Source organism: Blautia sp. 210820-DFI.6.14, from assembly GCF_020558815.1.
GTDB classification, from domain to species: Bacteria; Bacillota; Clostridia; order Lachnospirales; family Lachnospiraceae; genus Blautia_A; species Blautia_A obeum.
The window spans coordinates 1-57,671 of record NZ_JAJCKS010000019.1; the positions used below are offsets into that span (position 1 = coordinate 1).

The 57,671-nt window shown below is 40.4% G+C and carries 48 protein-coding genes, 1 pseudogene and 2 other annotated features (1 of these 51 running past the window's edge); of the genes and pseudogenes, 47 read left to right on the top strand and 2 right to left on the bottom strand.

Annotation, left to right across the window (positions count from 1 at the left end; translation table 11 throughout):
* Nucleotides 1–196 precede the first annotated feature (196 nt).
* On the top strand, nucleotides 197–544 hold the full coding sequence (locus LI112_RS12760) for a metal-sensing transcriptional repressor (protein WP_178529374.1): 348 nt from the start codon (nucleotides 197–199) through the stop codon (nucleotides 542–544).
* 66 nt (nucleotides 545–610) lie between these two features.
* The gene (locus LI112_RS12765; RefSeq protein ID WP_022388242.1) at nucleotides 611–1,447 is read left to right on the top strand and encodes an Mrp/NBP35 family ATP-binding protein; all 837 of its coding nucleotides are present in this window, start codon (nucleotides 611–613) and stop codon (nucleotides 1,445–1,447) included.
* A 68-nt stretch (nucleotides 1,448–1,515) separates the two neighbouring features.
* Here LI112_RS12765 and LI112_RS12770 read toward each other — a convergent pair whose 3' ends face one another.
* On the bottom strand, nucleotides 1,516–2,388 hold the full coding sequence (locus tag LI112_RS12770) for a LysR family transcriptional regulator (RefSeq protein WP_055056353.1): 873 nt from the start codon (nucleotides 2,386–2,388) through the stop codon (nucleotides 1,516–1,518).
* Between the two features lie 163 nt (nucleotides 2,389–2,551).
* On the opposite strand from LI112_RS12770, the gene LI112_RS12775 reads away from it, so the two are divergent.
* The 7 genes from LI112_RS12775 (at nucleotide 2,552) to LI112_RS12805 (ending at nucleotide 15,637) form a co-directional block, all read left to right on the top strand.
* Nucleotides 2,552–6,310 (top strand): phosphoribosylformylglycinamidine synthase, encoded by a 3,759-nt coding sequence (locus LI112_RS12775; RefSeq protein ID WP_227190838.1) that lies wholly within the window; start codon nucleotides 2,552–2,554, stop codon nucleotides 6,308–6,310.
* A gap of 95 nt (nucleotides 6,311–6,405) precedes the next feature.
* Nucleotides 6,406–6,617, top strand: a binding site (T-box leader).
* A gap of 103 nt (nucleotides 6,618–6,720) precedes the next feature.
* Nucleotides 6,721–8,682 (top strand): threonine--tRNA ligase, encoded by a 1,962-nt coding sequence (gene thrS, locus LI112_RS12780; protein WP_227190839.1) that lies wholly within the window; start codon nucleotides 6,721–6,723, stop codon nucleotides 8,680–8,682.
* A 168-nt stretch (nucleotides 8,683–8,850) separates the two neighbouring features.
* Nucleotides 8,851–9,702 carry a sigma-E processing peptidase SpoIIGA gene (locus LI112_RS12785; RefSeq protein ID WP_117627868.1) on the top strand — a complete coding sequence of 284 codons (852 nt, stop codon included), beginning with the start codon at nucleotides 8,851–8,853 and terminating at the stop codon, nucleotides 9,700–9,702.
* 12 nt (nucleotides 9,703–9,714) lie between these two features.
* Nucleotides 9,715–10,446, top strand: a complete 732-nt coding sequence (gene sigE / locus LI112_RS12790) for an RNA polymerase sporulation sigma factor SigE (protein ID WP_005428600.1) — start codon at nucleotides 9,715–9,717, stop codon at nucleotides 10,444–10,446.
* A 61-nt stretch (nucleotides 10,447–10,507) separates the two neighbouring features.
* Nucleotides 10,508–11,218: an N-acetylmuramoyl-L-alanine amidase gene (locus tag LI112_RS12795; protein ID WP_227190840.1), complete on the top strand. Its 711-nt coding sequence runs from the start codon at nucleotides 10,508–10,510 to the stop codon at nucleotides 11,216–11,218.
* A 155-nt stretch (nucleotides 11,219–11,373) separates the two neighbouring features.
* Complete coding sequence (locus LI112_RS12800; RefSeq protein WP_227190841.1) at nucleotides 11,374–13,392, top strand: hypothetical protein; 2,019 nt, start codon at nucleotides 11,374–11,376, stop codon at nucleotides 13,390–13,392.
* Nucleotides 13,382–15,637 (top strand): DUF2298 domain-containing protein, encoded by a 2,256-nt coding sequence (locus LI112_RS12805; RefSeq protein ID WP_227190842.1) that lies wholly within the window; start codon nucleotides 13,382–13,384, stop codon nucleotides 15,635–15,637. The genes LI112_RS12800 and LI112_RS12805 overlap by 11 nt, the downstream gene beginning before the upstream one ends.
* Before the next feature lie 92 nt (nucleotides 15,638–15,729).
* Here LI112_RS12805 and LI112_RS12810 read toward each other — a convergent pair whose 3' ends face one another.
* Nucleotides 15,730–16,866 carry a site-specific integrase gene (locus LI112_RS12810; RefSeq protein WP_173898093.1) on the bottom strand — a complete coding sequence of 379 codons (1,137 nt, stop codon included), beginning with the start codon at nucleotides 16,864–16,866 and terminating at the stop codon, nucleotides 15,730–15,732.
* Between the two features lie 672 nt (nucleotides 16,867–17,538).
* Between LI112_RS12810 and LI112_RS18380 the strand changes: the two genes are divergently transcribed.
* The 38 genes and pseudogenes from LI112_RS18380 to ftsH all read left to right on the top strand — a co-directional run.
* Nucleotides 17,539–18,741: a zinc ribbon domain-containing protein gene (locus LI112_RS18380; protein ID WP_173898091.1), complete on the top strand. Its 1,203-nt coding sequence runs from the start codon at nucleotides 17,539–17,541 to the stop codon at nucleotides 18,739–18,741.
* Nucleotides 18,742–19,180: 439 nt separating this feature from the next.
* The gene (locus LI112_RS12820) at nucleotides 19,181–19,405 is read left to right on the top strand and encodes a hypothetical protein (RefSeq protein WP_173898089.1); all 225 of its coding nucleotides are present in this window, start codon (nucleotides 19,181–19,183) and stop codon (nucleotides 19,403–19,405) included.
* Between the two features lie 467 nt (nucleotides 19,406–19,872).
* Nucleotides 19,873–21,408 (top strand): annotated as a pseudogene (locus LI112_RS12825) (polysaccharide biosynthesis protein).
* A 43-nt stretch (nucleotides 21,409–21,451) separates the two neighbouring features.
* Nucleotides 21,452–22,735: a DegT/DnrJ/EryC1/StrS aminotransferase family protein gene (locus tag LI112_RS12830; RefSeq protein ID WP_173898087.1), complete on the top strand. Its 1,284-nt coding sequence runs from the start codon at nucleotides 21,452–21,454 to the stop codon at nucleotides 22,733–22,735.
* A gap of 24 nt (nucleotides 22,736–22,759) precedes the next feature.
* The gene (locus tag LI112_RS18385; protein ID WP_331464436.1) at nucleotides 22,760–24,382 is read left to right on the top strand and encodes a sugar transferase; all 1,623 of its coding nucleotides are present in this window, start codon (nucleotides 22,760–22,762) and stop codon (nucleotides 24,380–24,382) included.
* Between the two features lie 10 nt (nucleotides 24,383–24,392).
* Complete coding sequence (locus LI112_RS12845; RefSeq protein WP_227190843.1) at nucleotides 24,393–24,680, top strand: hypothetical protein; 288 nt, start codon at nucleotides 24,393–24,395, stop codon at nucleotides 24,678–24,680.
* Nucleotides 24,681–24,829: 149 nt separating this feature from the next.
* Nucleotides 24,830–25,093 carry a hypothetical protein gene (locus LI112_RS12850; RefSeq protein ID WP_173903635.1) on the top strand — a complete coding sequence of 88 codons (264 nt, stop codon included), beginning with the start codon at nucleotides 24,830–24,832 and terminating at the stop codon, nucleotides 25,091–25,093.
* A gap of 25 nt (nucleotides 25,094–25,118) precedes the next feature.
* Nucleotides 25,119–26,162: a glycosyltransferase family 4 protein gene (locus LI112_RS12855; RefSeq protein WP_173898083.1), complete on the top strand. Its 1,044-nt coding sequence runs from the start codon at nucleotides 25,119–25,121 to the stop codon at nucleotides 26,160–26,162.
* Nucleotides 26,163–26,169: 7 nt separating this feature from the next.
* A complete protein-coding gene (locus tag LI112_RS12860; RefSeq protein WP_173898081.1) occupies nucleotides 26,170–27,183 on the top strand; it encodes a hypothetical protein in 1,014 nt (337 codons plus the stop codon).
* Nucleotides 27,170–28,405 carry a hypothetical protein gene (locus LI112_RS12865; RefSeq protein ID WP_173898079.1) on the top strand — a complete coding sequence of 412 codons (1,236 nt, stop codon included), beginning with the start codon at nucleotides 27,170–27,172 and terminating at the stop codon, nucleotides 28,403–28,405. Before LI112_RS12860 ends, LI112_RS12865 begins: the two co-directional genes overlap by 14 nt.
* A 159-nt stretch (nucleotides 28,406–28,564) precedes the next feature.
* On the top strand, nucleotides 28,565–29,557 hold the full coding sequence (locus LI112_RS12870) for a glycosyltransferase (RefSeq protein ID WP_173898077.1): 993 nt from the start codon (nucleotides 28,565–28,567) through the stop codon (nucleotides 29,555–29,557).
* Nucleotides 29,558–29,573: 16 nt separating this feature from the next.
* Nucleotides 29,574–31,067, top strand: a complete 1,494-nt coding sequence (locus tag LI112_RS12875) for a polysaccharide biosynthesis C-terminal domain-containing protein (RefSeq protein ID WP_173898075.1) — start codon at nucleotides 29,574–29,576, stop codon at nucleotides 31,065–31,067.
* Nucleotides 31,068–31,100: 33 nt separating this feature from the next.
* Nucleotides 31,101–31,904 carry a phosphorylcholine transferase LicD gene (locus LI112_RS12880; RefSeq protein WP_173898073.1) on the top strand — a complete coding sequence of 268 codons (804 nt, stop codon included), beginning with the start codon at nucleotides 31,101–31,103 and terminating at the stop codon, nucleotides 31,902–31,904.
* A 2-nt stretch (nucleotides 31,905–31,906) separates the two neighbouring features.
* Entirely contained in the window at nucleotides 31,907–32,623 is a 717-nt protein-coding gene (locus LI112_RS12885) for a 2-C-methyl-D-erythritol 4-phosphate cytidylyltransferase (RefSeq protein ID WP_118045997.1), read from the top strand.
* Nucleotides 32,623–33,627 carry an NAD(P)-dependent oxidoreductase gene (locus tag LI112_RS12890; protein ID WP_173898071.1) on the top strand — a complete coding sequence of 335 codons (1,005 nt, stop codon included), beginning with the start codon at nucleotides 32,623–32,625 and terminating at the stop codon, nucleotides 33,625–33,627. Before LI112_RS12885 ends, LI112_RS12890 begins: the two co-directional genes overlap by 1 nt.
* 31 nt (nucleotides 33,628–33,658) lie before the next feature.
* Entirely contained in the window at nucleotides 33,659–34,834 is a 1,176-nt protein-coding gene (wecB, locus tag LI112_RS12895; RefSeq protein ID WP_273701127.1) for a non-hydrolyzing UDP-N-acetylglucosamine 2-epimerase, read from the top strand.
* 21 nt (nucleotides 34,835–34,855) lie between these two features.
* A complete protein-coding gene (locus tag LI112_RS12900; RefSeq protein ID WP_173898069.1) occupies nucleotides 34,856–36,094 on the top strand; it encodes a nucleotide sugar dehydrogenase in 1,239 nt (412 codons plus the stop codon).
* A gap of 61 nt (nucleotides 36,095–36,155) precedes the next feature.
* Nucleotides 36,156–38,024, top strand: a complete 1,869-nt coding sequence (gene glmS, locus LI112_RS12905; RefSeq protein ID WP_173908264.1) for a glutamine--fructose-6-phosphate transaminase (isomerizing) — start codon at nucleotides 36,156–36,158, stop codon at nucleotides 38,022–38,024.
* Between the two features lie 164 nt (nucleotides 38,025–38,188).
* A complete protein-coding gene (locus tag LI112_RS12910; protein WP_117592736.1) occupies nucleotides 38,189–39,778 on the top strand; it encodes an AAA family ATPase in 1,590 nt (529 codons plus the stop codon).
* A 177-nt stretch (nucleotides 39,779–39,955) separates the two neighbouring features.
* Entirely contained in the window at nucleotides 39,956–41,653 is a 1,698-nt protein-coding gene (locus LI112_RS12915) for an AAA family ATPase (protein ID WP_117627883.1), read from the top strand.
* A 38-nt stretch (nucleotides 41,654–41,691) separates the two neighbouring features.
* Nucleotides 41,692–42,213 carry an HD domain-containing protein gene (locus LI112_RS12920; protein WP_117627884.1) on the top strand — a complete coding sequence of 174 codons (522 nt, stop codon included), beginning with the start codon at nucleotides 41,692–41,694 and terminating at the stop codon, nucleotides 42,211–42,213.
* Nucleotides 42,214–42,407: 194 nt separating this feature from the next.
* On the top strand, nucleotides 42,408–43,472 hold the full coding sequence (locus LI112_RS12925; protein WP_173898065.1) for an L-threonylcarbamoyladenylate synthase: 1,065 nt from the start codon (nucleotides 42,408–42,410) through the stop codon (nucleotides 43,470–43,472).
* Nucleotides 43,469–43,930, top strand: coding sequence for a ribose 5-phosphate isomerase B (rpiB, locus tag LI112_RS12930; protein ID WP_005428664.1), 462 nt, complete (start codon nucleotides 43,469–43,471; stop codon nucleotides 43,928–43,930). Before LI112_RS12925 ends, rpiB begins: the two co-directional genes overlap by 4 nt.
* Before the next feature lie 20 nt (nucleotides 43,931–43,950).
* Nucleotides 43,951–44,445 (top strand): dCMP deaminase family protein, encoded by a 495-nt coding sequence (locus LI112_RS12935; protein WP_022388580.1) that lies wholly within the window; start codon nucleotides 43,951–43,953, stop codon nucleotides 44,443–44,445.
* A gap of 116 nt (nucleotides 44,446–44,561) precedes the next feature.
* Nucleotides 44,562–44,771 (top strand) — a binding site (T-box leader).
* Between the two features lie 101 nt (nucleotides 44,772–44,872).
* Nucleotides 44,873–46,306 (top strand): proline--tRNA ligase, encoded by a 1,434-nt coding sequence (gene proS, locus LI112_RS12940; protein WP_005428668.1) that lies wholly within the window; start codon nucleotides 44,873–44,875, stop codon nucleotides 46,304–46,306.
* Nucleotide 46,307: 1 nt separating this feature from the next.
* Nucleotides 46,308–47,639 carry a CCA tRNA nucleotidyltransferase gene (locus tag LI112_RS12945; protein WP_118197940.1) on the top strand — a complete coding sequence of 444 codons (1,332 nt, stop codon included), beginning with the start codon at nucleotides 46,308–46,310 and terminating at the stop codon, nucleotides 47,637–47,639.
* Between the two features lie 128 nt (nucleotides 47,640–47,767).
* Nucleotides 47,768–48,739, top strand: coding sequence for a CotS family spore coat protein (locus LI112_RS12950; RefSeq protein WP_022388582.1), 972 nt, complete (start codon nucleotides 47,768–47,770; stop codon nucleotides 48,737–48,739).
* Between the two features lie 76 nt (nucleotides 48,740–48,815).
* Nucleotides 48,816–50,549 (top strand): phospho-sugar mutase, encoded by a 1,734-nt coding sequence (locus LI112_RS12955; protein WP_227190844.1) that lies wholly within the window; start codon nucleotides 48,816–48,818, stop codon nucleotides 50,547–50,549.
* Nucleotides 50,550–50,557: 8 nt separating this feature from the next.
* Complete coding sequence (locus LI112_RS12960) at nucleotides 50,558–50,959, top strand: MazG nucleotide pyrophosphohydrolase domain-containing protein (protein ID WP_005428679.1); 402 nt, start codon at nucleotides 50,558–50,560, stop codon at nucleotides 50,957–50,959.
* Between the two features lie 99 nt (nucleotides 50,960–51,058).
* A complete protein-coding gene (locus tag LI112_RS12965) occupies nucleotides 51,059–51,334 on the top strand; it encodes an HU family DNA-binding protein (protein ID WP_005428681.1) in 276 nt (91 codons plus the stop codon).
* Between the two features lie 60 nt (nucleotides 51,335–51,394).
* Nucleotides 51,395–51,634, top strand: coding sequence for an RNA-binding S4 domain-containing protein (locus tag LI112_RS12970; protein ID WP_005428682.1), 240 nt, complete (start codon nucleotides 51,395–51,397; stop codon nucleotides 51,632–51,634).
* A 63-nt stretch (nucleotides 51,635–51,697) separates the two neighbouring features.
* Nucleotides 51,698–51,985 carry a sporulation protein YabP gene (yabP, locus tag LI112_RS12975; RefSeq protein WP_319638619.1) on the top strand — a complete coding sequence of 96 codons (288 nt, stop codon included), beginning with the start codon at nucleotides 51,698–51,700 and terminating at the stop codon, nucleotides 51,983–51,985.
* A gap of 19 nt (nucleotides 51,986–52,004) precedes the next feature.
* Nucleotides 52,005–52,373 (top strand): spore cortex biosynthesis protein YabQ, encoded by a 369-nt coding sequence (yabQ, locus tag LI112_RS12980; RefSeq protein ID WP_161283404.1) that lies wholly within the window; start codon nucleotides 52,005–52,007, stop codon nucleotides 52,371–52,373.
* On the top strand, nucleotides 52,345–52,659 hold the full coding sequence (locus LI112_RS12985; RefSeq protein ID WP_022388587.1) for a septum formation initiator family protein: 315 nt from the start codon (nucleotides 52,345–52,347) through the stop codon (nucleotides 52,657–52,659). The genes yabQ and LI112_RS12985 overlap by 29 nt, the downstream gene beginning before the upstream one ends.
* A 132-nt stretch (nucleotides 52,660–52,791) precedes the next feature.
* Entirely contained in the window at nucleotides 52,792–54,285 is a 1,494-nt protein-coding gene (locus tag LI112_RS12990) for a SpoIIE family protein phosphatase (protein ID WP_005428686.1), read from the top strand.
* Between the two features lie 19 nt (nucleotides 54,286–54,304).
* A complete protein-coding gene (tilS, locus tag LI112_RS12995; RefSeq protein ID WP_005428687.1) occupies nucleotides 54,305–55,720 on the top strand; it encodes a tRNA lysidine(34) synthetase TilS in 1,416 nt (471 codons plus the stop codon).
* A complete protein-coding gene (gene hpt, locus LI112_RS13000) occupies nucleotides 55,717–56,250 on the top strand; it encodes a hypoxanthine phosphoribosyltransferase (protein WP_005428688.1) in 534 nt (177 codons plus the stop codon). Before tilS ends, hpt begins: the two co-directional genes overlap by 4 nt.
* 64 nt (nucleotides 56,251–56,314) lie before the next feature.
* Nucleotides 56,315–57,671: the 5' portion of an ATP-dependent zinc metalloprotease FtsH gene (gene ftsH / locus LI112_RS13005; RefSeq protein ID WP_227190851.1), read on the top strand. Its footprint extends 431 nt past the window's final position; only the first 1,357 of its 1,788 coding nucleotides appear in the window; the start codon lies at nucleotides 56,315–56,317; the stop codon falls past the right edge of the window.

Consider the following 57,671-nt stretch of genomic DNA (forward strand, 5'->3'; position numbering starts at 1 on the left):
AAGGTATTTCCGCTTTTTAATTATTCAGTTGTAACACATGTATTGTAATCCTACAGTTACGTCGCAGATAAAACAGAGATGTTCCTTTACAGAAATTTAGAAAGTGTGGTATAATACAAGTTCAGGACTGCAGATACTATATTGCAATCATGCAGTCTGTAAATCCGTATCGAGATGAAACCTGAGAGGAGCAGACATGAGTGAAACAAAAGAAACCCATGTACACATACTGGAAGATGGGACGATCCTGGAACATTCCCATGGAGAACATGGACATCATCACAGCCATGCGCAGACGAAAGCAGTTTTGAACCGTCTGTCGAGAGCCATTGGACACCTGGAATCAATAAAACGTATGGTAGAAGACGGCAGAGACTGTTCAGAGGTACTGATTCAGCTTTCAGCAGTGAAATCTGCTATTAATAATACAGGTAAGATCATTCTTCAGGATCATATTGAGCACTGTATCGTAGATGCGGTAGAGCATGGCGATAAGGATGCGATCAAAGAACTGGAACGTGCAATCGACAGATTTATGAAATAAGAATACAGGTTATACAGTCTGGACAGACAAGGCGTGTATGACCGGAAATCAAAGGAGTATATAGAAATGGCAGAATGCAGTAACAGCGGTTCCTGCGGCAAATCAAGCTGCGAGGGATGCGCAAGCAAAGAAAAGAGTAATCCGCAGAATTTTATGGCAGAACAGAATGTTTTTTCAGATGTAAAACATGTGATCGGCGTTGTCAGCGGTAAGGGCGGCGTAGGAAAATCCTTCGTTACAGGTTCCCTTGCAAATGCAATGGCAGCCAAAGGATACAAAGTAGGTATTCTGGATGCTGACATCACCGGACCTTCCATTCCAAAGATGTACGGCCTCACAGGCGCTGCCCAGGCAGATGACAACGGCATCTATCCGATGGAGACAGCAAACGGAATCAAGGTTATGTCCATCAACCTTCTTCTTCCAACGGAAGATACTCCGGTTATCTGGAGAGGACCGGTTCTTGCAAACATGGTAAAACAGTTCTGGACAGATGTTGTCTGGGACAAGATCGACTATCTCTTTGTAGATATGCCTCCGGGAACAGGTGATGTGCCGCTTACTGTATTCCAGTCCCTTCCGGTTGACGGAATCGTGATCGTAAGCTCCCCGCAGGATTTGGTGAAGATGATTGTAAAGAAAGCTTATAATATGGCTGAAATGATGAAGATCCCGGTACTTGGAATCGTAGAAAACTACAGTTATGTGAAATGTCCAGACTGCGGCAAGGAACTCAAGATCTTTGGTGAAAGCCATATTGAGGAAATTGCAGCAGAACTGAATGTACCGGTCGTAGGCAAGATGCCGATCGATATGGAGTATGCATCCAAAGCAGACAGCGGAGCATTTGATCAGATCGATAACGAATATATCACAAAAGCAGTAGAAGTAATGCCAGAATAAAACCGCAGACAAGAAAATCCCGACAGTTATGGAATCATAAATTTCCTGATTGTCGGGACTTTTTTACGTTATGAGAACATATCAAGAAATCGTTCAGCAGCCTGGGAAAGTGGAAGACTGTCATGCTGAACGAGGACAAGCTGTCTGGGGGGGAGTGGATCTGCAAGAGGAATTGGTTTCAGTGAATCGTCGGGGTTTAGCATATAATCCGGAATACAGGCAATGCCAAGACCAATGCGGGCAAGATCCATCAACAGATCATTGCTGTTCAGTTCGACTTCCGGCAACAGATTCAGCCCATGTGTTGCAAACATCTGATGCAGGTATTCACTGGTGGTACTTTTGGAAGAAAGCATCAGAATAGGTTGTTTTAATAGTGTTTTGAGTTCACATGGTATCTCTTCGGGAGAAAAACAGTCGGGATTTCCGACAAAAATATCCCGAAAATCACGAAGGACTTTTACATTCATATGATTGCCAAGACGGGAATTCGGAGAGTTGCAGACGATCAGGTCAACCTGTCCTTTTTCCAGCAGTTCTGCACAGCCGATCGAAGTACTGTTGGTGACTTTGATCCGGACATCCGGGAATTCCTGATGGAATTTTTGGAGGTAATGAATTAGATAATAGCGGCAGATCGTATCACTGGCACCGATGCGGAGCTGACCTTTGAGCATATTGTCGCCGGAAAGAAGGGATTCTCCCTCATCCAGCATCTGTATTGCGGGTTTTACATGTTGCAACAGAAGTTCTCCTTCCGGGGTAAGGAGGACTTTTTTTGTGCTGCGGATAAAAAGTGTGTGATTCAGCTTTTTTTCCAGTGTTTTGATGGACTGGCTGACTGCAGACTGTGAGATAAAAAGTTCACGGGATGCTTCAGAGAAACTGAGAGTAGTAGCAACATAATAAAAAACTTTATATAATTCAAGATTGATATCCATAGGATCCGACTTCCTTTTCAAAGAGAGTTGCAAGCATAAATTAGTATAACTTATAAAAGATATAAGATATATTAATTTTACTAATGATGATTCTTATGATACTATAAACTCAGTAATTCGACAAGTACATAATAACATAATGCACAAAGGAAAGGAGTTTCTAATGAGCAACGTAAGACGCGTTTATGTAGAAAAGAAACCAGCCTACGCCGTACAGGCAAAAGAATTAAAGCATGAGATCAGCAGCTATCTCGGAATTAAATCCGCAACAAATGTAAGAGTGCTGATCCGTTATGATGTAGAAAATATTTCAGATGAAGTTTTTGAAAAAGCATGCAGAACTGTATTTGCAGAGCCACCGGTAGATGCTCTGTATCTTGAGAAATTTGAAGCTGCAGAAGGTGCAAAGATTTTTTCTGTAGAATATCTTCCGGGACAGTTTGACCAGAGAGCAGACTCCGCTGTACAGTGTGTACAGTTTCTCGATGGAGATTCACAGCCGATCATCCGTTCTGCAACAACTTATGTAATAGAAGGAAATGTAACAGATGAAGAATTTGATGCGATCAAACATCACTGCATCAACCCGGTAGACTCCCGTGAGACAGGACTTGAAAAACCGGAAACACTGGTTACCGTATTCCCGGAACCGGAAGATGTCAAGATTTTTGACGGATTTAAAGAAATGTCCGAGGCAGATCTCAAAGCCCTCTATGACTCCCTGAATCTTGCAATGACATTTAAAGATTTCCAGCATATCCAGAACTACTTCAAAAACGAAGAAAAACGTGATCCTTCCATGACAGAGATCCGAGTACTCGATACCTACTGGTCTGATCACTGCCGTCATACCACATTCTCCACAGAACTTACAGACGTGAAGTTCGATGAAGGTGACTACAAAGAACCAATCGTAAAAACATACGAAAAATACCTTGCTGACAGAGAAGTTCTCTACAAAGGCCGTGATGACAAATTTGTCTGCCTGATGGATCTTGCTCTGATGGCAATGAAAAAACTCAAATCCGAAGGAAAACTGGCTGATCAGGAAGAATCCGATGAGATCAATGCCTGCAGTATTGTTGTACCGGTAGATGTAGATGGCAAAGAGGAAGAGTGGCTTATCAACTTTAAGAATGAGACACACAACCATCCGACAGAGATCGAGCCATTTGGTGGTGCTGCTACCTGCCTTGGCGGTGCAATCCGCGACCCGCTTTCCGGACGTACTTATGTATATCAGGCAATGCGTGTGACAGGTGCTGCTGATCCGACTGTATCCGTAAAAGAAACGCTCAAAGGTAAACTTCCGCAGAAGAAACTGGTCAGAAGTGCTGCTCATGGATACAGCTCATATGGTAACCAGATCGGTCTGGCTACCGGCTATGTCAAAGAAATTTATCATCCGGACTACGTTGCAAAACGTATGGAGATCGGTGCCGTTATGGGTGCAGCTCCGAGACGTGCCGTTATCCGTGAAAACTCCGATCCGGGAGATATCATCATCCTTCTGGGAGGACGTACCGGCCGTGACGGTATCGGTGGTGCAACAGGTTCCTCCAAGGTACACACAGAGGCTTCCATCGAAGTCTGCGGTGCAGAAGTACAGAAAGGTAACGCACCTACAGAGCGTAAGATCCAGCGTATGTTCAGACGTGAAGAAGTCAGCTACATCATCAAAAAATGTAACGACTTTGGTGCAGGCGGTGTATCCGTTGCCATCGGTGAGCTTGCAGATGGACTTCGCGTAGACCTTGACAAAGTTCCGAAAAAATATGCCGGCCTTGACGGAACAGAGATCGCAATCTCTGAATCCCAGGAGCGTATGGCAGTTGTTGTAGATCCAAAAGATGTTGACAAATTCCTTGGCTTTGCAAACGAAGAAAACCTCGAAGCAATCCCGGTTGCAGTCGTTACCGAAGAGCCACGCCTTGTTCTTACATGGAGAGGCAAAGAGATCGTTAACATTTCCCGTGCATTCCTTGATACCAACGGTGCACATCAGGAAACAACTGTAGAGGTTGAGATCCCGAACAAAGACGGAAACCTTTTCGAAGAAAGACCAGACGTTGTCGATGTTAAGGCAAAATGGCTCGAGACACTTGCTGATCTCAATGTTTGCTCCCAGAAGGGCCTTGTCGAAATGTTCGACGGTTCTATCGGTGCAGGCAGCGTATTTATGCCATACGGTGGTCAGTATCAGCTTACAGAAACACAGAGCATGGTTGCAAAAGTTCCGGTACAGAACGGAAAAACTGATACAGTTACCATGATGAGTTACGGCTTTGATCCATATCTTTCTTCCTGGAGTCCATATCATGGAGCTGCTTACGCAGTAACAGAATCTGTAGCAAGAATCGTAGCTACAGGTGGTGATTACAAGAAGATCCGCTTCACATTCCAGGAATACTTCCGTCGTATGACCGAAGATCCAAAGAGATGGAGCCAGCCATTCTCCGCACTCCTTGGTGCCTATGCAGCACAGATGGGATTCGGACTTCCGTCCATCGGTGGTAAAGACAGTATGTCCGGTACCTTCAATGAGATCGACGTGCCTCCGACACTTGTTTCCTTTGCAGTAGACGTAGCTAAGATCCAGGATGTGATCACACCTGAGCTCAAAAAAGCTGGAAACAAACTTGTATGGCTCCGTGCACCTCGTGATCAGTATGATCTTCCGGATTATGCAGGAATCATGGATCAGTACGAAAAACTCCACAATGATATCCAGGCTGGAAAAGTTGTTTCCGCTTATGCACTGGATCGTCATGGTATTGCAGCAGCTGTTTCCAAGATGGCCTTCGGTAATGCACTCGGTGTGAAGATCGAGCACAACCTGGATCCAAGAGACTTCTTCGCACCAGGATTTGGTGATATCATCATGGAAGTTCCGGCAGACAAAGTCGGACAGCTTTCCATCACATACACACTGATCGGTGAAGTTACAGATGACGGTAAATTCTCTTACGGAAATACTGTTATTACTGAAAAAGAAGCTGAAGAAGCATGGAAGGGAACTCTGGAAAGAGTATTCAAGACAACTTCCGGCGAAGACAACGAAAAACAGGCAAAAGATGACCTGTACCATGCAGAAAACATTTATGTATGCAAACACAAAGTTGCAAAACCGCGTGTATTTATCCCGGTATTCCCTGGAACAAACTGCGAATACGACAGCACACGTGCTTTTGAACGCGCTGGTGCAGAGGTTGACGTTAAAGTATTCAAGAACCTGACAGCAGAAGATATCCATGATTCCGTGGAACTCTTCACAAAAGCAATCGACCAGGCTCAGATCATCATGTTCCCAGGCGGATTCTCCGCTGGTGATGAACCAGATGGCTCTGCGAAATTCTTTGCAACTGCATTCCAGAACGCAAAGATCAAAGAAGCAGTTATGAAGCTTGTCAACGAGAGAGACGGTCTTGCACTTGGTATCTGTAATGGATTCCAGGCTCTGATCAAACTCGGTCTGGTACCATACGGTGAGATCTGCGGACAGAAAGCAGATTCCCCGACACTGACCTTCAACACCATCGGACGTCATATCTCCAAGATGGTTTACACCAAGGTTGTAAGCAACAAGTCTCCATGGCTCCAGAAAGCACAGCTTGGCGGAGTATACTGTAACCCTGCATCCCATGGTGAAGGACGTTTTGTTGCCAATGATGAATGGCTTGCAAAACTCTTTGCAAACGGACAGGTTGCAACTCAGTATGTAACTCCAGCCGGTGAACTCAGTGCAGACGAAGAATGGAACGTAAATGGTTCCTACATGAACATCGAAGGTATCACAAGTCCGGACGGACGTATCCTTGGTAAGATGGCACACAGCGAACGCCGTGGCGACGGAGTGGCTGTAAACATCTACGGCGAGCAGGATATCAAGATTTTCGAGTCTGGTGTAGAGTACTTTAAATAAACAGGTTTAAACGGATACACCAAATTGGTCTGACCAGCATGAAAAATAGGCATTGACAAACCGAAATCATGTGGATATAATGGGTAACAGAATAAAGAAACACGTTGAAGAGAAGAGTAAACTGTGGAAGGCTCCAGAGAGAAATACATTTGCTGAGAGTATTTCAGCGGGAAGCAGTTGAAGACCATCTCCGAGTGGCCTTAATCCGGTCCGGTGATTCCGTTACCATCTTATAAGAGTGGCTGAGCTGCCATATGGCAGATGTAGCAAGCAGGGTGGAACCGCGAGTAGATTATTCGTCCCTTACAATACGAGATGTATTGTAAGGGACTTTTGTGTATAGAAAAGAAAAACTTACTCGTCCCTGTGGAAAACTTTAAAATTTTATTCAAAAAAAGGAGTTCAAAATTATGATCATCACATTGAAAGACGGATCCAAAAAAGAGTATTCCGAAGCAAAATCAGTTATCGACATCGCTTATGATATCAGCGAAGGGCTGGCACGTGCAGCATGTGCAGGCGAAGTAAACGGAGAAGTTGTAGACCTTCGTACTGTTCTTGACAGCGACTGCGAACTGAACATTCTCACAGCAAAAGACGAAAAAGGACTTGCTGTTCTTCGTCACACAGCTTCCCATGTACTTGCACAGGCAGTACAGACCTTATATCCGGAAGCTAAAGTTGCTATCGGACCTTCTATTGATACAGGATTTTATTATGACTTCGCTCACGAACCATTCTCCCGTGAGGACCTCGATGCAATCGAGAAAGAAATGAAAAAGATTATCAAAAAAGGTGCAAAGATCGAGCGCTTCACAAAATCAAGAGAAGACGCGCTCGCATTTTTCAAAGAGAAAAACGAACCATACAAAGTTGAGCTGATCGAAGACCTTCCGGAAGGCGAAGAAATCTCCTTCTATTCACAGGGTGACTGGACAGACCTCTGCGCAGGACCACACCTTATGAGCGTAAAAGGCGTAAAAGCATTCAAACTTCTTTCTTCTTCCAGTGCTTACTGGAGAGGAAGCGAAAAGAACGCAATGCTGACACGTATCTATGGTACAGCTTATGCTTCCAAGGATGAACTCAAAGAACATCTGGAGCAGATGGAAGAGGCTAAAAAACGTGACCACAACAAACTTGGCCGTGAAATGAAAATCTTCACAACAGTAGACGTTATCGGACAGGGACTTCCGCTGATCATGCCAAACGGTGTTATCATGATGCAGGAACTGCAGAGATGGATCGAAGATGAGGAGACAAAACGTGGCTACGTAAGAACAAAAACTCCTCTGATGGCCAAGAGCGATCTTTACAAGATTTCCGGTCACTGGGATCATTACAAAGACGGAATGTTCGTACTTGGTGATGAAGAGACAGACAAAGAAGTATTTGCACTTCGTCCGATGACATGTCCATTCCAGTACTATGTATACAAAGCAGAACAGCACAGCTACCGTGATCTGCCGCTTCGTTACGGCGAAACATCCACACTGTTCCGTAATGAGGACTCCGGTGAGATGCATGGTCTGACACGAGTTCGTCAGTTTACAATCTCTGAGGGACATCTGATCGTAAGACCAGACCAGATGGTCAAAGAATTCAAAGACTGTATCGCACTTGCTCAGTACTGCCTGCAGGTTCTTGGCGTTGAGGAAGATGTAACCTATCATCTGTCCAAATGGGATCCGAATAATAGAGAAAAATACATCGGTGAGCCGGAAGTATGGAATGAGACAGAAGAAGATATCCGTCAGATGCTCGAAGAACTGAACATCCCATTCACAGAGGATGTCGGAGAAGCAGCATTCTACGGACCGAAGGTCGACATCAATGCTAAGAACGTATATGGCAAAGAAGATACAATGATCACAATCCAGTGGGATGCACTTCTTGCTGAACAGTTCGATATGTACTATATCGACGAAAACGGCGACAAGAAACGTCCATGCATCATCCATCGTACATCCATGGGATGCTATGAAAGAACACTTGCATGGCTGATCGAAAAATACGCAGGAATGTTCCCGACATGGCTGTGTCCGGAGCAGGTTCGTGTGATCCCGATCTCCGAAAAATTCAATGCTTATGCTGACAAAGTAGAAGCACAGATGAAAGAAGCAGGCATCCGCTGCTCCGTTGACAGACGTTCCGAAAAGATGGGCTACAAGATCCGTGAAGCACGTCTGGAAAGAGTACCGTACATGCTTGTAGTTGGTGCAAAAGAAGAGGAAGAGGGCAAGGTTTCCGTAAGAAGCCGTTACCTTGGTGATGAAGGAATGAAAGACCTCGGAGAATTCATTGCAGCAATCAAAGAAGAAATCAAAAATAAAACAATCCGCAAGATCGAAGTAGAGGAAGAGAAAAAATAATCGGTCTGTGTAAGATCCTATCAGAGGGAGGCGAAATGCCTTCCTCTTTTTGTGTCGATAAGTTCCTGGGATACGACACGCTGTTTTGACAAAATCTGCGCCCTCTGTCACCTATAATGAGTTCACTTACCAAAGTGAAGGATCTATAGGCGGCAGGGGGCTTTTTGTATGCATCAGGAAGTGTACATAGATATTGTGTTTGCTGCGAATCTTCTGATGGATTATATTCTTCTGAGACTTACAGGAATTGTTTTGAGGAGAAAGAACAGCAGACGAAGATGTCTGGCAGCGGCAGCGGTCGGAGCCCTTTTTGCGTGTCTGAATCTTTATGTACGACCAGGAAAAACAGGGGTACTGACCATAGTTCTTCGAGTAGTCTGTGCTGTGTTCATGATATGGATCGCATATGAGATCCAGGATGTGAAGCACATGACCGGAGCCGCACTGTTTTTCTTTGGAATGACATTTCTGACCGGTGGTTTCTGGATGGCGGTATCAGAAAACAGAAGAGTGACGGCTGTGTTTTTTTTATCGTGTGCGGCTGTGACTTATGGAGGGTTAAGTCTGATGATCTGCCTGATGGAACAAATAAAAGAATCCAGAGAACATATCTATCCGGTTGCCCTGAAATATCACGGACAGCTGCAGGAGACGTATGGTCTGTATGATACAGGAAACCGTCTGTGTGATACAGTGACTGGAGCACCGGTTTCGGTGGCAGATCCGGAAATACTTCGAAGTCTTCTGAGTGAGGAGCTGACAGACAGGCTGCTGCATCTTAAAGAAAGACCAGAGGAGATTGAAAGTACAGAGATCGCTGACCTGAAACCGCACTATCTGTCCTTCCAGACCGTAGGACGGGAAGTGCAGCTGATTCTGGCAGTGACATTAGAGGATCTTTGTATTCAGATTCCGGGAGAGCGGATCCATGTATCCGGACCGGTGTTTGCATTGTCTTCAGAACCTTTTGCTTTGGGAAAGGAATACAAAGTGATATTGAATTCCAGATTATTGCATTAGGAGGGGCAGGATATGAGCAGATCGGCAGCAGGAGTGGATTATCGTCCGTTTCAGGTTTTTCAGAAATTAGTTCTTTCAAGATCGAGAGAACTTTATTATATCGGAGGAAGTGATGTGCTTCCGGCACCACTGGAGCCAAAAAGAGAAGCATATGTGATCAGCAGACTCAAAACAGACCAGGAGCAGGAAGCCAGATCCCTGCTGATTGAGCATAATCTCAGACTCGTCGTTTATATTGCAAGAAAATTCGATAACACAGGAGTTGGAGTGGAAGACCTGATCTCGATCGGGACGATCGGTCTGATCAAGGCTATCAATACATTCAACCCGGTAAAGAATATCAAACTGGCGACATATGCATCACGTTGTATTGAAAATGAGATTCTGATGTATCTGCGGCGAAACAGTAAGACGAGAATGGAAGTATCTATTGATGAACCATTGAATGTGGACTGGGATGGCAATGAACTGCTTCTTTCGGATATTCTTGGAACCGATGATGATGTAATCTCTAGGAAACTGGAGGATGAAGTGGAAATCACACTTCTGGGAAAAGCAATCAACAAACTGTCACCAAGAGAACAGACGATCATACGGCTGCGTTTTGGACTGAACAATGCCGACGGAAAAGAGAAGACGCAGAAAGAAGTCGCAGATCTTCTTGGAATCTCTCAGTCCTATATTTCCAGACTGGAGAAACGGATTATGAAACGTCTGAAAAAAGAAATCGTAAAGTATGAGTAAGGTAGTAAGAAGCCACACCGCTGCATATACATAGAAGGAATATGCAGCGAGGTGTGCATGCATGAAAAAATTCAGAAAATACAGAATGGAAATGGTCATGGCCTGTCTGCTGCTGGTAAGTTTTTACCTGCTGTCCAGACAGGCTGCTGTTGTTTCAGTACAGATGAATTTTCCGAAACTGATTCTTATAGATCCCGGACATGGGGAGGATGATCCTGGGATGATCGGTGTAGATGGACTGGAAGAGAAAGGAATCAATCTGGCGATATCACTTCTGCTGAAAAGTGAGCTTGAAACAAGGGGCTATTCTGTGGCAATGACAAGAGAAACAGATAAAGGACTTTATGATGCATCAGCAAATAATAAAAAAGCACAGGATATGCAGCGTCGCATAGCAATGATCGGCGAAAAGTCACCGGTGCTGTCGGTAAGTATTCACCAGAACAGCTATCAGCAGGATGCATCTGTGCATGGACCGCAGGTTTTTTATTATGAAAGTTCTGTAGAAGGAAAGAAGCTTGCAGAGTCAGTACAAAGCAGCCTGAATGAAAAGCTGGAAATAGACCGACCAAGAGAAATCAAGGGAAATACCAGTTATTATCTGCTCAAAAGAAGTCCCGGAACGCTTGTGATCGTAGAATGTGGTTTCCTGACCAATCCCGAAGAGGCCAGAAAATTGCAGACAGAATTGTATCAGCAAAGAGTAGCGGCTGCAGTGGCAGATGGAATTGATACATATCTGCATGTGGATAACCGGAAAAGTTACAGCTAAAAAGTGTAAATATTGTGAAAATCAGGAAGTTTGTTTGCTATATGAAAGTTCCTTTGTTATACTAAATCCGTATGAGCAGAGAAAAACGATTTTACAGGCTCTGGCAGGTATAAAGTGTAATATATTCTGTACGAGATTTAATGACGAGGTGGATAATGTTTGGTATCATATATATAGTACTGAGCCTGCTGGCTGGTAAAGAACTGGCAGAAATTCTTCTGTTTACAGGAAAAAACGCTCAGGAAGCAGGCAGCAGGAACGGACAGCACAAAGCTTTCTGCAATCAGATATGGGTTCTGGCGGCAGCCGCTTTTGGAATGGGAACACTGGTATTTGGATGGACAACGTACATGATCTCCTGGGCGGCCAGCGAAGCAGGTGCTAAGAAACCACTGATCTATGGAAATACAGCTGTTCTGATCATAACGGCAGTTGTTCTGGCTTTGATTTATTGGAAACGATATCGAAAAACAGGAACTGTATGGACCGTGGCAGACAGGAAGCTGATCAGTGACAGCAGGGCATTTCGAAAAGAGTGTATTTTATTTGGATTCCTGTTGGTATTTCTGACGTGGATCATGTTTTATGTTTTTTATATAAGAAATGGCGAACTGTACAGTGGGTTTTCCGTATACGGGGATTATGCACCACATACAGCGATGATGCGCTCTTTCTCAATGGGCAATAACTTCCCGACAGAGTACCCGCATTTCGGAGGACAGGATGTCAAATATCATTTTATGTTTCAGTTTCTTGTCGGAAATCTGGAATTTCTCGGGATCAGACTGGATTTTGCATATAATATAGAAAGTGTTCTGGCGCTGCTGGGATTTCTGATGCTGCTTTACAGCATTGCAAAACGACTGACAGCAAGCCTGGCAGCCGGAATTCTGACATTGGTACTTTTTTTCTTCCGCAGTTCACTTTCATTTTTTCATTTTGTGACAGAACATCTGCAGGCAAAAGACCTGTGGGCAACGCTGAGGGACAATACAACATTTATCGGATATACAACCAATGAAAACTGGGGATTATGGAATTTTAATGTATATCTGAATCAGAGGCATCTGGCATTTGGACTTCTGATCGTTTCTCTTGTCATCTGGTTATTTATGGACTGGCTGGATATCGGCTGTGCCGAGGAAGAAAAAGGCATTGTCTGGCTTCGTAACCGATTTTTTACAAAAAAGGCGTGGAAATGTATCTGCCCGGAAAATGCACTGATGGCAGGGATGTTCCTGGGATTGACATCGTTCTGGAATGGAGCAGCGGTGATCGGTGGCCTGCTGATCCTGCTGGGCTTTGCTGTTTTTTCAGACGGGAAGCTGGATTATCTGATCCTTGCAGCCACATCCGTGATCTTTTCGGTGCTTCAGACCAGGATCTTTATCTGGGGGGAAGCAGTAAGCCCTTCTCTTTACTGGGGATTTCTTTCCGATGATAAAACCCTGTGGGGAGTACTGTGGTACCTGATCCAGATGAGTGGGATTTTCTTTGTCGGCGCAGTTGTGCTGGTGTTCTTGTTGAAAAAACGACAGCAGAGAGCGTCTCTTATAAGTTTCCTGTTTCCGGCTGCATTTGCATTTTTTGTATCGCTCACTCCAGATATTGCAGTGAATCATAAATATATTATGATTTCCTATGCATTTACCGCAATTTTCTGGGCATGGGCACTTATGCAACTGTTTCAGAAAAAGATACTTCACAGAATCGTAGCGGTACTACTTGCTGTCTGTCTGACCATTACCGGTATTTATGATTTTGTTGTGATCATACGAAATAATGGCCCAGGGCACAGAGTCAGCGTGAATATGAACAGTGATCTGACAGACTGGCTGGAAGAACATCTGACGCATGAAGATCTGATCCTGACTCCGGAATACAGCATCAATGAGGTAACGATGTCGGGAGTCATGATGTATATGGGATGGCCATATTATGCGTGGTCGGCTGGATATGATACTTATTATCGCGCAGCACAGGCAAAGACTATTTACAGTACAATAAACAAAGCAGAACTGAAGAAACTTGTAAAGCAGGAAAAAATCACCTACATTCTGTATGAAGAAGGAATGGAATACGAACAGCAGTACTGCAGAGAAGAAACAATTGCCAGTGTATACAAGCTGGTATATGAAACAGAGGACGGGAGAATAAGAATTTATGAAACCTGATAAAATAAAAAAATTAATCATGATGATCATACCGGCAGCAGTATTAGTTGCATTGTCAGCATATCTGCTGCAGGGCGATGTATGGACTTTTTGGACCTGGTATCTTCTGGCACTGGTGCTGGGAGTGGCAGCTATGCCATTGACAGGAAGACTGTTTCGACGTTTTGATGATAAGGGATGGATTTTTTCAAAAGTAACCGCAATCGCGATCACCGGTTTTCTGACATGGTTTCTGGTAACTGTGAAGATATTGAAATTTACAGCAGTTACCTGCGTGGCGGTGACTGTTATCTGCACTGTTCTTTCTATATTATTATACCGAAAAGAACAGAAAGACGGATTCGAGTGTATTCCTTTTGCACATCTTAATCTGGTATATGCGGAAGAGCTTCTTTTCTTTGCATTCTTTCTTATGTGGACATATTTTGCAGGATTCCATCCGGCAGCTTATGGAACAGAGAAATTTATGGATTATGGTTTCATGGAAGCAATGATGCGAAGCAAAACACTTCCGGCAACAGATCTCTGGTATTCTGAGGGCAAGATCAATTACTATTATGGCGGACAGTATTTTGCAGTATTTCTGACAAAGCTGTCAGGCACGAAAGTAGAACTGACCTACAACCTGATGCGTACTTTTGTGGCAGGGCTTGCCTTTATTATGCCATTCTCACTCGTGCATCAGATGGTGAAAGACCGACTGGGCAGAAACATCAGCGGATGGAAGAAAAAGCTGCCGTCTGTAACAGGATTTCTGGCTGGAATCGCAGTTTCCGTGGCCGGAAATATGCACTATGTTGTTTATGCATGCGTGATTCCATGGATCCAGAAATTGAAAGGAGAGGAAGTCAGCAGTTACTGGTTCCCAGATGCGACCAGATATATCGGATTCAACCCGGATGTAGATGACAAAACGATTCATGAATTTCCATGTTATTCCTTCGTACTTGGAGATCTGCATGCACATGTTGTGGATATCATGTTTGTTCTTTTGATCCTTGCATTGCTTTATGCCTGGATGAAAAAGGTAAGAACAACAAAGATCACACTCGAGAATACAGAGAAAAAAGAATTCTGGCGCAGACAGCTTCTGATGCCACAGCTCCTGGCGGCTGCAGCCCTTCTGGGAATGTTCCACTGGACAAACTACTGGGATTTTGTCATTTATTATACAGTGACCTGTGGTGTGATCCTGATCATGAATATTATCGGACAGGAAGGAAGGGTAAAATGGATCCTTGCCGTGACAGCGGCACAGGCAGCGGAGATCCTGATACTGGCAACACTGATCATCCTTCCGTTTACGATGCAGTTTGACAGCAGTAATATGGTACAGGGAATCGCACTTGCCCAGCATCATTCCCTTCCGCATCAGCTTCTGGTGCTCTGGGGCCTGCCGACGATCCTGACTGTACTGTTTATCATTTCTCTGCTTGTTGAGAAATTAAAAGTGGCAGAAAACAGATCTCTGTATCGGCTTTTGAAAGCAGTTACACTTCCGGATCTTTTTGCTGTGATCATGGGACTCTGTGCGATCGGTCTGGTGCTGATTCCGGAACTTGTTTATGTACGTGATATTTATGAAAGCGGAAATGCCCGTGCCAATACGATGTTTAAGCTGACCTATCAGGCATACATTATGTTTGGGCTGACTATGATCTACGCAATCTTCCGTCTGCTGATCATAGGAAAGAATAAGATTCTCAAAGCATTGGCATTGATCGGACTGATTCTCTTTGTATGGACCTGTGGTTATTTCGGAAACAGTGTGCATGCGTGGTTCGGTAAAGTATGGAAACCGTCTGAATATAAAGGACTGAATGCAACTGCCTTTCTTGAGACTGATTTCTCGGAAGATGTCGGCGGAATCAAATGGCTCAAAGAAAATGTCAAAGATGTAGAAGTGGTGCTTGAAGCAAACGGTGACAGTTATTCCGAATACGAACGGGTATCCGCCATGACCGGTCTCCCGACGATCATGGGATGGTACGTGCATGAGTGGCTATGGAGAGGAGATCTTGCTGACATCAATGCCAAGATCGCAGATGTCGAGAACATTTATACTTCGACAGATGAAGCACATGTGAAGTCCCTGTTGGAAGAGTATGATATATCGTATATTTTTGTGGGATCGTGTGAGCGAAAGAAGTACGGTGCCCAGTTGAATAACGATATGCTGAAGAGTATGGGAGAAGTCGTTTATCAGGATGATGAGTGGCAGACCTATATCGTAAAAGTGAAATAAATGAGATGAAAAAATGTCGCAGAGTAGCATACTCTGCGAAAGAAAGACCTGTGGCACGCATTGGATTGCATGTTTGCAGGTCTTTTGACGTTTTATTTGACGGCTATTAATTTGTTCATTTTGTTCATGTTCTGCTTCTTAAGATTAAAAGACGGATGTACATATCGGTTCAGGGTAATGTTGATGTTTGAATGTCCGAGGATTTCACTGAGTGTTTTAACATCAAATCCCAGCTCTACACATCTGGTGGCGAACGTATGACGTAAGGTATGAAAATTTGTTTGGGGAATTTTACACTGCTGAAGAATTTTTTTGAAGTGATACTGATAATTACGTGGCTCTATATATCTTTCATAAGAACCTGTCAGCAGATAACCCTGCATGGGAAGTTTGCTGGATTTGATAAGCTGGATCAACTGTCGTGGAAGTGGAATTGTTCGGATAGCGGATTGCGTTTTGGGTTCTGCTATAATGATCATTGTCTTTTTTCCGTTATGTTCTTTTTGAATCCGCTGCATGGTTTTGTGTATATAGATATATCCTTCTGTCAGTGAAATGTCCTCCCAGGTTAATGCGCAAGCTTCACCGAGCCGGATTCCGGTATACATACAGATAAGAAGTCCGATATTTCGATAAGTGAGGTTCAGGCAGAGATAAGTTGAAAGGATTTTCTGATTTCTTCCGCTCAAAACAACCAGTTTCTTTGGAACTGCTCTGTATTCAAAACGAAGAACCGGAAGTATGTTCATATATTTTTTTGTAGTTGCATAAAACAAAATTGCTTTCATTACCGAAAGAATATCAAGCGTTGTTTTCGGTGCAAGTGCAGTTCCTTTTGCAGTTTTCGTCATGAGCAGAGCATTATAAAAAGCTTCCATTTGCTCAAGTGTAATATTATGTATGTCCTGTTCTCTGAAAAATGGAAGCAGATGAATATTAATGATATTGTTGTATTTAGAAATGGAGGTTTCTTTCAATATACGCTTTTTATAAAGCAGCCATTCACCGGCTACATCTGCAAATGTATGAATACTGAAATTTCCTGTACTTTTTTCTGGTAAAGATAGGCATTCTTTTTTTACCAGTTCTAATTTGCTTTTCGTATCGGTATATGTTCTGGCATAGACATATCCGTATTTGATTTTTCCGCTTTCATCTCTTGTCTTGCAGTAACGACCTTCCCAACGCCCATCTTTTCTCTTGTAGATGTTTTCTCCTTTTCGTGACATATTTAATTTCTCCTTTCATTCGACCATTATTTTGACGGCTAATAATATTGTCGCAGAAAATCATAAAAAAATAAGAAACAACAATTATAAAATGTTGATAAACTTGCCTTATTTCTGCTGAAGAACTTAATGTTCTATGGCGATATATAGAAAAGCATATTTTCTATTCTGTATGATTTGTTTTTTATATTCAACAAACAGAGAGCATCTGTCCTTTCGAAAAAACTATGCTTTATTATCCACAAAACAAACATGAATTTCCGGCGGGGCGGAGATTTCCTGAATCACAAAAAAGGAGGATTCGTGGAAGAGGACAGAAAAGATGTACTTCAATGGCACCCGGCGTTTTATGCGGATTTGCAGATTGAATTTCAGGAGGAAACTTATAAACTGATGTTCCAAAATGAATATCCCCTCAGTAAGAACCCATGCAGGTAATTGTTGCAGCTAATGAACAGCAATTTAAGGAGGACAACAATATGTGTGATGCATTGATGAAAACCCTTATATTTTGAATTGATAATTTACATTTCATGATATAAGGGATTTTTTTGACGGCTAATATCATGTTTTTTACGTCTTTACATAACTTTTTTTATGTGCTAGAATGTATGCGATTACAAAAAAACGTCGCAGAGTATGCTACTCTGCGAAAAAAATTGAGGTGTTCCCGTGGAGAAACCACAGTATTACTCCATCACAGTAAAGAAGATGAACATTCTGACCAGACATACCGATTGGTTAGTAAAAACGCAGGAACTGTATAACCAGATACTGGAATTTTATTACAACCTGTATCTTGACACTTTTCAGGATGGAAAGCCAGGTTCCATGGAGGCACTTCGAACACTGGAAAAACTGACAATTGCAGGCAGAGACCGACAGCCGGTGAAATATCCACTGCCCTGGGCAAAAGTTCCTCTGTATTTCAGGAGAGCTGCAATTAACAGTGCCATTGCTGCGGCTAACAGTTACCTTTCCAGAGAAAAGCAGAAAATCCGTTCCGGTTCTTTCACAGAATCTGTTACCTGCTATAAAGGCATGTATCGTGATTTCGAAGGAGATGCGATCACACTGAAAATCTGGAATGGAGATAAATGGATTTGGCATCGTATCAAACTTCGGGGAAATACAATTCCAGAGGAAGGACAGATGTTGTCTCCTTCCATCGTTCTGAAAAAAACAGGACCAGAGTTACATATTCCATGGAAGATTTGTGTAAAAGATGGCAGGACTGCCAGAGAGCGAATGGCAGATGCTGAAAAAATCTGTGCGGTTACTTTTACCAATCAGGATGCACTGGCAGTATGTTGTATCGTCAATCAAAATGGTGAAAAAGAGCATGCTTTGTTTATTAGAGGCGGAGCTGCGTATGCACATCGATGCCGACAGATCACAGATAAAATCCGAAAATCCGAAGCGTCAGGAAGCAAAAACAGTAGTACGATTCCAAATTCCCGTTACTGGATGAAATTAAAAAATCTCAACGATTTTTATTCTCATTGCATAAGTAGACAAGTTATAAATTACACAGTAAGACAAGGCGCAAAAATAATTATACTTCCGGAATTTGAGAAAGAATACAGCAGAATTCTGATGACAAAAGCAGGAAATTATTCACCGATACATCTCAGCACAGCTATACGCGAAAAGATAAAGTACAAAGCCTGGCAGGAAGGAATTGTCGTACTGGAACTGCAACAGCATAAAAACAGTTCTGTGTGCGCTGCCTGTGGAGCACCTTTACATAGAAAAGGGCAGGAATTCATTTGTGAAAACAGGCATCAGGGAAATTACTACCTGAATGCATCCTGGAATCTCGGATTGAAATGCATCCGGGGATTTCAGCCAAAAGAGTCGGGAACAAGCAGTTGATCTGCTGTTTTCATATATACAGGAAACTGTAAAAAAGATTTTATCTACAGGATAAATTCTTCGGGTGGAGTACCGCCCACCGGAGTCCATCGTGGAGCCCGGAAAGAATGTGATCAGAAAATCACGAACGTACTCGAAGTTATTGAAGAAATAAGTTACGGGTTGGAAACGAAGTTTTAGTAAATAACAGGGAATGAAAATGAAGAAGAAAAATCAAAGCTAAAAATAAACATGAATATACAGCCTGCAGAGCTCGTAAGAGAGTGAAGCGGGCTATTGGTGTGTATAAAATTACTGAAGGAGTTTGTATGATTCAAGGAATAGGTAATATTGCAATGATGGAGCAGAAAGACTTGAATGGAACAAGAAATTAGAAGCACTTTATAATATTCCGGTTTTATTCCATATGGATTCTACAATTTCTCCATCAGCCAATTTAATGCTTGGTTGCATTGTTGAGCCGAGAACAGTTGTGGGTTGCGGAAGTACTATTGGTCATGCAATGGTTATAGGTGCCAATACAGTAGTTGAACCATATAGCTTTATTGGAGATGACTGTACATTAAAATCTGGAACGATTGTGAAATCAACGAGCGTACTTGAAATTGGAACTGAAACAGAGCAGGGAACTGTTTTGTTTACGCCACTTACAAGCAAACAGTGAAAAAATAAAAAAAGTGAAAGGATGAAAACCTCCCCGATTTTCGTGGGGGGGGGGACACAATGAATAGCCAATCAAATGAAAAAAATATGGATATGAACCGTACAAACCAAAGTACGCCGAATATACGCTGGATGCTTGTCGGGTACGACTTGGTTGTATATGCAATAGTAGCAATAATTCTTTTAGTCTTATATGGAGGAATGGATAAATTATCGCCTGTTGGAATTTTTCAGCAAGTTGGTTTATCTGTCCTGTGTATTTTTACAGCACGTCTTTTGGGTAAAATTTATGGACAAGTGTGGAGATATGGTGGGATTCAGTGCTATATCCGCTTGTTATTTACTGATTCTATCGCTTTTGTAGCGTATCTGGGGTTGGAACTCCTGCTTCCAGTTCAAAAAATTACATTTGCTAGATTGATTTCATTGGTTAGTTTGAATCTCTTAGGAGCATTGGCACTTCGTATGATGTACCGCTATGCGTACAAATGTGGAAATCAGGAAACTACGAGAGGAAAATTCCTTTCTATATTATTACATACATTTTCTGGAATTGAAGCAGGAAATGAAAAGGAAGTACAGAAGATTAAAGTTGCAATTATCGGTGCTGGACGAGTTGGTGTAAGTCTGGCAGAAGAACTTTTAAATAACGCTGAAGCAGCATATATACCAAGATGTTTCATTGACATTAATAAAGAAAAAGTCGGACGAGATATACATGGTATTCCTGTATGGTCGGAAGATGAAGCAACATTTAAACGTTTGGGAAAATTTGAAGTACAGGAAATTATCTTTGCAACTCCATCGATGGACGCTAAGAAAAAGAAAGCTCTTTATGATTATTATAAGGATGCCGGATATAAGTTGAAAGTTTATGATTATCCGACGATGTATACTGCAGGTGGAAAGAGACATCTTAGAGAATTTGATATTGAAGAACTTTTGTTTAGAAAACCATTAGTGGTTTCTGATGAAAGAACAAATACTTATTACAAAGACAAGGTAGTACTTATCACTGGCGGTGGCGGTTCCATTGGCTCAGAGCTTTGCAGACAGTTAGCAAAAATGCAGCCAAAGAAAATTATTATCCTGGATATTTATGAGAATGGAGCTTATGACGTTCAGCAGGAATTGAAAATAGCGTATGGAAATAGCTTAGATTTACAGATTGAAATTTGCTCTATTACACATAGGAAAGCACTTGAACGGGTATTTGAAAAGTACCATCCACAGATCGTTATTAATGCGGCAGCTCATAAACATGTTCCTCTGATGGAGCATAACTGTGTAGAAGCTATCTATAACAATGTGTTTGGTACACAGAATCTGGTAGAGCTTTGCGAGGAATATGGAGCAGAACGCTTTATGATGGTATCCACAGATAAAGCAGTCAATCCAACCAATGTTATGGGTGCGACAAAGAGAATGTGTGAAATGATCGTGCAGAGTGCAAGTACACATGGAAAAGTAAAATACAGTGCTACACGATTTGGAAATGTATTGGGCAGTGCAGGATCAGTTATTCCGTTGTTTAAACGTCAGATTGCTAACGGTGGTCCTGTCACAGTTACCAACAAGAGAATCATCAGGTATTTCATGACAATTCCGGAAGCATCACAGCTTGTTCTTCAGAGTGGAGCGATTGCAAACAACGGAGAATTATTTGTTCTAGATATGGGACAGCCAGTTAAGATTATGGATCTGGCGGAAAATATGATCCGTTTATCTGGTGTCTAGGGAATTGAAATTATTGAAACGGGATTAAGACCGGGAGAAAAACTGTATGAGGAGTTATTGGTTAAAACAGAGGAACTGGATAAAACCGATAATAGCATGATTTTTATTGAAAGAGATACAGCTTTAAATAAAGAAGAGATTTATAAAAAAATCAAAGTTCTTAGAGATGCCTGTGATACAGGTGATGATTTGATTGCAAAAGAAGCTCTCCGAAGTGTTGTACCAACATTTAAGACACCAGAAGAGGTAAACAAAGAGATTGCATAAAGAATAACCACAACATGGAGCGATATAAAAGAGGTAATTACATATGTTTAAAGAGAACAATAATTTTGAAAAATTTGAATCAAAAGTTTGGTTGAGCAGTCCGACTATGCATGGTCCGGAAATTGAATATGTGAAAGAAGCGTATGAAACAAACTGGATGTCCACAGTTGGTAAGAATATCAATGAAGTAGAAAGAATGGCATGTGAATATATCGGTTGCAAATACGCAGTTGCATTATCAGCAGGAACAGCGTCCTTACATTTGGCAATGAAACTGGCAGGTATTGAAGCATATGGTATGCCAAAGGTTGGGCATGGTGCATTAGAGGGAAAGAAAGTATTTTGCTCTGATATGACATTTGATGCAACTGTAAATCCGGTAGTTTATGAAGGCGGAGAGCCGGTGTTTATTGATACAGAGTATGACACCTGGAATATGGACCCGGTTGCATTAGAAAAGGCATTTGAAATTTATCCGGATACAAAGGTTGTGGTTGTTGCACATCTTTATGGAACTCCGGGTAAAGTTGATGAGTTAAATACAATTATTAAAAAGCATGGTGCCATTTTAGTAGAAGATGCAGCAGAATCTATGGGAGCTACATATAAAGGCGTGCAGACTGGTACATTTGGAAAATATAACACAATTTCTTTTAATGGAAATAAGATTATTACTGGTAGTGCTGGTGGATGCTTCCTGACAGATGATGAAGAAGCTGCAAATAAGGTTCGTAAGTGGTCAACTCAGGCGAGAGAAAATGCTGCATGGTATCAGCATGAAGAACTGGGATACAACTATCGGATGAGTAATGTGGTTGCTGGTGTTGTTCGTGGACAGTTTCCTTATCTGAAAGAGCATATTGAGCAGAAGAAAGCAATTTATGAGAGATATAAAGAGGGCTTAAAAGGACTGCCAGTATCTATGAACCCAATGGATCTGGAAAATTCTGAACCAAATTACTGGTTGTCTTGTCTGATTATTGATAAGGAAGCAATGTGCAAACAGGTTCGTGGTGAGCAGGATGTGTGTTATGTAAAAGAATCAGGAAAGTCCTGCCCGACAGAGATTTTGGAAGCGATTGCATCTATTAATGCAGAGGGAAGACCAATCTGGAAGCCAATGCATATGCAGCCGATTTATCGTTTAAATCCGTTTGTTGTTAGAGATGGAAATGGACGTGCCAGATCAAATGCTTACATTGCAGGTGATGCAGCTGATGTAGGAATGGATATTTTTACAAGAGGATTATGCCTGCCGAGTGATAATAAAATGACAGTAGAGCAGCAGGATAGAATTATTGAAGTGATTAGAGCTTGCTTTGAATAGAAATATATTGTGGGAGAGATTATTGTGTCAAAGAAAAAAATAGTTGGAATTATAGCATCATCTATTGTTGGTGGAACAGCGATAGTGACTTGGATTATGAAAAAGAAGGCGAAAAAAACAACTTATAAAGCTGAAAGTATAGAAGCGATTCCGACACGCAAAATGGGATTTTACGAAAAATATGTTAAAAGAGCGATAGATGTTGTTTGTGCGTCAGCAGCAATTATATGTTTTAGCCCATTGTATATAGGTGTTGCAATTCTTGTCAAATTCAAACTGGGCAGCCCAGTGTTGTTCACGCAGGATCGTCCAGGGTTGATTGGAGAAGATGGAAAAGAAACTATTTTTAAAATGTACAAATTCCGTACTATGACAGATGAAAGAGATGAAAACGGAGAGCTTTTACCGGATGAAGTACGTTTAACTTCATTTGGTAAGTGGCTTAGAAGTACAAGTCTTGATGAACTTCCAGAGGCTTTTAATATTTTAAATGGAACACTTTCGATTTGCGGACCACGTCCACAGTTGGTCAGGGATCTTACATTTATGACAAAGGAGCAACGTATGCGTCATACTGCAAAACCTGGGTTGAGTGGCTTGGCTCAGGTAAATGGACGAAATGCGATTAAGTGGGAAGATAAATTGAACTGGGATTTGAAGTATATAGAAAATGTGACATTGTTAAAAGATTTTAGCATTATATTAAAAACTGTAAAAACTGCTTTTATTAAACAAGAAGGCATTACAGATGGAGATATGGCAACCGCAGAGGATTTTGGAGATTATCTTTTAAAAAATGAAAAAATAACTTCCGAGGAATATGATAAAAAACAAATAGAGGCTAAGCAAATTTTAAATAAATGTGATGGAATACTGCGAGAAGAAAACATGGTTTCAATTATTATGCCGTCTTACAATACAGCTTCATACATAAAAGAATCAATCCAGTCAGTTTTAAATCAAACTTATACTAATTGGGAATTGATTATTGTAGATGATTGTTCAACTGATGAAACAGAAGAAGTGCTTGCTACAATTACAGATTCTCGAATCAAATACTTTAAAAATAAAGAAAACTCTGGAGCTGCAATAAGTCGGAACAAAGCATTACGAGAGGCTAGAGGGCAATGGATTGCTTTTCTTGATTCGGATGATCTTTGGCTGCCTAATAAACTTGAAAAACAAATTATTTTTATGAAGAATAATGGATATAAGTTTTCTTATACGAATTATGAAGAAATTGATATGGCGAGTAATAAAACCGGTGTAAGGATAACAGGACCTAAAAAAATCACAAAGATGGGAATGTATAATTATTGTTGGCCTGGATGTCTTACAGTAATGTATGATGCTAATGAAATTGGGTTGATTCAGATTGAAGATATTAAAAAAAATAATGATTATGCAATGTGGTTAAAAGTTTGCCAAAAGGCTGATTGTTATTTGTTAGATGAAGTATTAGCACAATATAGAAAAGGGCGTGTAGGAAGTGTAAGTACACATAGTATTAGGACAATGATTAGCTGGCACTATATGCTTTATCATGAAGCAGAAAAAATGGGCAAATTAGAGAGTCTATTTAATACCGGAAGAAATTTGTTATTTGGTTACTATAAAAAAAGAAAATATGTAAAAAAATTTGATTAGGTGATGTGCTATGAATCAGTATTCAAAAAAATTTTTAAAAACTCATTTGGTAGAAATAATAATGTCTATTCCAAAAACAATATATTTTAATTTTAAGGTACTACCAGTAAGTCAGGCTATAAAATTCCCATATATTGTATCTTACCATGTGAAATTGTCAGGGATAAACAGAAAAACATTTTTGACAAATGATAAGGATTTATCTACCTGCTCAATGAGAATTGGCTTTGGTGATTCTATAACATCAAGAAGAGAATCGCCTAAGAGTTTACTTTGTGTTGAGCGGGGGGGGGGGTAATACAGGTAGGAAAAAATTTAGGATTATCTCAGGGATGTGTTATATGTGTAAATAATGCAAAATTAATTTTAGGTAATAAATTTAGATGCAATTACTCAACTACAATTGATTGTTCTGATGCCGATATAGAAATAGGTAATGACGTTGTTTTGGGGTGGAATGTTACGATAAAAAATAATGATGGACATCATGTTGTAGAAAATGGTAAAGATTCCATTATTTCAAAAAAAATAGTCATAAAAGATCATGTATGGGTATGCGCATATTCAACATTGCTGAAAGGAACACTTATTCAAAAAAATTCGGTTGTTGCGTATGGCGCATTAGTAACGAATACAATTGACAGAGAAAATGTATTGTATGGAGGTGTTCCTGCAAAAATGATAAAAGAGAACATTAGTTGGAGAGAGTAGTGATGAGAGCTGGGAGGAAGAATTTGTGAAAAAAGTATGCATCATAGGGTGCTTTGCAGATACACTGGATTTGCTCAATGGGCAAACGGTAAAAACTAAAATTGTATACAAAGAAATGAAAAATGCATTTGGTTGCAATGAAGTGATGAAGGTTGATACATATGGAGGCATAAAAACATTGGTAAAAACTCCAATCATTGTATTGAATGCATTAATACATTCCCAAAATGTAATCATTCTTCCAGCGGAGAATGGACTGAGAATTATAGCTCCACTTTTAATTACTTTTAATAAAGTATTTAAAAGAAATATATGTTATGACGTAATAGGCGGTTGGTTACCAGAATTTGTGAATAAAAGAAAATGGTTAGGTGCTTTTTTAAAAAAAATAAATTATATTTTTGTTGAAACGGAATCAATGAAAGAACAATTAGAAAGTCAGGGATATGATAATGTAGAAGTTATTCCGAACTGTAAGGAATTGTATATATTAGATGCGAAAACAATAAAGTATACTGAGGGCATCCCATACCGGTTATGTACTTTTTCTAGGGTGATAAAGGAAAAAGGTATAGAGGATGCTGTTCAAGCTGTATGTGAAATAAATTCTAAATATGACGACATTTTTGCAGAATTAGATATATATGGACAGATTGAAGATAGTCAAAAAGAATGGTTTGAACAGTTGCAAGCTTCATCGCCTCAATATATAAGATATAAAGGGATGGTTCCGTTTAATCAGAGTACGGAAGTACTGAAAAACTACGATGCTTTGTTATTCCCTACATATTATGAAGGGGAAGGATTTGCGGGGACAATTATTGATGCTTTTGCAGCGGGACTTCCAGTTATTGCAAGTGATTGGAAGTACAATTCAGAGATAATTAAACAAGGAATAACCGGTGTGATTACTAAAACACATAGTATAAGCGAATTAAAAAATGCAATATTATCAATCAATAGTGACGTGGAAAAATGGAATTTTATGAGAAAAAATTGCATATCTGAAGCCAAAATGTATTTGCCGGCGAATGCAATGAAAAAATTAATTGATATAGTAAATGGGTAGAGGAAAAATGATTAAGATAGTGAGAAGTTCAAGTACAAATGCAGAAGTCACAGATTATTATTTAGATGTAATAGCTTCACTTATGGAGGCATGTGGTGAAAAAAAATATGAAGATGATATAGACTTAAAACAGTGCAAAAAGAAGGATATTATTATTGCGCCTACTTCCGTCGATTTTGTTAAATTATATTTTAAAGGGTATAAAAATCAAATTTATTGGATGCAGGGAATAGATGCAGAAGAAAGCTATATGAGAAACGGAAGCAAACTGAGAAGTTTTGTTCTTGATGCTATTACAAAATTTGCTATGAAAAAGGCAATGGCAATTTTTTATGTTTCAGAAGAAATGAAAAAATTTGAAGAAGGTAAATCTGGTATTAGTACAGATAAAAAATGTTTTATTATGCCTTGCTTTAATGTAAGTAGAACAGAAACACTTCAAGTAGATGAAAGAAAATATAAGAAGAATATATTTACCTATGTGGGTTCTTTAAGTAAATGGCAATGTTTTGAAGAAACACTTGATTTTTATAAAAAAATTGAGAAAATTGATCCAAATGCAGAGTTAAAGATTTTTACTTTTGCTAAAGATGAAGCGAGAAGAATTGTAGAAAGAAAAAATATTAATAATTGTACAGTATCATCAGTTGCACCAGAAATGATGACTGAAGCACTAGCTGATGTGAAGTTCGGATTTGTTTTACGGGAAGACGATCCGGTTAATTGTGTGGCAACACCTACAAAATTATCATCATATTTATCTGCCGGAGTTATTCCTGTTTTTAGTAAGTATTTAAAAGACTTTTATAACAAAACAAAGAATTTTGAATATGTTGTACCAGTGTCAGACTTTAAACCAACAGAAAAATTGAAAAATCTTTTAGTTGAAGAAATAGAAATAAAGAAACTGATTTCTGAATATACGGAATTATTTAATACATATTACAATCCTCAATATTACATAAAACAATATAAGGAAAAAATGTGTAAACTTTTGGAGGAAAAGTATGGAAGTAAATAGGAGAAAATGGTGGATAATTTCTTTAGCCGGAACAGTGGGGTTTTTCTTTGCTATTGCTCCGGTGTTGGATCCTTATATTGTGATAGAAATTGGTAGCGGATTTACTTTAAAAATTAATGATATAATCATGCTTTTCTTGACAATGTTATGTTTTTCGAAATCATATAGGTTTGAGAGAAAAACAGGCTTTTTATGTATGTGGTTATTAGGATTAGGGATTATTGGCATATTTGGAAATTTAGTGAGTAATACCGATATGGCAAATTCATTCAAAAATTTGATTGTATGGTTGATATATGCAGTTTGCTTAACTTATTTATGGAAAACACCTTGTAGAGATAAATTTTTTCAATGGATTGAGATAATAGCTATTATTGCTTCAATACTTGTAATATTACAGTTTGTAAGCGGATATGTGGGAATGGCAATGTGGGATGGAAGAATCCCAGGACTTGCATTAGGTAAATATGATGGTTGGGCTGGCTATATTGATGTAAATACAGGAGATATACGTCCAAATGGAATATTTCAGGAGGCGTCATATTTAGGAATTTATGTTTCAGTAGCATATGTGCAAGCCTTTAAAGAAGAAAGAATAAAAAGAATGCTGTTGTATGCTATTTCGATGTTAATGACCACATCAGTAGTAGCGATTATTATACTTGTCACTGCAACTGTTTTGATCTTGATTATGAAAAATACAATCGATTTGTCTTCGAAAATGACCAGAAGAATTTTATTCCTGATAAGTGTTTTTATTGTAGGGCTGGTATTTGTAAGTAATTCAAATGAGGCAGTTGGTGATTCCATAGCATACATAATGAAGCGTTTTACTAATTTTAATTCAGATTTAAATGGTACAAGAATGAGTTCTACAAAATATAGAATTATTGGACATGTGGAGCTGTTTAGCAGATATTCTATTTTGCAAAAGATAGTTGGTGTTGGAATTGCGCAATATGGAAATTTATTTAATGTAAAATCGTATGGTAATGTATGGGTCACAACACTTCTTAATTGCGGAATATTAGGAGTAGGTTATTTAATTATATGTGTGTTAAATCTGGTAAAGAGAATAAGACGAGAAAATATTGCTTTTTTTGTTATTTTTGTTCTTGTTTTATCCTCAGATTGGCAATGGTTTAGTTGGTACTTTTTTATGTTGATTTCTGCCTGCATATTATCGAGTAATGATAAATCTGAGAGAGTAGCTGAAAATTGAAAGATATGAACAGAAAGCGGCAATAATACATGTTTATAATTCTTAAGAGAAGGAATAAAAAGTGCACAAACTTACAAAAATATAGAAATCATTTTAGTAAGTAATAGAGCTACAGATGATAGCTTATTAAACTGTATTCAAAAGAGGAGATTAGTGTAAATGAATAGGGTATCTATAGTCGTTCCTGTTTATAATTCATCACGTTTTTTAGATGAATGCATATATAGTATTAGAACACAAACTTATAAGAATATTGAAATTATAGTAATTGATGATGGATCAACTGACGAAAGCGTAGAAATTATTCGAAAACATGCATTAGAAGATGAAAGAATCAAATGCTATTCTCAAAAGAATAGAGGCGTGGCGGTAGCAAGAAATAAAGGAATTCAGTTATCTACATCTGAACTGTTAATGTTCGTTGATTCAGATGACACGTTATTTCCTAACAGTGTAGAGATATTGGCACAGCATTCAGATTGCGATTTTGTAATGGGGGGTTATGAAATCCTGAATATGGAAAATGGAGAAATACAAGTAAATAGTTGTCCTAAATTTTTGGGAAAAGCGGATGAATTTTTTATGAATATTTCCATGTACTTAACACCTCCGTTTTTATTAAGTCCATGTTTTAAATTGTTTAAGAAAAGTATTATTAAATCATATAATATTTTGTTTCCGGAGAGAATGAATTATGGAGAAGACGCAGAGTTTGTATTATCATACTGTGAGCATATTAAGACAGTTTGCTGTGAAAATAGAAGTTGTTATTCATACAGAAAATACGGAACGGATTCTCTGAGTTCAAAATTTAGAGTAGATAAGCTTGCGATTAATAATCGCATTAATGATCATATTATTTCAGATATTTTGTTATATGGGAACAATAATATTAATGAGATTGAATGCAGGTATGTACAGAACTATGTGGAATATGCGAAGGAGTTATTTGCGTTTGATATGAAATATAAAGAAAAAAGAAGGATTTTTTTCAGAGTAGGATTGCAAGAAAATATGTTGGAAAAGGCAAAACAGTTCGGGAGATTGAGTGTGGCACAGAAATTGATAATAGGATCGCTTAGAACAAGATTGTTCTTCCCAGTATACTTGATTTTTTTATTAAAAGGAAAAAATGAAAAAGTGAAAGTTTGATTAGGGGAGATAGTAAATGGAGAAACGAAGGATAATAGTTAATATTATTTGCTCTTTATTGTTGCAAGTGGTAACGATTGTTTCAGGATTTATACTTCCTAAAATAATTATTTCAAGTTTGGGATCAGAAACAAATGGTTTAGTTGCATCAATAAACCAATTTTTAAATTATGTTGTTTTGTTGGAAGGTGGGGTAAGTGGCGTAATTACTGCATCATTATATCAACCATTAAGTACGAATGACAAAAAAAAGGTAAGTAGTATAATACGAACAACTAAGAGATTTTTTAATCAAATAGGAATTGTTTTTGTAGTATACATGTGTGTTGTAGCTTTTTGTTATCCACTTTTCGCTAAGACAAGTCAATCTTATTGGTATGTTGTAGCTTTGACGTTTGTACTAGGTAGTAACTTGCTGGTTCAATATTTTATTTCTTTATCTTATCGGTTGTTATTAAAGGCTGACAGAAAAGTTTATGTTGAATCAATAGTACAATTAATAGTAGTTGTTCTGAATTTAGTGTTAGTCTTAATAACAATAAATATTTACAGAGACATCCTAGTTGTTAAACTTATAAGTGCTATTGTATTTTTGATTCAACCGATTGCATTTGCTACGTATGTGAATAAAAATTATCATCTTGACAGACATGCCCCCATTGATAATACATCAATAAAACAGAGATGGGATGGATTTGGTCAAAATCTTGCATTTTTTATTCATTCAAACACAGATATAGTTGTGTTGACTATTTTTAAAAATTTAACAAGTGTTTCGGTCTACTCGATTTATAATATGATTGTAATGGCATTAAAAAATCTTGTGATATCAATTTCTTCAGCAATTTCGCCGTCAATCGGTAATGTCTTGGCAAAGGGCGAAAAAGATAAAATTAATGAAGCATTTGAACTTTATGAATTTGGTTTATATTATGTGGCGACTATTATGTTTTCATGCTGTTTAGTATTAATATTACCATTTGTGAAGGTTTATACGACAAATATTACAGATGCGAATTATCTACAGCCAGTTTTTGCGGTGTTGCTTGTACTTGCTGAATTTGTATATTGTATTAGAGATCCTTATGTTGCCGTTGCATATGCATCTGGAAAATTTCGAGAGACATCTAAATATGCCATTATAGAGGCTTTGATAAACATTGTAATTTCTGTGATTTTAGTTCAGAGTTTGGGCTTGGCTGGTATTGCCATAGGAACTTTAATTGCTATGGTATATAGGATGATTGCTCATGTAATCTATTTACAAAAAAATATTTTATTTAGAAGTTTAAAGCATTTTGTGAAAAAAATGCTGGTGTTTACATTTTCTGGGAGTTGTGTTGTTTTGCTCGCAAGATTTTTGAAAGTTGACAGATGTATAAATATGGGACAATGGTTAGTTAATGCTGTAATAGTGGGAATTGGAAGTGTCCTAGTAATTACTTTGATTAGTAGTATATTTTTTAAAAGCACTGTTAAGAAATTAGTTATTTCAAAAATAAAAAAATAATGGGCTATGCGAATGTGGTTAAGGAGCTGTTAAATGAGAAAGATAGATATAAATGAATTAAAAAGGATAGAAATAAATATTCTTGATTATGTTGCAGATTTTTGTAATAAAAATGGCATTACATATTATTTAGATGGAGGTACTTTGTTGGGTGCAATTCGCCACAAAGGATTTATACCATGGGATGATGATATAGATATTGCAATGCCGAGAAAAGATTATGATAGATTTGTGCATATGTGTTTAGATGATAGCCGATATAAGATATTATCATATGAAACGGATGAAAAATATATTTATTCATTTGCAAAAGTAGTTGATTCTTACACAAAATTGAAAGAGTGGGGGACTGCAGAGTATGAACAATTGGGAGTGTATATTGATGTATTCCCAATAGATGCATTACCAGACAATGAGAGAAAGCGACGTTTATTGCAAAAAAAAGTTTGGCATTTAAGAAAGATGCAGGCATATTCGATAATTGAAAAGAGAGGGTATGAAAAATTATATTTTAAATTAATAAAAAAAATCGCTAAAATAGTGGGCAGTAGAAGATGGTTATATTTAATAAATAAGAATTTACATAAATATGATATGGATAAAGAATCATATTGTGCTGATATAGCGAGTGCGTTAAAGAGGAATATTTGTTGTAATAAAAATGTGTTTGATACTGGAAGATGTACAGAATTTGAAGGAAAAATGTATAATATTCCTAATAATGCAGAAGAATATTTAAGTGAGTTATATGGTGATTACATGACTTTACCGCCGGAAAATGAGCGGGTATCACACCATAAGTTTGAAGCATACTATATTTATGAGGAGGAGCAATGAAGATGGCTAATATAGCATTAATTATTGCGGGTGGTGTTGGCGCAAGAATGGGACAAGATATTCCAAAACAGTTTATCAATGTTAATGATAGGCCAGTTATCATATATACATTAGAAGCATTTCAAAAACACCCTGAAATAGATGCAATTGAAGTTGTGTGCTTGGATGGCTGGCATGATGTTTTGAAAGCATATGCAAAACAGTTTGGAATTGCTAAACTTGAAAATATTGTATCTGGTGGTTTAAATGGACAAGATTCAATTAGAAATGGTTTATTAGATATTTATAAAAGATACAATTCCGATGATGATGTGGTATTGATTCATGATGCAATTAGACCGATGTTGCTACCTGAAATTATTACAGATAATATTAAAATTTGCCGAGAATATGGCAATGCAATTACTGTTGTACCTTGTACAGCAGCTATGCTTAAAACATATAATTCTATTTCAACAGAAGAACAAGTTGCTAGAGATAATTTAAAAATTACGCAAACCCCTCAATCTTTTTTCATAAAAGACATTGTAGCTGCACACCGAGAAGCTCTTGAAAAAGGCATTACTAATTCAGTTGCTTCATGCACAATGTATATTGAATTAGGAAGAAAACTATATATGTCAAAGGGGTCAGAGAAAAACTTAAAATTGACAACAACAGAAGATATTGAGATTTTCAAAGCATTATTACAAGCTAAGAAAGATGAGTGGATGCATTAATGAGCTATCAAGAAAGTATACATGATTTAGTGAAAGAGTTACCTATTAATAATTGCAGTTTTTTAATAACTGGTGCAACTGGTCTAATAGGTTCTTGTATTATTGATACTCTTTTATACGCTAATGTTAAAGGAGCTAACTTTAAAATTTATGCAATGAGTCGTTCAAGAAAGAAAGTTATGGAGAAGTTCGGAGATAAAGTTACACCTGTTATTCAGGATGTAGCGCAGCCTTTGGATATATTAAGTAAATACGATTATATCATTCACTGCGCTAGTAATGCAGATCCAAAATCTTATGCAATTCAACCAGTAGAAACTATTTTAACTAATATTCTTGGTAATAAAAATGTTCTGGATTATTGTAAAGAATATAAGAAATGTAGAATGTTATTAACATCTACTTTTGAAGTGTATGGAGAAATAAGTAATACTTCAGTGTATAAGGAAAATATGTCTGGTATAATTGATCAGACAGTTTTGAGAAATGCATATCCAGAAAGTAAGCGAAGTTGTGAGCTATTATTAAGAAGTTACGTAGATGAATATAATATAAATGCGGTTATTTGCAGACTACCTAGTGTTTACGGTCCTACTATGTTGAAATCTGATTCAAAAGCTCATGGACAATTTATTAAGAATGTTTTGAATAAAGAAAATATTGTTTTAAAAAGTAGGGGTGAACAGAGGCGAACGTATAGCTATGTTGTAGATGTTGTAAGCGGTATCTTTAAAGTGCTTTTTAATGGTTTGAATGGAGAAATTTATAACGTTGCTAACGAAAACTCTATTGCATCTATTGCAGAAGTAGCTTCAATTTGTGCTGAAATTGCGGGAACGAAGGTTGTTTTCGACTTGCCTGATAAAATTGAAAAAAAGGGATTCTCTCAATCAAAAGATTGTATCTTAGATAATTCTAAATTAAAATCTTTAGGTTGGAACGGAAAGTATACCTTGAAACAAGGGTTGGTTGAAACGATTGAAAGTTTGAGGGAAGATAAATAATAGAAATATTATAGTAGGAAATATGGATAAAATGCTTATTACAAACAGAAAAAATGATGAATATTTGAAAGGAACATGTATGAAAAAGAAAATAATGTTGGTCTTTGGCACACGACCAGAAGCTATTAAAATGTGTCCGTTGGTAAATGAATTAAAGACCAGAAAGTCTTTGAAAACTATTGTATGTGTCACTGGACAGCATAGACAAATGCTTGATCAAGTGTTGAATACGTTTAACGTTGTTCCAGATTATGATCTTTCTATTATGAAAGAAGGACAATCATTGTTTGATATAACTACGAGAATTTTAGAAAACATTAGGGCTGTTCTAGAGGAAGTAAAACCAGATGTTGTGCTTGTGCATGGAGATACAGCGACAACATTTGTAACTGCATTGGCTTGTTTTTATCTTCAAATTCCGGTGGGGCATGTAGAAGCTGGTCTTCGTACATATAATATATATTCTCCATATCCAGAAGAATTTAATCGACAGGCTGTAGGCATTGTTTCTCAGTACAATTTTGCTCCAACACAGATGGCGGCAGATAATCTAATCAAAGAGGGGAAAGATCCATCCAAGATTTTTATTACAGGTAATACTGTAATTGATGCTATGCAGCATACTGTAAAAGAGGATTATACTCATCCAGAGCTCGAGTGGGTTGGCGATGGAAAGCTTATATTTATTACTGCGCATAGAAGGGAGAATCTAGGAGAGCCGATGCACAACATGTTCAGAGCTATACGTCGTGTTCTTGATGAGCATCCAGAGTGTAAGGCAATTTATCCAATACATATGAACCCAGCAGTAAGAAAGGCCGCTGACGAAGAATTGGGTGGATGTGATCAGATTCATATTATTGAACCAATTGAAGTATTTGACTGTCATAATTTTGAAGCAAGATGTCATTTGTGCTTAACTGATTCAGGCGGAATTCAAGAAGAGGTACCATCTTATGGTAGACCGGTTCTCGTGATGAGGGATACTACAGAAAGACCGGAAGGAGTAAAAGCAGGAACGTTAAGACTTGTCGGTACTGATGAAGAAGCAATCTATAATAATTTTAAAGAACTGCTTGAAAATTCAGATGCATATAATGCGATGGCTAAAGCCTGCAACCCATATGGTGATGGTCATGCGTGCGAGAGAATTGCTGATATTCTTGAAGGAAAAGAATATCATGAGTGGAATGTCAAAAATTATTAGAATGTAGAGGTGTATTGGAAGATGAAAATAGCAGTAGCAGGAACAGGGTATGTGGGATTATCTATTGCTACACTTTTATCTCAAAATCATGAGGTAACGGCAGTTGATATTGTTCCGGAAAAGGTAGAGAAGATCAATAAAAGGATTAGCCCGATTCAGGATGAGTATATTGAAAAATATTTAAAGGAAAAAGAGTTAAATCTGACGGCTACATTAGATGCCGAATCTGCATATAAAGATGCGGATTTTGTAGTTATTGCTGCACCTACGAATTATGACAGTAAGAAAAATTTCTTTGATACATCAGCAGTAGAAGCTGTGATAAAGTTGGTTATTGAATATAACCCAGATGCAATTATGGTAATAAAATCTACAATTCCGGTAGGGTATACCGCAAGTATTAGAGAAAAATTTCACTGTGATAATATTATTTTCAGTCCAGAATTTTTACGAGAGTCAAAAGCATTATATGATAATCTGTACCCATCCAGAATTGTTGTGGGAACAGATGTTGAAAATGCTAGACTTGTAAAAGCAGCGAACACGTTTGCTGTATTGTTACAGGAGGGTGCAATTAAAGAAAATATTGATACTTTGATAATGGGATTTACAGAAGCAGAAGCAGTGAAATTATTTGCGAACACATATCTGGCCCTTAGAGTTTCATATTTTAATGAGCTTGATACTTATGCAGAAATGAAAGGACTGAACACACAGCAGATTATTAATGGGGTGTGCCTTGATCCTAGAATCGGTTCTCATTATAACAATCCGTCATTTGGATATGGTGGTTATTGTTTACCAAAAGATACCAAGCAGCTTTTGGCTAATTATGAAGATGTACCACAGAATATGATGTCTGCAATCGTTGAGTCTAATAGAACAAGGAAAGATTTCATAGCAGATCGTGTATTACAGAAAGCTGGATATTATGCCTATGGAGATGAGAATACATATGATGCTTCTATGGAAAAAGAGGTTGTAATTGGGGTATATCGTCTTACTATGAAGTCAAATTCAGATAATTTCCGCCAATCTTCTATACAGGGAGTTATGAAGAGAATTAAGGCTAAAGGTGCATCGGTTATTATTTATGAGCCAACATTGGAAGATGGAAGCACTTTCTTTGGAAGCAAGGTTGTGAATGATCTGGATAAATTTAAAGAACAGAGCCAGGCAATTATCGCAAATAGATATGATAGTTGTTTGGATGATGTACAGGATAAAGTATATACAAGGGATATTTTTAAAAGAGATTAAAAATGTAATAAGGGGAGAATATTAATAAAGATATTCTCAAATAAAGGAGAATACAGTTTTTATGTGTGGAATAGTTGGTTTTACTGGAACACAGCAGGCAGCACCTATTTTATTAAGCGGTCTGTCTAAATTAGAGTACCGAGGGTACGATTCAGCGGGAATTGCTGTTCGTGATGGTGATAAGCTGGCGGAGGTTGTAAAGGCAAAGGGACGTCTTGGAAATCTGGCTGAAAAAACGGATGAAGGTAGAGCTTTGCGCGGTACCTGTGGAATTGGGCATACACGCTGGGCAACGCATGGCGAGCCGAGTCAGATCAATGCACATCCGCATGTTTCTGGTAATTGTACGCGTTCTGGTTCCGGCGAAGTGGAATCCGAAGTAGTCGGAGTACATAATGGAATCATTGAGAATTATGCGGAGTTGAAAGATAAGCTGTTAAAGCATGGCTATACTTTTTATAGTGAGACAGATACGGAAGTTGTGATTAAGCTGGTGGATTATTATTACAGAAAGTATAATCTTGGTCCGGTGGATGCAATCGCAAAGACAATGGTGCGTGTCCGTGGTTCTTATGCGCTGGAGCTGATGTTCAGGGATTATCCGGGTGAGATCTGGGTGGCTCGAAAAGACAGCCCAATGATCATTGGTATTGCAGACGGGGAGACTTATGTGGCTTCGGATGTGCCGGCAATCCTCAAATACACCAGACAGGTTTATTATATTGGAAATCTGGAGTTTGCCAGACTGACACCGGGCGAGGCGCATTTCTACAATCTTAATGGTGAAGAAATCGAGAAACAGACAACTCAGATCAAATGGGGTGCGGAAGCGGCTGAGAAGGCAGGCTTTGAGCATTTTATGATGAAAGAGATCCATGAGCAGCCTAAGGCTATTCAGGATACTCTGAATTCTGTTATTAAAGATGGAGCCATTGATTTTTCTGGGCTGGAATTAACGAAGGAAGAAATCCTGAGTTTTGAGCAGATCTATATTGTGGCCTGCGGATCAGCATGGCATGTAGGTATGGCTGCACAATATGTTCTGGAGGATATGGCACGAATTCCAGTGAGAGTGGAGCTGGCTTCGGAATTCCGTTACAGACCGATGGCATTGAATAAGAACGCGCTTGTTATTGTGATCAGCCAGTCCGGCGAGACGGCAGATACGCTGGCAGCGCTTCGTCTTGCGAAGGAAAAGGGTCTGACAACCCTTGCAATCGTCAATGTGGTCGGAAGTAGTATTGCACGTGAAGCAGACAAGGTGTTCTACACGCTTGCAGGTCCGGAGATTTCTGTTGCAACAACAAAAGCCTACAGTGCACAGCTTGCTGCAATGTATTGTATTGCGGTGGAGTTTGCTTTGGTAAGAGGCAAGATCACAGAAGAGCAGTATGCATATTATATTTCAGAACTGCTCACGATCGCTCCGAAGATCAATAAGATACTGGAAGACAAAGAGAGACTGCAGTGGTTTGCGGCTAAATATGCCGGTGCGCATGATGTGTTCTTTGTCGGAAGGGGAATTGATTATGCGGTTTCCCTGGAGGGCAGTCTTAAATTAAAGGAAATCTCCTATATCCATTCAGAGGCATATGCTGCGGGAGAACTGAAGCATGGAACAATCAGTCTGATCGAGCCGGGAACATTGGTGATCGGTGTGCTGACACAGAGTAAGCTGTATGAGAAGACCATGAGCAATATGGTTGAGTGCCGAAGCCGTGGCGCATATCTGCTGGGCCTGACAACTTATGGAAAATATGAGATTGAAGAGACCGTGGATTTTGCCGTGTATGTGCCGCGAATCGACGAGTACTTTGCAGGAAGTCTGGCAGTGGTGCCACTGCAGCTGCTCGGATATTACGTGAGCGTGGCAAAAGGACTGGATGTAGATAAGCCGCGAAATCTCGCCAAGAGCGTGACGGTGGAATAAACAAACAAAAAATGCCTCAAGTTCACATATTAGTGTTTCATCTGGGAGAAAAAATAGTTATTCTGCGCTGGGGTATCAACTTGCTATTTGGGATGTTAGATGTTAAAATCAAAGCACAACAGGCATGACTCATCATGCCGCCAAAGAAAGGAGCGTGCTGCATAATGGGAATGTTTGTTAATCCAGACAATTCTGCGTTCCAGGTTGCTTTGAATTCCGAAATATATATAGATAAAAGTGGTCTCATTAATTATACAAATAAGGTGTTAAATACGCTGCAAGGCTATATTTGCAATAGTCGTCCAAGAAGATTTGGGAAGTCTGTTACAGCCAATATGCTGACAGCTTATTACAGCAGAGGTTGCGATTCAGAAGGATTGTTTGCTGATCTTGAAATTAGCAAGAGCGCAGATTTCAAGAAGTATCTAAACCAGTTTGATGTAATTCATCTTGATATTCAATGGTGCATGGAACCAGCGGGGGGAGCAGATCAGGTAGTTCCGTATATTTCTGAGAAAACGATCGCAGAGCTTAAGGAGTACTATCCAGATGCTCTTTCAGAGGATGCTAAATCCCTGCCAGAAGCTTTATCACAGATCAACGCTTTGACAGGGAAAAAGTTTATTGTCATTATTGATGAATGGGATGTTCTTATTCGTGATAAAGCCACTAATACAAAGGCGCAGGAAGACTATATCAACTTCCTTAGAGGAATGTTCAAAGGAACAGAACCAACAAAGTATATCCAGCTTGCATATCTGACTGGCATCCTTCCAATCAAAAAGGAAAAAACGCAGTCTGCACTGAATAATTTTGACGAATTTACAATGCTGAGTGCAAGCAGACTTGCTCCATATATTGGCTTTACTGAAAATGAGGTACAGAAACTGGCGAAGGAGTATCAGCAAGATTTTGATGAGGTGAAGCGGTGGTATGACGGCTATCTCCTGAATGAATATCAAGTTTATAATCCCAGAGCAGTTGTCAGTGTGATGCTCCGAGGAGAATTCAAAAGTTATTGGTCAGAAACTGCTTCTTATGATGCAATCGTGCCACTGATTAATATGGATTTTGATGGACTTAAAACAGCCATCATCGAGATGCTGTCGGGTGCAGAAGTCAAGGTGAACACAGCGACATTCAAGAATGATACACTTAATATAAAAAGCAGGGACGATGTGTTGACTTATATGATTCATCTGGGTTATTTTGGGTACAATCAAAAATTGAAGACTGCTTTTGTTCCCAATGAAGAGATTCGCCAGGAACTCACTGCTGCAGTTGAAAGTAGAGGATGGAATGAGATGCTGGCCTTCCAGCAAGATTCAGAACATCTGCTTGATGCAACACTGGACATGGATGGAATGGCAGTCGCTGCACAAATTGGAAAAATCCATAATGAGTATGTGTCGGTAATCCAGTATCATAATGAAAATTCGCTGAGCAGTGTATTGACGCTTGCATACTTGAGTGCAATGCAGTATTATTTTAAGCCGATTCGGGAATTGCCAACAGGTCGAGGATTTGCTGATTTTGTATTCATACCTAAGCCAGAATATAGCGCATCTTATCCGGCAATGGTTGTTGAATTGAAGTGGAATAAGGATTCTGCAACCGCTTTGCAGCAAATAAAAGATAAGCAGTATCCTGAGTCAATCCTGAATTATACGGGTGACATTTTGCTTGTGGGTATCAACTATGATAAGGGTACCAAAGAACACCAATGTATGATTGAGAAATACGAGAAGGACTGACTTTTATTATTAATTGTGAATATTCACATGGATGTAGATAAGCCACGAAATCTCGCCAAGAGCGTGACGGTGGAATAAACAATTGCTTTACGGAAAAATGGTTTCATGATATCATTAATTTTACATATTAGTGGTTTCATGGAACCTTTTTCTATTAGGCTTTGGGGAGGTGCTAGCATGACAGATCGTAAGAAGCTGCCAATCGGAATAGACATTTTTGAAAAACTGGATCGATCGGAATTCTACTATATTGATAAGACCGGGATGATTGAAGAACTGCTACAGAATCGAAGTGAAGTAAATCTGTTTACTCGCCCAAGGCGTTTCGGCAAATCCCTGAATATGAGCATGTTGAAGACCTTTTTTGAAATAGGAAGTAATCCTGCCCTGTTTGATGGTCTGAAGATTTCTGAGAACAAAGAAATCTGTACAAAGTATATGGGGCAGTTTCCGGTGATTTCTATCAGTCTGAAAAGTGTGGAGGGATTATCCTTTCAGGCGGCCTGTGGTGCACTGAAGACAGTTATAGGAACAGAGGCGTTGAGGTTTTCGTTTTTGGAAGAAAGCTCTGCTTTATCTGATGCGGATAAGAAACTCTACAGACAGCTTATCGAAATTGGAACATCGGAAAATGGTCTGTTTGTTATGACTACGGAAGCGCTTGTTTCGAGCCTTAAGATTTTATCATCATTGTTGGGCAGGCATTATGGCAGGCAGGTTATTCTTTTGATCGATGAATATGATGTGCCTTTGGACAAAGCTTTTCAGTATGGATATTATGATGAGATGGTGTCTTTGATCAGAAGTATCTTCGGCAATGCATTGAAGACAAATCCGGATCTTTATTTCGCTGTTTTGACAGGGTGCCTGAGAATTTCTAAAGAAAGTATTTTTACAGGCTTAAATAATTTGAAGGTTCTGACCCTCACAGATGTCAGGTTCGATGAATATTTTGGCTTCACAGATGCAGAAGTAAGAGACATGCTTGCGTATTATGATCTGTCTGGACGATATGAAGAAGTTAAAGAGTGGTATGATGGCTACCGGTTTGGAAATGTAGAAGTATATTGTCCGTGGGATGTGATCAATTACTGTGATCTGTTAAAAGCAGATTCCGAGGCGCATCCACAGGATTACTGGTCAAATACGAGCGGAAATGCCATGGTGCGCAGGTTTATTGACAAAGCGGATACGCGAACAAGAAATGAGATCGAGAAGCTGATTTCCGGTGAAGAAATCGTGAAAGAAATTCGACAGGAACTGACATACAGTGAGCTGGACAGCAGTATTGAGAATCTATGGAGTGTGCTTTTTACGACTGGTTATCTGACGCAGAGAGGACAGGTTGGCACAGATACATTTAAACTGGCTATTCCGAATCTGGAAATCCGCAGGCTGTTTATCAAACAGATTCGGGAGTGGTTTAGAGAAACTTCCCAAAGTGACGGAGAGACTCTGAATGAGTTTTGTAATGCTTTTCCAAGGCAGAATCCTAAGAAGATTGAAGAACTGTTTGGTGATTATCTCTGGAATACGATCAGTATCCGAGATACAGCTCCCGCAAAAAAAGAGAATTTTTATCATGGAATTCTTCTGGGGCTTCTTGGTTATAAGTCTAATTGGCTGATCAAATCCAATGCGGAGTCCGGAATTGGATACAGTGACATTCTGGTGGAGGTGCCGGATAACCGTACCGGAATAGTGATTGAGCTGAAATATGCCGAGAACGGAAATATGGATACCGCCTGCGAGGAAGCACTGAAGCAGATCGAGGACAGGGATTACACTGCCAGACTCCGGGACGATGGCATGCGTAATATTATTAAATATGGAATTGCCTGTTACAAAAAGAATTGCAAGGTGGTATTGGGATAATCATTTGAAGACATCACAGTCGGACAGGAGGAATTTTCATGAGTAGATTAAACAATCTTTGCAGCATGATGATTGAGTTTTACAGAGATGACCCGGCGAGAATCCAGCACTTTATAAAGGTGCACAGCTTTGCTAAGCTGATCGGGGAAGAAGAGCATCTGGATGAGAAGCTGCTCTATATTCTGGAAGCGGCAGCTTATGTACATGATATTGGAATCCGCCCGGCGGAGGCTAAATTTGGCAGATGTGACGGCAAACTGCAGGAGCAGGAAGGTCCGGCAGAGGCAGAGAAAATGCTGAAGAACCTTGGGTTTGATCAGGATGTGATCGACAGGGTATCCTATCTTGTTGGACACCATCATACATACACGGGTATTGAAGGAATGGATTATCAGATTCTTGTGGAGGCTGATTTTCTGGTGAATTATTTTGAAGATCACCTGGAGACGGAATCGATTAAAAAGAGTGTGAAGAAAATCTTTAAGACGGAGACCGGAATCCGGATTGCAACGGAAATGTTCTTCCCGGAAGAATTCCAGATATCAGATACCTGGGCATAGGATGGTCTCCAGGAACTGGATGATTTTATCGAATCCCAGGGAATTTATATTCGTCAGTGAACAGTGACATTGTAGTTGGAACTCTCCGGTATCCGGGGAGTTTTCCTATTGTATAATTCAGGGAATTATTCTATAATATATTAGCATTAGTGGGAGATTGTACTCAATAGAATTCAAGGAGAGGACTTATTATTATGAGAGCTGAAGTTGTGGCTATGACGGGTGAGAACCTGGATATGGATGCCATAAAAAAGGCAGGAGATATTTTGAAGGCGGGTGGACTGGTCGCGTTTCCTACCGAGACTGTATATGGACTTGGCGGAAATGCACTGGATCCGCAGGCTTCCATGAAAATATACGCAGCGAAAGGAAGACCGTCAGATAATCCGCTGATCGTACACATCGCAGAGCTGGAGCAGTTAGAGAAGATTACGACAGAGATACCTGAGGGAGCAAAGATCCTTGCTGAGAAATACTGGCCGGGGCCGCTTACCATGATCCTCCCGAAAGCGGATATCGTGCCGCGAGAGACTACCGGTGGTCTGGACAGTGTTGCGGTTCGTTTTCCGAGTGACAGGATCGCACAGGAACTGATAAAGGCCGGTGGTGGTTTTGTGGCAGCACCGAGTGCCAATACGTCAGGCAGACCAAGTCCGACGATGGCAGAACATGTGGAAGAAGATCTTGGCGATGCCATTGATATGATCATTGATGGTGGACAGGTGGGAATCGGGTTGGAATCCACAATCGTTGACTTCACGGAGGAGATTCCGGTTGTTCTGCGTCCGGGCTATATTTCACTGGAAATGCTTCAGGAGACACTCGGAGATGTACGGATGGATAAGGGACTTCTGATCACAGACAGCAGTGTACATCCGAAAGCACCGGGAATGAAATATCGTCATTATGCGCCTAAAGCAGATCTTTCTATTATAGAAGGAAATGAAGAGGACGTTGTTGCATGCATCAATCACCTGACGGACGAAGCAGTTGCAAAAGGCCTTAAGGTCGGTGTCATTGCAACAGATGAAACGAAGGCGCGTTATGCGCATGCGGATGTTCTTAGCATCGGCAGCAGAGAAGAAGAGGAAACGATCGCTCATCATCTGTACGAGGTTTTACGAGACTTCGATGATGACAGAGTGGATGTTATTTATTCAGAAGCGTTTTACACGCCAAAGATGGGGCAGGCTATTATGAACCGTCTTCTAAAGGCGGCAGGACATAAAATCATAAATGCACAGGAGGAAAAGAAATGATAGCATTAGGATGTGACCATGGCGGTTATGAACTGAAACAGGAGATTATTAAATATTTAGAGGAGAATAATATCGAATATAAAGATTTCGGATGTGACAGTACAGATTCTACGGATTATCCGATCTATGCCAAAAGAGTAGCCATTGCGATTCAGAATGGTGACTGTGAAAAAGGCATTCTGATTTGTGGAACAGGCATCGGTATTTCTATCACAGCAAATAAATTCAAAGGTATTCGTGCAGCTCTTTGTTCCGACTGCTTCAGTGCAGAGGCAACAAGACTTCATAACAATGCCAATATTCTTGCAATGGGCGGCAGAGTAGTCGGACCTGGACTGGCAGTCAAGATCGTGGATACATTCCTGAATACACCGTTCTCAGAGGAAGAACGTCATATCCGCAGAATCAAACAGATCGAAGAGGATACAGATATCACAGACGCTTATCCGGAAATCTAAAAACAGGGGAGGTTCTTACGGTGGCTGTACATATCAAAAAACGTGAGGATTATATTTCCTGGGACGAGTATTTTATGGGAGTGGCAATGCTCTCCGGAATGCGTTCCAAGGATCCGAATTCACAGGTGGGTGCCTGTATTGTCAGCAATGATAACAAGATTCTTTCCATGGGTTATAATGGATTTCCAAAGGGCTGCTCAGATGATGAATTTCCGTGGGCACGTGAAGGAGATCCGCTTGACACCAAGTATCTGTATGTGACTCACAGTGAGCTGAATGCAATCCTGAATTACCGGGGTGGAAGTCTGGAAGGTGCAAAGCTCTATGTTTCGCTTTTTCCGTGCAATGAATGTGCCAAGGCAATCATTCAGGCGGGGATCAAAACGGTTGTATATGACTGTGACAAATACGAACACACACCGTCTGTCATTGCATCCAAAAGGATGCTGGATGCAGCGGGGGTAAGATATTACAAATATAATCGGACAGGAAGGGAAATCAAACTTTCTGTGTAAAAATGGTGAAAAAATGATTCCAGGGCGTTTACTTTGGGGTTGACACTCGGATTATTTTTATTTAAAATAAGATAAGTTCGGATGAATTAAGAGTTATCCGGCTTATTTTAATAAGTTTATGAGCGATGAAGAGAATAGTACATGAGGAGCAATCTCAGAGAGGGATCCATATGGTGTGAGGATTCTGTGCGTGAATCATGGAACCGGCCTCTGAGCTCCATGTGATTGAAGCATGGCGTGTTTCCTGCGTTAAAGGATCTAGAGAGAGCAGTTCCTTTGGGAATTGTTAATTAGGGTGGTACCGCCGAAGTCCTTCGGTCCCTTTACCGGGATCTGAAGGGCTTTTTTTGATGCTTTTTATCCCGGCATGTATCTGGTCGGAGGTTTTTAATTCCGGCATCATCATATCAAAAAGGAGAAAAGAACGATGGCAAAGAAATTAGTTGAAGCGATCACTTCCATGGAAGACGATTTTGCACAGTGGTATACAGACGTTGTCAAAAAAGCGGAACTGTGCGGCTACACAAGTGTAAAAGGATGCATGGCAATCAAACCGGCAGGTTATGCGATTTGGGAAAATATCCAGCATGAACTGGACCGCAGATTCAAAGAAACAGGTGTGCAGAATGTGTACATGCCGATGTTTATTCCGGAATCTCTTCTGCAGAAAGAAAAAGATCACGTAGAAGGATTTGCACCGGAAGTAGCGTGGGTAACACATGGTGGACTGAATGAACTGCAGGAGCGTCTCTGCGTTCGTCCGACTTCTGAGACTCTGTTCTGCGATTTTTATCAGAAAGACATCCAGTCCCACAGAGATCTGCCGAAGGTCTATAATCAGTGGTGTTCTGTAGTACGTTGGGAAAAGACAACCCGTCCGTTCCTTCGTTCCAGAGAATTCCTGTGGCAGGAGGGACATACTGCTCACGCAACGGCAGAAGAAGCAGAAGAAAGAACGATCCAGATGCTGAATCTGTATGCTGATTTCTGCGAAGAAGTTCTGGCAATTCCGGTAATCAAAGGTCAGAAAACAGACAAAGAAAAATTTGCAGGTGCAGTAGCAACTTACACAATTGAATCTCTGATGCACGATGGAAAAGCACTTCAGTCCGGTACCAGCCATAACTTTGGTGACGGATTTGCAAAAGCATTCGGCATCCAGTACACAGACAAAGATAACACACTGAAATATGTGCATCAGACATCATGGGGTATGACAACACGTATGATCGGTGCGATCATCATGGTTCATGGTGATAACAGCGGACTTGTTCTGCCTCCGAGAATTGCTCCGACACAGGCTGTTATCATTCCGATTCAGCAGCGTAAAGAGGGTGTTCTGGAAAAGGCAGATGAACTGTTTGCAGCACTCAAGGCAGCTGGTATCCGTGTTAAAGTTGATGACACAGACAGAAGCCCGGGATTCAAATTTGCTGAGCAGGAAATGAGAGGAATTCCGGTTCGTATCGAATGTGGCCCGAAAGATATCGAGAACGGACAGGCTGTTATCTGTCGTCGTGATACAAGAGAAAAATATGTGGTTTCTTTCGAAGAGCTTGCAGCCAAAGTACAGGAAGTTCTGGATACCATGCAGAAAGATATGCTGGAGCGCGCACGTGCACATCGTGATGCACACACATATGTTGCAACGAATTATGAAGAATTCAAAGATACCATCAACAACAAACCTGGCTTTGTAAAAGCTATGTGGTGCGGAAACCGTGAATGCGAAGACAAGATCAAAGAAGATGTTCAGGCAACATCCAGATGTATGCCGTTTGAACAGGAACACTTGAGCGATGTCTGCGTATGCTGCGGAAAACCGGCTAAGAAGATGGTTTACTGGGGAAGAGCATACTAATATGAAATTAACGATTCCTTCCAATGCGGAAAAAATACTGCACATTTTAGAGGAAAACGGTTATGAGGCTTATGTTGTCGGTGGATGTGTCAGAGATTCTATTCTGGGACGCAACCCCAACGACTGGGATATCACCACATCTGCTTCTCCGCAGCAGGTGAAGGAACTGTTCCAGCGCACGGTGGATACCGGATTGCAGCATGGAACAGTGACCGTATTAATGGATAAAGAAGGCTATGAAGTAACGACGTATCGTGTGGATGGAGATTACGAAGATGGACGCCATCCAAAGCAGGTCATGTTTACTTCGAGTCTGGAAGAAGATCTGAAACGAAGAGATTTTACGATCAATGCAATGGCATATCATCCGGAAAGAGGTCTTGTAGATCTTTTTCATGGAATGGAAGATATGGAGCATAAAATCGTACGCTGTGTCGGTGATCCGATGGAGCGTTTTCATGAAGATGCACTTCGGATCCTGCGTGCAGTGCGCTTTTCCGCACAGTTGGGATTTACAATTGAAGAAAAAACGAAGGCTGGTATTCAGGCACTGGCACCGAATCTGAAATGTGTCAGTGCAGAGCGAATCCAGACAGAGCTGGTGAAGCTCCTGGTGTCACCACATCCGGATTATCTCCGAGTGGCTTATGAAACCGGAATTACCAGAGAATTTCTACCGGAGTTTGATGCATGTATGGAGACTGAACAGAATACGCCGCATCATTGTTATACAGTAGGAGAACATATTCTTCACGGTCTGCTTCTGGTGCGGCCGGACAAAGTCCTTCGGCTGACGATGCTACTTCATGATATTGCGAAGCCAGTGATGCGAAAGACCGATGAAAATGGGCGTGATCATTTCAAGATGCATGCACCGGAAGGTGAAAAAATGGCCAAAAGCATTCTTCGCCGGCTGAAATTTGACAACGATACGATCAGTAAAGTCTCCAGACTGATCAAATATCATGACGACCGCCCGATGCCGGAAATGCGTTCGGTAAGACGTGCGGTGAACCGGATCGGAGAAGATCTGTTTCCGATGTATCTCGAAGTACAGGAGGCGGATATGCTTGCCCAGAGTGAGTATCGCCGAGAGGAAAAATCTGCCCGACTGAAAGGGGTGGCAGAGTGTTATCATAATGTGGTAGAGGAGAAACAATGCGTTTCGTTAAAGACACTTGCCGTGACAGGAAGAGATTTGATCCAGGCCGGATATAAGCCAGGACCGGAACTCGGAGAGGTGTTGAAGGAGATGCTGGAACATGTGCTCGAAGAACCTTCCGATAATACAAAAGAGAAGTTAATGGAATTTATAAATAAAGAAAAATATTAAAAATTTAGACAGTACATTTGTATGTCGAAATTCCTGCAAGGAAAGAGAATATTAATTAATGGATCATACATTTTCTGGATTCCCCCTACATAAGATAGAAGGTACAAAATCAAGAGGGGGATTTTTATTTGTATGATTATGGACTCAGCACACTGGAGCAGTATGGCCTCACCGCCGAATCTACAGCCCGGACACGTGGCGGACTTCTGTGCCATACAGAAAAAGGACTTGTCATCGTAAAAGAATTCAAAGGAACAGAAAAAAAACTACAGAAACAACAGGAATTGCTTCTGCAGATCCAGAGTCAGGGCGGCAAGGTGGACTGCTATATTCCAAATCAGGAAGAAAATCTGGTCAGCCGCGACCGTGACGGCATTCCATATACAATGCAGTACTGGTATGAGGGCAGAGAATGCGATACACGTTCCAAAGAAGACATTTTCAAAAGTATTCGAACCATGGCAGAACTGCATCAGCGCATGCATATACCGACTGTAGAATATTATATAGAACCGTCATTGGAAAATGGATATCTGCGGCATAATCAGGAATTAAAAAAAATCCGCAGTTTTATCAGAAAACGGGGAGCATCCAGTCCTTTTGAAAAAATATATCTGGCAACAGTAGAAGATTTCCTGAGAGACGGAGAAGAGGCGTATGCGGCATTAAGAGAGTCCGGTTATCAGGAGCTGCGCCAGAAAGCAGAAACGGAGGGTGAAGTCTGCCACGGAGAATATAACCAGCATAATGTTTTGATCTTAAAAAGTGGAACTGCAGTTACAAACTTTGAACATTGGGGATTTGATACGCAAATGGCTGATCTGTATCGCTTTATGAGAAAAATTCTCGAGAAATATAACTGGGATGTCCGCTTTGGAAAAGAAATGCTGAAAGCATATCATGAGATAAAACCCGTGAGCAGAGAAGAATGGATAAATCTTAAGATTCGATTCAGTTATCCTGAAAAATACTGGAAACTTGCAAATTATTATTATACGCATCGCAAAACCTGGATTTCTGTGAAAAATACAGAAAAACTACAAAATCTGATACGACAGCGGGAGGCGTGGAAACGATATTGTGCTTCCTTTTTCTTCTGAAGAGGTGTATAATATAGAACTATCAAAGACAGTAGTGAAACTGTCGGAAATACATTGTACAGGGAGGTATTTTAGTATGGATTACAAAGAGGTTTATGAGCAGTGGATTGCAAACCCATACTTCGACGAAGCAACAAAAGAGGAATTGAAAAGTATTGCAGGGGATGAAAATGAGATAAAAGAACGTTTTTATATGGATCTGGAGTTTGGTACAGCTGGTCTTCGTGGAATCATTGGAGCCGGAACCAATCGTATGAACATCTATGTTGTTAGAAGAGCAACACAGGGGCTTGCAAATTATATCGCAAAAGTAGACAAGAAATCCCAGGGTGTTGCAATCGCATATGATTCCCGCCATATGTCACCGGAATTTGCACAGGAAGCAGCTCTTTGTCTTGCAGCAAACGGAATTAAAGCGTATATCTTTGAGACATTAAGACCTACACCGGAGCTTTCTTTCGCGGTACGTCATCTGGGATGTGTTGCCGGTATCAATGTAACTGCAAGCCATAACCCACCGGAATACAATGGATACAAAGTATACTGGGAGGACGGTGCACAGATCACACCGCCACATGACAGCGGAATCATGGGAGAAGTTAAGGCAATTTCCGATTGGAATACTGTTAAGACTATGGACAAGGCTGAAGCCGAAAAAGCAGGCCTTTTCGAGGTGATCGGCAAAGAAGTGGACGATGCATACATGGCAGAACTGAAGAAACAGGTTATTCATATGGATGCTATTCAGGCAGAAGGAAAGAATCTGAAGATCGTGTACACACCACTTCATGGAACTGGTAACATTCCTGCAAGAAGAATCCTCAAAGAACTTGGATTTGAGAACGTTTATGTTGTCAAAGAACAGGAACTTCCGGATGGAGATTTCCCAACAGTAAGTTATCCGAATCCGGAAGCAGCAGAAGCTTTTGAACTTGGTCTGAAACTTGCAAAAGAAGTAGACGCAGATCTTGTTCTTGCGACAGATCCGGATGCAGACCGTCTTGGCGTTCGTGTCAAAGACAAAAACGGAGAATATCATGACCTGACAGGAAACATGTCCGGATGCCTTCTTGCAAACTATGAGATCAGCCAGCGCAAAGCCGTAAACGGAAGCCTTCCGGAGGACGGTGCACTGATCAAGACAATTGTTACAACCAATCTTGCAGATGCAATCGCCAAGGGTTATGGTGTAAAATTGATCGAGGTCCTTACAGGATTTAAGTTTATCGGACAGCAGATCCTTGGATTTGAAAAGAGCGGAAAAGGATCTTATCTCTTTGGATTTGAAGAGAGCTATGGCTGCCTGATCGGTACATATGCACGAGATAAGGATGCAATCGTTGCAACAATGGCACTTTGCGAAGCGGCAGCATATTATAAGACGCAGGGTAAGACTCTGTGGGATGCAATGATCGAGATGTATGAACAGTTTGGATATTACAAAGACGATATCAAAGCTGTAACTATGAAAGGTATTGAAGGCCTGCAGAAGATTCAGGATATCATGAATTCACTTCGCCAGAATCCGCCGGCAGAATTTGCAGGACACAAAGTGGTTGCTGTAAGAGATTACAAAGCAGACACGATCAAAAATCTGGAAACAGGCGAAGTTACACCGACAGGACTTCCGAATTCCAATGTCCTTTATTATGAACTGACAAATGATGCCTGGGTATGTGTTCGTCCGTCTGGTACAGAACCAAAAGTTAAGTTCTACTACGGAGTAAAAGGTACATCTCTGGCAGATGCGGATGAAAAATCAGCAGTCATGGGCAAAGCTGTTCTGGATATGGTTGACTCCATGATGTAAACTTGCATATGCGGGAATTTGATGATTTTATGGAAATTGTCAGGAAAATACGCCGAAATTGTCCGTGGGACAGTGTGCAGACGCATGAAAGCCTGAAAAAATATCTGCTGGAAGAAAGCAATGAGGTACTGGAAGGAATTGACCGTCTTTCAAAAGAAAATGACAGCACAAATCTTTGTGAGGAACTGGGAGATGTGCTGTTTCAGGTGGCTCTTCACAGTGTGATCGCGGAAGAAGAGGGACTTTTTACTGTTGAGGATGTGATCCGAGACGTTTCATCCAAAATGAAATTCCGGCATCCGAAGATCTTTTCACCGGAGGATAAACAGCTGGCTGGGCTTTCGTGGGAAGAGTTGAAACAATTGGAAAAAGCGACAGAAGAAGAGCCTGAAAAAGCCGAAAAGCCTTGACAATTTGACATAAAAGGTTTATATATAGTAAATAGCGTGCATATGCCAAGGAAGCATTACGCAATAAATAAGAATGAGGTTATTTAGAGGAGGAACACCATGAATAAAACAGAATTAGTAGCAGCAATGGCGAAAGAAACAAACCTTTCCAAAAAAGATGTAGAGGCTGTATTAAAATCTTTCACTGATGTTGTAGCATCCGAATTAAAAAAAGGTGGAAAAATCCAGTTAGTTGGTTTTGGTACATTTGAAGTAAGTGAAAGAGCAGCAAGAGAAGGAAGAAATCCTCAGACTGGTGAAACAATGAAGATCGCAGCTTCTAAAGCTCCGAAATTCAAAGCTGGTAAAGCTCTGAAAGATATGGTAAACGAATAAGTAAATCGTGCTTTTAGGGGGGACAGATATGTTCCCCCTTTTGTTTTTCTGGAGGTATATATGAGACTTGATAAATATTTAAAAATCTCACGTCTGATCAAGAGAAGAACGGTTGCGAACGAGGCATGTGATGCCGGACGAGTGCTGGTCAATGACCGCCCGGCCAAGGCGTCAGCACAGGTAAAAGCCGGTGATACGATTGAAATCCAGTTTGGAAGCAAAAACGTAAAGGTTGAGGTGCTGGATATCAAAGAAACGGTTCGTAAAGAAGACGCAGAGAATCTTTTTCGCTATCTTTGATCGTTTTTGTGTCTATTGGACAGGGCTCTCACATAGATTAACAGTAAATGCAGGATGGGAGCTGTGGGGTTGGAAGAAAAAAAGACAGGCAAGGTGCACGGTCTGACGATAAAAGAGCGTAAATATGGAAAACTGACAGGTGTTCAGGATATTCATTCGTTTAATGAAAATGAGATATTGCTTCAGACTGAGGCCGGGAAAGTGCAGATCAAAGGAGAGCAGCTTCATGTAAAAAGCCTTGACCTCGAAAAGGGAGAGGCTGAGATTGAAGGAAAAGTAAACAGTGTTTCTTATCTGACAAAGAATGCGCAGAAAAAAGAAGAACCTTTGCTGAAAAGGATGTTCCGGTAAGATGAGCAGTTATATCAGATTGGAAATACTGCTTTTTTTTCGCGCTTTCGAAACAGGAGTAGGGATGCTTGTTGTTTACAGGCTGACCGATATGCTGAAAAGACGTTTGTTCTGCGACAGAATGTGGAACAGTACAGTGGATATTTTGTACTGGTTATTGGCTGGTTTGCTGCTTTTTACCGCTTTATATCAGTGCAATTATGGCAGAATCCGCTTTTTTATGCTGGCAGGTGTTGCTTTTGGTGGAATTTTTGCAAATTTTGTGTTAAATAGGTTGCTATTTCTGGTAAAAAGATGTAAAATTTCTTCATATAGACATACGAAAAGACGTTTATGGTGTAATAGAAGGGGCAGACGCTTTGAAAAAGTCAAAAAAGAAAAAAAATAAAAAAAGAATAGCGAATAACTACCTTGGAATGGCAGCAATTGCTATTGTTGTTCTGCTTCTGTTGGGTGGACTGACTTATCAGAGTCAGACACTTAAGGCGAGGATTGCTGTATACGATGCAAAGGCATCAGCGCTGGAAGATTCTATTGCAGGTGAGCAGGAACGTACACAGGAAATAGATGAACAGAAAGAGTACATGCAGACGGATGAATATATAGCCGAAGTTGCCAGAGATAAGCTTGGTCTGGTCAAAGGAAATGAGATTGTATTTGAAGAAGAGAAATAAAGGAGATTTTGCAGAAAAGTTTTCTGGAACAATCTCCTTTATTTGACAGATATTTTAAAAGAACCCTCTTATAATATTTTTCTAGTGAAAGTATTGTAATACTTACCGGGAAGTATCAGGGGAGGGGGATATATGCAGGAATGGATAATTGCCATGCTCGTGATCAGCGTACTGCTGATATTGCGGGACATGGCAAAAACTATTTTGACGGGGAGAATGTCGAAAAAAGAAGAAATATTTCCGATTGGAGAAGATCATCCTCAGAAAGAAAAAGTGGAACGCTATGCGGCAGCTTTTCAGAAACTTGCGGATACATTTTATGGAATGCCGTACAAAAAGGAATACCTGAGTAGTGGGCAGATTGAGCGTATTCTGACGGATGCGAATGATCGTCTGTGCAGTAACTGCTATCATCGGGAAATCTGCTGGGGAAGTCAGGCAGAAACAATGTGTCAGGGGGGAGAAGCACTGGTACGTGCTCTCGAAAAAGATGATAAAGGAGAACTTGAGAAACTTCGTATGCAATGGGGGAGCGTATGCGGAAAATCATTGCAATATCTGGAAGAAGTACGCGAACAGTTTCGACAGGAAAAACAGAATCTTATATGGATGAATCGTATGATCGAAAGTCGGCTGGCAGTGGCTCAGCAGCTGACAGAGACAGCGGCCATTATGGAGACGGTAGCAAATGATCTGTATGATATTTCGGCAGCAGAACCGGAATTTCAGGAAGAACTGAAAAAGAATCTGCGAAGAAAACATGTGATTTTGAAAGCTGCGTGGGTGATGGACAAAGTTGAAGGGCGCAGACAGATTTTTCTTACTCTGCGTGCCAGGAGCGGACAGTGTGTTTCTGTAACAGAGGTCGCACAGATGCTCTCAGAGTTATGCGAAAGTAATATGACGTCTGTGCAGGGAAGCCGGTGTATTGTAAATGGGGAATTTCATACGATTCATTTTGTAGAAGACGTCAGTTATCAGATGTTATACGGAGTATCCAGACTTACAAGAGAAAATGAAAAAGTATCAGGGGATAATTATATCTGCAGACAGGAAGACGGTGGAAGATTTGTGATGTGTCTGTCTGATGGAATGGGATCGGGTATGGACGCATGCAGAGAAAGTGAGATAGTAGTGGAACTTCTGGAACAGTTTCTGGATTCCGGCTTTTCTCAGGAGACTGCGGCACGTATGGTAAATTCTGCGCTTGTTCTGAAAGGCAGGGAAGGAATGTTCTCTACGGTAGATATCTGTGCAGTAGATCTCTATACGGGAATCTGTGAGTTCCTAAAAGCAGGTGCAGCTTCGACATTTATCAAACGTGACCATTGGGTGGAAGCTATTTCATCAGAAAGCCTTGCGGCGGGACTGGTACAGAGGATTGATTTTGACACGGCATCCAGAAAATTGTATCATGGAGATTATCTGATCATGATGACCGATGGTGTGATGGACGCGCTGCCTGTTGAATGTGAGGAAGAGACGATGAAAGAGATCATTATGGATATTCAGGATGAAACACCCAGAGAGATCAGCCGGGGGATTTTGGAACGGGCACTCGGGTACAGCGATTATCATGCGAGGGATGATATGACGGTCCTTGTAGCGAATGTGGTAAGAAAATAAAAACACAGGAGAAAAGAAGATGTATAAAGATACATTGCAGAAAGTAAAAAGATTTATGACTGAAACAGGAATGCTGCAAAATTGTTCAGAGATCATCCTTGGTGTTTCTGGCGGTCCGGATTCGATGACAATGCTTCATATATTGAATGGACTCAGAGATGAATTTGGCTATCGTCTCCGTGTAGTACATGTAAATCACGGAATCCGTGGAAAAGAAGCTCTGCGGGACCAGCAGATGGTGGAGAAAATATGCAGTGAATGGAAAATTCCGTGTGCAGTATATAATTATGATGTTCCTGCTCTGGCTCTTAGTTGGAAGATGGGAACCGAAGAAGCCGGCCGCAAAGTGCGTCGAATCGCTTTTGAAAAAGAGAAAGAAAATGCAGTGGCGATACCGGAACAGGTACGTGTGGCGCTTGCACATAACCAAAATGATATGGCGGAAACTATGCTGCATCACCTGGCCAGGGGAACCGGGATCAGGGGTCTCTGCTCGCTGAAGCCACTGAACGGAGAAATTATCCGGCCTCTTTTGTGTTTAGAACGGAGTGAAATCGTCAATTATGTAGAGGAGAACAGCATTCAGACAGTTCTGGACAGCAGCAATATGGAAGATGATTATACGAGAAACCGTATACGACGTCACATTCTGCCACTCATTGAGCAGGAAGTAAATCCAAGGGCAGTTACACATATGGCAGAAGCGTCAGAAATATTCGGACAGGCAGAAGCCTATTTTACGAAGCTGGCAGGAGAAATGGCAGCAGGATACAGGAAAGCAAAAGACAGATATGTCCTGGATCATGAGTTTTTCAAAAAAGAAACAATTATCCAGACATATGTGATCAGGGAGATATTAGAAGTAACAGGCGGACATCAGAGTGACCTTACCTCTGGTCATATAAAACAGATCAGAGATCTGTATGGTATGCAGACTGGACGAAAAGCAGATCTTCCATATGAACTGGAGGCATCCAGAGTTTATGAAGGAGTACAGATCCGAAAGAAAAATATGATCGCAGAATCAGATAGTGAGACAGAAGAACTGAAAATCCAAAATCTTGTTGTTCCGGGAGAAACGAAATGGAAGCAGGGATGCTTTACTGCAAAAATTTATTCATATAATGGTGAGAAGATTTTGGAAAAAAAGTATACGAAATGGTTTGATTGTGATAAAATAAATTGCGAACTGACTGTCCGCACACGCAGAAGCGGTGACTATATGGCAGTCAGTCAGAGCGGCGGGCATAAGAAGCTGACACGTTGTATGATCGATGATAAAATTCCGGGTGAACTGAGAGGGAAACTCCCACTGGTTGTCGATGGAAATGAAGTTTTGTGGATCGTAGGCGGAAGAATCAATGAGCGTTACAAAATCACTTCCGAAACAGGAAGGGTATTGGAGATCACATACCAAGGAGGAAACGTACAATGAGTGAAAAAATCAAAGTTTTACTGAGTGAAGAAGAAGTGGATGCAAGAATTAAGCAGATTGCAGCCCAGATCAGCAGGGATTATGCAGGAAGGGAAATACATCTTATCTGTGTTCTGAAGGGTGGCGTATTCTTTACCTGTGAACTGGCAAAGAGAATTACTGTTCCGGTATCCCTTGATTTTATGTCAGTATCCAGCTATGGTGATGATACAAAATCCAGTGGTGTTGTAAAAATCGTAAAAGATCTGGATCAGCCGCTGATCGGCAAAGATGTTCTGATCGTGGAGGATATCATTGACTCAGGAAGAACTCTCAGCTACCTGATCGAAATCCTGAAGGGAAGAAATCCAAACAGCATCCGTCTGTGCACACTGCTGGACAAACCGGAACGCAGGGTAAAAGACGTAAAAGTAGACTACTGCTGTTTTAATATTCCGGATGAATTTGTAGTAGGATATGGTCTGGATTACGCACAGAAATACAGAAATCTTCCGTTTATCGGGGTGGTTGAATTAGAAAACCAGGATTGAAAGGAGACAGCAGCAGGTGAATAAACAGTCAGGCAGAATTGGCCTGTATCTTGTATTGATCGTGATGTTGGTTGCCGGATACTTTTATCTGAACAATCAGGTAGCATCACAGAGCAGTTACTCAATGGAAAGTATGAAACAGGCAGCAGAGGATGGTAAGCTTTCTTCTGCAAAAATCTACCAGAACAGGGAAGTGCCTACCGGTTCCGTTGTTGCGGATATCGAAAGTGAAGGGAAGAAAAAAGTATATGTAACAGATGTTAAAGACGCACAGAAGCTTCTGGAAGGCTACGGCATTCATCCGGAAGTGGCAGATGTTCCGCAGGAAAGTGTATTTATGACAACATTTTTTCCGGTACTTCTCACAGGTGGGCTGGTGATTTTCCTGTTTCTTATGATGAACCGTCAGATGTCAGGAGGCGGAGGTAATGCCAAGATGATGAATTTTGGAAAGAGCCGTGCCCGAATGATGCTGCCGGATGACAAAAAAGTTACATTTCAGAATGTGGCAGGTCTTCAGGAAGAAAAAGAAGACCTGGTCGAGGTTGTTGATTTTTTGAAAGCTCCACAGAAATATACAAATGTTGGAGCAAGGATTCCGAAAGGAGTGATCCTTGTAGGACCTCCTGGAACAGGTAAGACACTTCTTGCAAAAGCAGTTGCCGGAGAAGCGGGAGTTCCGTTTTTCTCTATTTCAGGATCTGATTTTGTAGAGATGTTTGTCGGTGTCGGCGCATCCCGTGTACGTGATCTGTTTGAAGAGGGCAAGAAGCATGCACCATGTATCATCTTTATTGATGAGATTGATGCAGTTGCAAGACAGCGTGGAACCGGTATGGGTGGTGGTCATGATGAGAGAGAGCAGACACTGAACCAGCTTCTTGTTGAGATGGATGGTTTTGGTGTGAATGAAGGAATCATCGTAATGGCAGCTACCAACCGTGTGGATATCCTTGATCCGGCGATTCTTCGTCCTGGCCGTTTTGACCGTAAGGTTGCAGTTGGCCGTCCGGATGTCAAAGGAAGAGAAGAAATCCTTCGTGTACATGCCAAAGATAAACCACTCGGCGAGGATGTGGATCTTGCACAGATCGCGCAGACAACAGCCGGCTTTACAGGTGCTGATCTTGAGAACCTTCTGAATGAGGCTGCGATCATGGCTGCCAGATCAGGACGCAGTTATATTACACAGCCGGATATCAAGCATGCATTTATCAAAGTTGGTATTGGTGCAGAAAAACGAAGCAAAGTTATCTCTGAAAAAGAGAAGAAGATCACAGCATATCATGAGGCGGGACATGCAATCCTTTTCCATGTGCTTCCGGATATGGACCCAGTATATACGATTTCCATCATTCCTACTGGAATGGGAGCCGCAGGATATACCATGCCGCTTCCTGAAAATGATGAGATGTTTAATA

Coding starts and splice junctions, on each gene's coding strand:
- LI112_RS12810 (WP_173898093.1), bottom strand. CDS start 16,866: ATGTCACGAAAAGGAGAAAACATCTACAAGAGAAAAGATGGGCGTTGG.
- hpt (WP_005428688.1), top strand. CDS start 55,717: ATGAGTGAAAAAATCAAAGTTTTACTGAGTGAAGAAGAAGTGGATGCA.
- LI112_RS12845 (WP_227190843.1), top strand. CDS start 24,393: ATGAATCAGTATTCAAAAAAATTTTTAAAAACTCATTTGGTAGAAATA.
- rpiB (WP_005428664.1), top strand. CDS start 43,469: ATGATAGCATTAGGATGTGACCATGGCGGTTATGAACTGAAACAGGAG.
- proS (WP_005428668.1), top strand. CDS start 44,873: ATGGCAAAGAAATTAGTTGAAGCGATCACTTCCATGGAAGACGATTTT.
- LI112_RS12870 (WP_173898077.1), top strand. CDS start 28,565: ATGAATAGGGTATCTATAGTCGTTCCTGTTTATAATTCATCACGTTTT.
- LI112_RS12970 (WP_005428682.1), top strand. CDS start 51,395: ATGAGACTTGATAAATATTTAAAAATCTCACGTCTGATCAAGAGAAGA.
- LI112_RS12795 (WP_227190840.1), top strand. CDS start 10,508: ATGAAAAAATTCAGAAAATACAGAATGGAAATGGTCATGGCCTGTCTG.
- LI112_RS12960 (WP_005428679.1), top strand. CDS start 50,558: ATGCGGGAATTTGATGATTTTATGGAAATTGTCAGGAAAATACGCCGA.
- glmS (WP_173908264.1), top strand. CDS start 36,156: ATGTGTGGAATAGTTGGTTTTACTGGAACACAGCAGGCAGCACCTATT.
- LI112_RS12915 (WP_117627883.1), top strand. CDS start 39,956: ATGACAGATCGTAAGAAGCTGCCAATCGGAATAGACATTTTTGAAAAA.
- LI112_RS12990 (WP_005428686.1), top strand. CDS start 52,792: ATGCAGGAATGGATAATTGCCATGCTCGTGATCAGCGTACTGCTGATA.
- LI112_RS12765 (WP_022388242.1), top strand. CDS start 611: ATGGCAGAATGCAGTAACAGCGGTTCCTGCGGCAAATCAAGCTGCGAG.
- wecB (WP_273701127.1), top strand. CDS start 33,659: ATGCTTATTACAAACAGAAAAAATGATGAATATTTGAAAGGAACATGT.
- LI112_RS12860 (WP_173898081.1), top strand. CDS start 26,170: ATGATTAAGATAGTGAGAAGTTCAAGTACAAATGCAGAAGTCACAGAT.
- LI112_RS12925 (WP_173898065.1), top strand. CDS start 42,408: ATGAGAGCTGAAGTTGTGGCTATGACGGGTGAGAACCTGGATATGGAT.
- LI112_RS12830 (WP_173898087.1), top strand. CDS start 21,452: ATGTTTAAAGAGAACAATAATTTTGAAAAATTTGAATCAAAAGTTTGG.
- LI112_RS12920 (WP_117627884.1), top strand. CDS start 41,692: ATGAGTAGATTAAACAATCTTTGCAGCATGATGATTGAGTTTTACAGA.
- LI112_RS12760 (WP_178529374.1), top strand. CDS start 197: ATGAGTGAAACAAAAGAAACCCATGTACACATACTGGAAGATGGGACG.
- LI112_RS12900 (WP_173898069.1), top strand. CDS start 34,856: ATGAAAATAGCAGTAGCAGGAACAGGGTATGTGGGATTATCTATTGCT.
- LI112_RS12910 (WP_117592736.1), top strand. CDS start 38,189: ATGGGAATGTTTGTTAATCCAGACAATTCTGCGTTCCAGGTTGCTTTG.
- LI112_RS12820 (WP_173898089.1), top strand. CDS start 19,181: ATGCTTGGTTGCATTGTTGAGCCGAGAACAGTTGTGGGTTGCGGAAGT.
- LI112_RS12880 (WP_173898073.1), top strand. CDS start 31,101: ATGAGAAAGATAGATATAAATGAATTAAAAAGGATAGAAATAAATATT.
- LI112_RS12785 (WP_117627868.1), top strand. CDS start 8,851: ATGCATCAGGAAGTGTACATAGATATTGTGTTTGCTGCGAATCTTCTG.
- LI112_RS12890 (WP_173898071.1), top strand. CDS start 32,623: ATGAGCTATCAAGAAAGTATACATGATTTAGTGAAAGAGTTACCTATT.
- thrS (WP_227190839.1), top strand. CDS start 6,721: ATGATCATCACATTGAAAGACGGATCCAAAAAAGAGTATTCCGAAGCA.
- sigE (WP_005428600.1), top strand. CDS start 9,715: ATGAGCAGATCGGCAGCAGGAGTGGATTATCGTCCGTTTCAGGTTTTT.
- LI112_RS12865 (WP_173898079.1), top strand. CDS start 27,170: ATGGAAGTAAATAGGAGAAAATGGTGGATAATTTCTTTAGCCGGAACA.
- LI112_RS12875 (WP_173898075.1), top strand. CDS start 29,574: ATGGAGAAACGAAGGATAATAGTTAATATTATTTGCTCTTTATTGTTG.
- LI112_RS12945 (WP_118197940.1), top strand. CDS start 46,308: ATGAAATTAACGATTCCTTCCAATGCGGAAAAAATACTGCACATTTTA.
- LI112_RS12805 (WP_227190842.1), top strand. CDS start 13,382: ATGAAACCTGATAAAATAAAAAAATTAATCATGATGATCATACCGGCA.
- LI112_RS12885 (WP_118045997.1), top strand. CDS start 31,907: ATGGCTAATATAGCATTAATTATTGCGGGTGGTGTTGGCGCAAGAATG.
- LI112_RS12965 (WP_005428681.1), top strand. CDS start 51,059: ATGAATAAAACAGAATTAGTAGCAGCAATGGCGAAAGAAACAAACCTT.
- tilS (WP_005428687.1), top strand. CDS start 54,305: ATGTATAAAGATACATTGCAGAAAGTAAAAAGATTTATGACTGAAACA.
- LI112_RS12770 (WP_055056353.1), bottom strand. CDS start 2,388: ATGGATATCAATCTTGAATTATATAAAGTTTTTTATTATGTTGCTACT.
- LI112_RS12955 (WP_227190844.1), top strand. CDS start 48,816: ATGGATTACAAAGAGGTTTATGAGCAGTGGATTGCAAACCCATACTTC.
- LI112_RS12775 (WP_227190838.1), top strand. CDS start 2,552: ATGAGCAACGTAAGACGCGTTTATGTAGAAAAGAAACCAGCCTACGCC.
- LI112_RS12800 (WP_227190841.1), top strand. CDS start 11,374: ATGTTTGGTATCATATATATAGTACTGAGCCTGCTGGCTGGTAAAGAA.